The organism is Paenibacillus aceris, assembly GCF_017874035.1.
In the GTDB taxonomy this organism is placed as follows: domain Bacteria; phylum Bacillota; class Bacilli; order Paenibacillales; family NBRC-103111; genus Paenibacillus_E; species Paenibacillus_E aceris.
In genome coordinates, this window is the sequence record NZ_JAGGKV010000009.1 from 57672 (window position 1) to 115342 (window position 57671).

Here is a 57671-nt window from a genome sequence, read left to right on the forward strand (position 1 = left end):
GTAGGCGAGTCAGATGAATCACAATGAAAAAGATGCCGAGCAAAATGCCATACAAGCCGAGAACAGCAGCAAGAAACATCATGGGAAAACGCAGCAAACGGATTGCACCGGTTAAGCTATAGCTCGGAAACATAAAGGAGGCAATCCCGGTAATCGATACGACAATGACGAGCGGGGCACCAACAATGCCGGCTTGAACAGCCGCTTGTCCGATGACGAGAGCACCTACAATACTGACGGCTCCGCCAACTGGGCGCGGCAGACGTATGCCGGCTTCCCGCAGTGCCTCAAATGAGATTTCCATGAGGAGTGCTGCTACAAACACAGGAAATGGGACAGATTCCCTTGCGGCTGCGACACTAAACAACAAGTTGGTCGGCAATAGTTCTTGATGATAAGTCGTTACGGCGATGTAGATCGAAGGGAAAAGCAGCGCGATTCCTAGAAATAAATAACGCAGGCAGCGAATAGCGGAAGCCAGCAAAAAGCGTTCATAGTAATCCTCGGTTGCATTCATTAACTGGTAAAAGGTGATCGGCACAATGAGAACGAATGGCGTATTATCACAAAAAATGCCGATTCTGCCTTCCAATAAATTGCCTACAACACGATCGGGACGTTCTGTTTGTAAGACCTGGGGAAACACCGAGTAAGGGTTATCCTCAATAAACTCTTGTATGTAACTGCTTTCTTCAATGGCATCTATTTGAATCCGGTTCAGCCTCGTTCGAACTTCTTCAACGACTCCAGGGTCGGCGATTCCGTCAAGATAAGTAATGACAATCTCCGTTTTGGAGAGCGCACCAATCGTCATACTTTCCATTTTCAGCTGTGTGGTGCGGAGTCGTCTCCGAATCAAACTTGTATTCATGTGTAAATTTTCAATGAAACCTTCGCGCGGACCGTATACGACCGCCTCAGTTGCCGGTTCTTCAACGGAGCGCTGCTCCCACGTTTTTTCGCTTATGATTAAGGCTTGCTTAAACCCGTCAATCAGGAGGACTGTATTCCCATCTAAAATGCCGCTTGCCACTTCCTGCAGAGTTACGCATTTGTTTAAAGCTGCTGAGAAAATCGCATTCTCCAGTTCTTGCGGGAAAGCGGCTTCCAGACATAATGTTCCTTTGAATTGCAGCAACGGGCTTATGATGTTTGAATCCAATCTATCCATATTGACAAGTCCATCCAGAAATACAATGACAGCGTCGTACGAGAAATTAATTTCGAAATTCCGATAAGTAAAATCAAAGGTTCGCTCAAACATGGCTTCCAGCTTTTGAAAATCATCTTGAAGAACTCCCGTCAATATCGTCCTTTCTTGATTCATGTTGAACGCCTCCAAGATATATTAAAGCATCAGGACTTTCTTGCTTTCCGAATCAGTGCAGTAATGAGCAAGCCAATGGGAATCACGATTTGCAGCGGTACATGCAGATAGGGATCAATAAAGCCTTTGCCTACGTCTCTGAATTGAACAAAGTTGGTAGCCAGAATGATGGAGAATGGTGTAATTATCGCACCGAGCGCCAGTAAAACCGAATCATTATTTTTGATTTTAAATAACTGGGATATCGCAACCGAGGCACCGAATGTCCATCCACCAACCTTAAGGAAAACGCCGGCTACCATCAATAAAATAATGATGGCATCGAAGCGCTCGAGAAAATCTGCGATGGAGATCATTCGGGTAGCCGCAAGCAGAGGGAAAAATTCTTGCTTATAAATATTCGGCCCTAACACGGCAATCACGACAAGGGAGTTGAGTGCTAAGAGAATTCCTCCAGCAAAGACGATGGCTATCCCCGTTTTTTTGGCTTTCTTTTGATTATTTAGAAAGGGTAAAAACATGGTAATCAATACGGTTTCTCCAAATGGAAAAACCAAGATCGAGGGGGAAGGGTAGGGGAATACCTCATCCAAAACAGGTTGTATACCTTCACCAAGCACAGGGGTAAGCTGTTTTAAATGGAATTCATCGTTAGTAACCATCATTAATATCCACACTATGACCATGACAAGCATATAAACAGGCAGCAGCATTTCACCCATCTGGCCAAGCGATGTAATGCCTCCGCGCAGGCAATAAACGACTAACACAACAAAGCAGCCGACCACTACAACCATTGGCGTATTCGGCAATATCGTGGATAAAATCAACTCAGCAAAATCTCTGCATGCTGTACTTGCGAGAAAGGTGAAGTAAAGAATGTATAGGATAATGACCGGATAGGAAAGGAACCTGCCGATGATTTTAGGTAGCATCTGGACCAAAGTATCGTTTGGATATAGGGAACACAACTTGACATAAACGCTCATTAGAATTAATCCGCCTAACATAGAGACAAGAACAGCCAACCATGCATCCTGCTTAGCGCCTGCCCCAATGGCAAAAATCAGCGTGTTCCCGATTTCGAACCCGAGCATGACATAGAAAAGCTGCAGCGCGCTTATATGTACTTGTTTCAATCGTCCCAACCACATTTCCACATTGTTACATTTTTTAGTAATGTATCCGAAATCACAAAAAATATACGGAAATTACGACTCTCTATAGATTTGAGCTAACGCCTGAAATGCCTCCTTAGGTTCCCAGTTCATGTCTGCATACGTGGTACCCTGTTGATCAGGATACGTTTTAACAATGCTGTAACTGGCGGTATCCAAATTGTAGGGAGGATCATCGCTATAAGGATAAAAAGGCATGACAAAAGTAAACCAAAAGGCACCGTTCACGCATTCTTCTTTAAATATCGAGAGAAGTTCTGTCATATAAGCGACTTGCACGTGTTCATCCCGCATATATTCGCCATTTAGCCGGTTAGGTGTCTGAGTTCGATCAACGATGGCCCATCCGTATCCGCCTTTATCTTCAGCTCCTTGATACGTACAGCAGCCGAACTCTAAGACAACGACCGGTTTGCCGTGGGAAAAGTAAGCTTTTAGCTTTTCGCGGTATGTTTTCTGATTGAATTTTTCACGATAATAATCGATGCCCACATAATCAAATGGAGCCCAATTGACATTTTCCCATGAGCCGGAAGCATAGGTAAGCTGCCCATGGAAATGTTCTCTGACCACACCCACAGCTCTACCCAAAAAGGAGTTCAACCGTTTATGAAAAGAGCCTTTAAGAATTGTATTTTTAATGAGCCTCCAAGGCTTCATAAATGTTTGTATGCGGTCAAAGGCGGTGTCGCCGATCACGAGACCTTTCATAAAAAATGTGAGCTCGCACCCAACGACGAAAATAAGAGCAGAAGAGTGCTTGCGCAGATTTTCTGCTGCTTTTGCGCATTCAGCCAAGTAGGTTAGCGTTTCCTGTTCGGTTGCATTGATGAAAGCAGGGGAAAACCATACTTCCAACCCCAGCTTAAGGGCATATTCAGAAGCCAATGTGAGCCGTGAGATATCTTGACCTGAAATCCGAACCGCATTGCAGTGCAGATCGTTCTTAATAATTTCCATCTCTCTCGCAACGACAATCGGATCAAAAAGCTCACGGGATGATTGGTCTTTGCTTCTGGTGAATGTTCCAACATCATAGTTGATGCCCTTACGTTCGAATTTGGCATTGTTCGTCATAGTTGATTATCTCCTCGCGTAAATTCATTGATCAAAGTATACGCTTCTTTTATAAATTCAATATCAACAGTTGGTAGCGGTTCGTAATGTTTAATTACAACCAAACTAGCGTTAGGAATTTCGTATAGACGAATAGTAAAATAGATAAATATAACAAAAATAATGAGGCAGATAGGAGCTATGGATAATTATGAAACAAAATAAATACGATGATCTCGGATTTTTTGAAAAATACAGCCAAATGGCGCGCTCGACGGGAGGATTGGACGCTGCGGGGGAGTGGCCTGCACTTCGAGCGCTGCTGCCGGATTTAACGGGGAAAGTTGTGCTGGATCTCGGCTGCGGTTATGGCTGGCACTGCCGATACGCTCGCGAAATGGGAGCTCGCAGTGTCTTGGGAGTGGATCTTTCCGAAAAAATGCTCGAGCGAGCAAGAGAAATGACTGATGATTCAGCTATTCAGTATCGTAGGCTCGCGATTGAAGACATTGATTTTGAAGCGGGAGAATTCGATGTGGTGATCTCCTCACTGGCCATCCATTATGTGGAGCATTTCGACGCCCTTTGTCAAAAGGTTCATCATTGCCTTGCGGAAGGTGGAAGCTTTATTCTTTCGGTTGAGCATCCGATTTTCACCTCACGCGCGGAGCAAGATTGGTATTATGGGTTACAGGGCGAACGGTTGCATTGGCCAGTCGACAACTATCAGCGTGAAGGGCTAAGGCAGGCTAGATTTCTGGAAACCGACGTTGTCAAATATCATAGAACGGTTGCAACTTATATGAATGCGCTAATCGAGGCCGGCTTCAGTTTGAAGAGGCTGTCCGAACCGCAACCGTCACAAGAAGCTTTGGACAAATATCCAGACATGCGCGACGAAACACGGCGGCCTATCTTTCTTTTGATAGCAGCAGTAAAAAAATAGCAAGTAGGTACAGCTTCTGTCAGCTGTATGTCCATAAGCATAATTTTCTTGATTGTTGAGCTAACTTGGTTATAATTAGAATTGTAAGTTTATACATTAAACAAACTAAGTTGAACGAGGAGAAAATGGACATGAACAAGCCTGTACAACCTAAAGAACCTTTAGTTACACATATTTATACGGCTGATCCATCTGCCCACGTATTTGAGGGGAAAATTTATATTTATCCTTCCCATGATCTTGATCACGATGGACCTTCCAATGATAATGGCGACCAATACGCGATGGAAGATTATCATGTTCTTTCTTTGGACGATTTTAATTCGCCTTGCGTTGACCACGGGGAAGCCTTGCACCTCAAGGATATCCCTTGGGCAAAACAGCAGCTATGGGCACCGGATGCCGCATATAAAAATAATACGTACTATCTCTTTTTCCCAGCTCGGGATAAAGATCATGTTTTCAGACTTGGTGTAGCTACAAGCACATCTCCTGCAGGTCCTTTTACGCCGCAAGAAAATTATATCCCAGGCAGTTACAGCATTGATCCTGCTGTCTTCATTGACGAGGATAACAAAGCCTATATCTACTTTGGCGGACTTTGGGGAGGCCAGCTTGAGAAATGGCAGACAGGGGAGTTTCTTCCGGATGCTGCGGGACCAGCAGAAAACGAGCCTGCCTTAGGACCTAGATTTGCTGAGTTAAACGATGATATGTTGACATTCAAAGACGAGCCTCAAGAGATCAAGATTGTGGATGAAGAGGGCAATCCGATTCTTGCGGGTGATGAAGACAGAAGGTATTTCGAAGGTCCATGGGTTCATAAATACAATGGTTATTATTATCTGTCCTATTCTACAGGGACTACTCATTGTCTGGTTTATGCGATGAGTGAGCATCCTCAAGGACCTTATGTCTTCAAAGGCAAAATACTTACCCCAGTAATCGGTTGGACAACACATCACTCTATTGTTCAGGTTGAGGATAAATGGTATTTATTTTATCATGATTGCTCATTATCGGATGGAGTTAACCACAAGCGCTGTGTTAAATATACAGAACTGACATACAACGTAGATGGCACCATTCAAACGATTGATCCTTATAAATAAGCAATAAATCACATCGAACAGCTCCCTATGGTCAAGTAAGACCTAAGGGGGCTGTTTTTATTCATGCATAGAATATCAAATTTGGATAAAAATACAGGAAGGTAATGAATGGGAACAGGAAGCTGAAATCATCATGAGAGTATGTACAGGGGGCGAAATCGGATGACCATTTGGCAATCGTATAAGCGACGGTCAAGGCAAGGATCCCAAACTCAACAGCCTCGTATGATCCCGCGGAAGGAACAGCTCGCTCATCAAGTTTTGGAAAACAACGAAGAGGCGATTGTCAGCCGGCATCTTGAAGACACAATGAACTTCGTTCAAAGCATCCTTGGCGAAAATGACGATTTTATGATGCGCCGATTTTGCATTTGTGACGAGCATCCGGCAGCAGCTCTATATTTCGCTGATTTAATTGATAAACAGCATTTGAACGATCATATCCTGAGGCCGTTAATGCGAACCACTTCCGGCGATAATCCGAAAGCAGATACCCGATCCATGAGGGATTTTCTGTTAAACGATACGCTGTATGCGTGTGAAGGGAGAACGGAAACCCAGCTGGATGAAATCATCCAAGCGATTGTTGAAGGAAAAACCGTACTTCTGGTTGATGGACTTGAAGATGCGTTTCTCTTCAGTACCCGCCAAGTTGACAAGCGGTCGATCACACAACCGGAAACCGAACAGGTTATCAGGGGCGCGCGTGAGGGCTTTATCGAAATGCTGGGAACGAACTTGGCACTGCTGCGCTACCGGCTCCCGACGCCGGATTTCCGGATCAAAACGATCCGTATTGGGCGCGTCACCAAATCCAAAGTTGCGCTCTGCTATATCGACGGCATCGTGAATCCTGCGCTCGTTGAAGAAGTGTTTCGCCGGTTATCGTTGATTGATATTGACGGTATTCTTGATGCAGGGTATCTGGAACAATTTATCGAGGATAATCATATATCTCCATTCCCGCAAATTCAAAATACGGAACGACCGGATAAAGCCGTCGCGAATCTGCTCGAAGGCAGGGTGATACTACTTGTTGACGGATCTCCGTTTGCGCTCATACTGCCGACAGTATTCAGTCAATTTTATCAAACGATCGAAGACTATTCTGAACGGTATCTACTCGTTAGTTTCATACGTCTGTCGCGCTTGGTAGCATTAGTTTTCTCACTGATTTTCCCATCGTTATATGTGGCGCTGATCTCGTTCAATCCGGAGCTTATTCCAACGGAGTTTGCAGTGGCCGTAGCAGGCGGGAGAGCCGGTGTGCCGTTCCCTTCAGTCATTGAAGTGTTAATCATGGAAATATCCATGGAGGTGCTAAGGGAAGCGACACTGCGGCTGCCGCAGCAGGTTGGTGGAGCGCTCTCCATCGTTGGTGTGCTTGTCGTCGGGCAGGCGGCCGTTGCGGCAGGATTTATCTCGCCGATTACCGTCGTTATCATTGCCTTAACGACAATCGGTTCTTTTGCAACGCCGGCCTACAATGCGGCCCTAGCTCTGAGGCTGCTGCGCTTCCCGCTTGTCATTTTATCAGGCGTCTTCGGCTTGTATGGGGTGATGATCGGGCTAATTCTGATCGCAAACCATATGCTTTCCCTAAAATCGTTCGGTGTACCTTACTTGAGTCCCATTGTACCGGGTAACTTCCAAGGGATGAAGGATACATTGGCACGTCTACCGCTGTGGTCGATGCCGAAGCGGCCGGCTCTCTTGCATACACCGAATGACACCCGACTTGGGAAAATAGCGAAAGAAATGAGTGGAGAAGCACCAAACAATACATTAGATCCTTTGAAAGTCGGAAATACAAGGAGGAACGGAACTCATGGAGCATCCTCGCCAGATCACGGTAATTCAAGCGGCGATCATACTAATTAGCACAATCATTGGGGTGGGCGTGTTAGCGCTCTCGCTTTTTGCTGTCAGAGCTGCAGATTCCGGGGCACCTCTTGTTACTTTACTCGGCTTTGTGATTGGTTTAATCGGGCTTTGGCTGCTTACAAAGCTCGGTATGCGTTTTCCCGCACAATCCATTATTGAATATAGCCAGGATTTGATTGGCAAATGGGTGGCAGGGATTTTTAGTGTATTGATCATCGGATTCTTTTGCCTGCTTACAGCTCTTGGTTCACGGGAATTTGGGGAAGTTGTTGTGACTTCCGTCCTAACCAAAACACCATTAGAAGTAACGGTTATCGTTATGCTTCTGCTCGCAGCCGTTTCCTCTCGCGCAGATATTACGACCTTTGCATATTTTCATCACTTTTATTTTCCAGTCATCGTTTTTCCGGCGATTTTGATTATTGTACTGTCGCTAAAGAACGCGCATTTAATCAACCTGCTCCCTGTGTGGGGGAATGAACCTACTAGCAGCGGTATTTTGGGCGGAGTGCTCACGATGGCAGCCTTATTTCAAGGTTCTTTTGTCATGACAATCGTGATTCCTGCGATGCGTCGTCCGGAGAAAGCTATGCTGGCCGGCTATATCGGAATGGTGATTCCCGGTGCTCTTTATGTTCTAATCGTGATTGCGACGGTTGGCGTATTTGGTGCTGAGGAAATTAAGAAATTAGTATGGCCTACTTTGGAATTAGCCAAGACCACGTCGCTGCCCGCCAACATCCTGGAGCGTTTAGACGGCGCATTTCTTGCCGTGTGGGTTACTGCCGTATTTACGACTTTGTTGTCTACCTACTATCTTGCCATTTCTTTTTTAACACAACTTTTACGCCTGCGAGACCACAAGATGTTCGCATTTTTTCTCGTTCCCTTCATTTATGTTATCGCCATGTTCCCTCAAAACCTGGTGGAGATGTATGCAATTATTCAAGTCGTCGGTCGTTGGGGGTTGGTCTTTACGGTTATATATCCCTTAGCCTTATTGGTTGTGGCGATGATTCGCAAGAGAAAAAGTCGGGGTGATCAACTTGTGGCAAAGTCTGATTAAACAGATTCTTGTTTTCACGTTGATTGCCCCTTTGCTTACAGGGTGTTGGGATCGTCTCGAAATCGAAGACCGTGCTGTTGTTCTGGCGATTGGCATTGATGAGGCGAAACCGGGTGATGAGAAGGAAACCAGCAATGCTACTCATATTCTCAAACAGGATCCAGCGACCAATAAGGGTCTCATTCGTCTTACCGTTCAAATTGCTGTTCCGGGCCGTATTCCGTTAGGTACGGGCAGCGACTCCGGTGGTACATCCGGGGTAAAACCGGTTTGGGTGCTGACCAGCGTCGGATATACTATCGAGGATTCATTAATGAATCTCCAGCAGCAGCTCTCTTCTCAGTTGTTCTTTGGTCACTTACGGGTCATTGTGCTATCAGAAGCCGTAGCCAAAAAAGGGATTCAGAATGAGAACGACTTCTTTCGCCGTCAGCCGCAAGTCAGAAGAACAGTTTGGATGGTTGTTTCCAAAGGAAATGCATCAGACATCATGAACGCCAATCCTCAATTAGAGCGTGTTCCGACTTTATATTTACTCGCCACCTTGGAGCATGCCAGACAGATGGGCAAGCTGCCTAACATTTTCTTGGGCGTTTTTTTCAGTGCCAGTTCTGCTAAGGGGCAGGAAGGGACAGTTCCTTATTTGGAATTAAAAAAGGAATCGAGCATTGAACTTGCCGGCATGGCTTATTTTAAAAACGATAAAATGGTGGGTACCTCAACGGCTTTACAAATCGGCCACTACATGGCGATCAAACAAATTAACCCGGGGGGGTATAGCGTTCTGCAGGAAATGCCAGGGGCAAAAACTTTGGTTATGTTCAAAACGACTCATCGAAAGTCAAAAATAACAACAACCATCAAAAATGGAAAAGTGCACACCATAATCAAATGCCAAGTCGAAGGTGATTTGACGGAGAAATCGAATGAGAGGATGTCCATTTCCAAAGAAAATTTGAAGAAGCTAGAGGAGAAAATTCAAAATGATGCTGCAGTAGGATTTGAGAAGTTCATCCAACAAACTCAGAAAGATGGCAGTGACATTTTTGGCTTTGGAGAATATGTGCGCGCGACTCAGTCGTCCTACTGGAATAAGGAAGTTAAAACCAAGGAAGCGTGGGAAAACAAGTATAAAGATATGGACGTTGAAGTCACGATGCAAGTTAAAATAAGACGGATTGGGACGAAAACCAAGTAAGGAAGGATTCGGCCGATGATTACCTTTAACAATTACACGGTTTTGCTGCTGCTGATTTCCGGGCTGCTCGTCTTAGTGTTCGATGTGAAAAATTATGCCAAGGCAAGCATGCAGAAAGAAAAAAAAGGGGCTCTTATTGCCGGATGGTTAAATCTTTCATTAGGAGTCCTTTCGTACTTTGGCTATCTGGTGTATGAGAAGTGGTTTTGGAAATAAGGGTAAGATCTGCGTATAAATAAATCGGAGTAAAACGCTCTGATAGTCCGTTTTAAGAAGGGAAATGGGAGATATATGGAGAATATAAATTTGTTGCGCTTTACTACCAAAGCTGCAATTACGAGGAGGGGGCAAATGAATGAAATACCGTCAACTGGGTAATACGGAACTTTGCATTAGTGAAGTTAGCTTTGGCACATGGGCCATCGGAGGAGGCTGGGGTCAAGCTAACGATAATGAAGCCATTAAAGGCTTGCACACGGCGATGGAAGCAGGGGTTAACTTTTTCGATACAGCCGATGTTTATGGCTCGGGGCATGCGGAAGAACTCTTAGCTAAGGCGACTAAAGGGAAAGAAGATGACATTTACATAGCAACAAAATTTTGCCGGGCAGGCGATATCTACGATCCGCATACATATTCCGAGGAAACGGTTCGCCAATATTGCGAAAACAGCTTGAAAAGATTGAAGCGCGAACGCATCGATCTGTATCAAATCCATTGTCCACCGCTTGCCATTCTGAAGGATGGACATGTTTTCGAAGTCCTTGACAAGCTTCAGGCAGAAGGAAAGATTCGCCATTACGGCGTCAGCGTAGAGACGGTGGAAGAAGGCTTGTTTGCGCTGAGTATGCCGAACGTTAAGGCGCTTCAAGTGATCTATAATCTATTCCGGCAAAAACCGGCTGAAGCTTTGTTTCCGCAGGCGAACGCCGCGGGGGTAGGGATTCTCGTCAGACTACCGCTAGCAAGCGGGTTGCTGACCGGGAAATTCACGGAAACAAGCACATTTGCTGCAGATGATCACCGGAATTTCAATGCAGACGGCGCTCAGTTCAACGTAGGTGAGACGTTTGCCGGGCTTCCTTTTACAAAGGGAGTTGAGCTAGCCAGGGAATTGGCATGGATTGCCGAAGGACGCGGTAACATGGCGCAGGCTTCCATGCGCTGGATTTTGGACAACCCGAACATTACATGTGTTATTCCTGGTTTTAAGAACGAGCGTCAAGTGGAAGACAATCTGGGCACGGCGCAAACGTCACCATTTCAAGAGGATGAATTGAATCGTCTTCGGGCCTTTTATGAGGATAAAGTGAAAGATTATATTCGAGGTCCTTATTAAGTGATAGTGACGGTGTCTGCATGATTAATTTCTTTAAGGATTTTTTATTAAATATCTTTTTAATTTTTTCGCCTCTTGTTATCTATCCATACTTGTATAAATCACAGAGTCATAGCATGAAGTATCGGCTATGGCTTTGCTTGTTATTTTCATTAGCCATCGGATTTACGATGTATTTTCCGGTCCATTTTAACGGATTAGTCTATGATTTTCGATCGATTCCATTGCTGGTCGGCTCGCTTTACGGCGGTATCTATGTGGCGATGTTCCTGTATGCAGCACTTGCTGCTTTCCGATTTTTGCTTGGAAGTCCGAATAATCTCTTCTATCTCGTTTCCATTCTCCCGACGATCCTACTCGTTGCACTTCTGCTTAGAAAGTATAAGTATTTGAGTATAGTTCAAAAAATGATAGCAGCAGTTCTTGTATGTACAGTTATAAAACTCGTTACTTTTCTTATTTATCTGAGCTATCTGCATAGTCTGGAACTTTTTACAACCAACCTTTTGGCCTCGCTCAAAACTTACATACTGCAAAGCATTGTTATTGCGGCTTATATTTATCTCATTGAGTTTCTCCAAACCTATTATCGTATGCAAGAAGAAGCTATACAAGGTGAGAAGATCAGGATTGTTAGTGAGATGGCCGCTTCCGTCGCGCATGAAATTAGAAATCCCCTGACTGCGGTAAGAGGATTTATTCAATTAATGGCGATGCCCTATTTGGATCAAACAAAAGTACAATTTTACCAGCAAATCTCACTGGAAGAGCTGGATCGGGCGCAATTAATCATAAGTGATTATTTAGCCATCGCAAAGCCTGAACCGGAAAAAGATGAGCTAATCAGACTGAACGATGAAGTCCAATATGTTTCTCAAGTGCTGTTAACGATCGCGAATTACAATGATGTCAAAATCGAAATGGCTTTGCATGAAGGGCAATTCTGTATGCATGGGGATCGCAATAAACTGCGGCAATCGTTGATCAATATCGGTAAAAACGCTATCGAGGCGATGTCTGAGAGCGGAGGAGTGTTAGAAATAATACTTTCCGAGCAAGCGAATAAAATGATCATAACGATGCGTGATAACGGCGTTGGAATGACACAGGAACAAATTAGCAGGCTGGGAACTCCTTATTTCTCAACCAAAGAGAAAGGTACCGGTCTTGGCACAATGGTCTCGTTCAGTTTGATTAGAGCCATGAAGGGGAAAATATATATAACGAGCGAAAAGGGCAAGGGGACCGAGTTCAAAATTTCATTTCCGGCCGTTCGATGGGATTCTTTTCATCCCGACATACGACATACGTCAAAGAGCTTGCTATAGAGCAGGCTCTTTTTTTGGTTTTTATTCAATAAAAAATTTTCTTGACAGTTGTCACGATTTGGCAGGATAATAAAAACGACTATTCAGTCTTTTATTTTTATTTTGACAATATGAGGAGGATTTCTATGACTGGACACCATGGCAATTTAGACAAATATGCATCTTTGGTTATACAATTAGGGGTTCATGTACAGCCGGGACAAACGTTAGTCATTTTCGCACCTCTTGTATCGGTGGATTTTGTACGCTTATTAGTTAAACGAGCCTATGAGGCGGGCGCAAAGCACGTGTATGTTGACTGGTTTGACAGCGAAATTACACGATTGAAATATGAAATGGCTCCATTTGAAGCGTTGCTCGAATACCCGATGTGGCAGGCCAAAGGCTATGAAGAATTAGCCAATCAAAATGCTGCTTTTCTATATGTCGCGGCGAATAACCCTGATCTTATGCAGGGGATTGATCCCAAAAGAATTCAAACCGCCAGTAAAACAGCCAATACCGCAATGAAAGGTTTAACATCAGCCAGATTAACGAACAAGGTCAGCTGGTCTATTGTCGCAGTTCCTTCGCCTGCATGGGCGGATAAAGTGTTTCCTTCATTACCGCAAGAAAAGCGGCTCGATGCGTTATGGAACGCCATTTTCAAAGCTACGCGAGTCGACAGAGAAGATCCGATCCAGGATTGGAAACAACATGCGAATGAGTTAGAAGCGCGATCCAGCATGTTGAATCAGAAGCAGTATACGGCGCTTCATTACCGAGCGGAAGGTACGGATATTAGGGTCAGTCTGCCTAAGGACCATATCTGGGTATCGGCCGGCAGCAGAAACCAGCAGGGCACCAGCTTTATTGCGAATATGCCGACGGAAGAAGTGTTTACATCTCCATTAAGAAATGGCGTAAACGGTACCGTGAAAAGTACAAAGCCATTGAGCTACAACGGTGTTCTTATTGAAAATTTTTCTTTAACCTTTGAAGATGGGAAAATCACTGATTATCAAGCGGAAAAAGGCGAGGAGATGCTGAAAAGTCTCGTTGAGTTGGATGAAGGATCTCATTATTTGGGTGAAATTGCTCTTGTGCCGCATCGTTCTCCGATCTCCGAGATGAATCTTATTTTCTATAATACGCTGTATGATGAGAATGCTTCTTGTCATTTTGCCATCGGCCGGGCGTTTCCGTTCTGTTTGAAAAGCGGCATAGCAATGAGCGGCGAGGAGCTGCAGCAGCATGGATTAAATGACAGCCTGACGCATGTGGATTTTATGATGGGGTCCGCCGATATGGACATTGACGGTATTCTGCCGAATGGGGAAACGGAGCCGTTGTTCCGACGCGGGGATTGGGCAGTTTCATAGAAAATGAAAAGGGGAGAGCAGTATGTCACCCAAAGTTTCGCAAGCTTACAAAGAAGAGAGAAAGGCGATCATCCTTGAGGGAGCGCTCCACTGTTTTACGGAAAAAGGCTTTCAAGCAACGACGATCGATGACATTGTTCGGCACTTAGGGATAAGCAAGGGCGCCATTTACAGCTATTTTGCGAGTAAGGAAGAAATGTATATTCAAATGGCTGACGACAAAATGAATGCCATGCTTGAGAATTCTACAGAGCTCTTCAAAAGCATGCCAAGCGCTGCGGATCAAATCCGTTATATGTACGGGCGTTTCCGCAGCCAATCGCTGAATGAGCTTCGCAAATGGATGGCCTTTCATTTGGAATTTATGCTGTATGCTGCGCGCCAGCCCCAATTAACGGAACGATGGAATGAATACGCTCATAAAGCCTTAGTGTTCATACAGGACATCATGGATGGCGGCAAGCAAACAGGAGAATTTCGTTCTGATCTGGATAGCGCAGCCGCTTCCCGAATGTTCTGGTCGATCCGGGATGGGCTTGCGCTGCAATATATGTTAAGCGGCGAAGAAACCGACTACAAGCGCATGATTGACGAGATGGAAAGTATGGTATTCCGCTACATTTTGGTATAACGTTTCGAACCGGAGGATGAAAACGATGATGTTCAAAAAAATGAGCGAACTGACAGCGGAAGACATGGTGGTACTGTGGAATAAAGGATTCGAAGGTTATCCTCTTAACAATACGCTGACCTTGGACAGATTTTTTTCAAGAGCCGTCAATGAAGGCCTTTCTTTCGAACATTCCTTAGTGATGTTTGAACGGAATGAGCCTATTGGTTTCGTTATGAACGGATTTCGGTCAATTGAGGGGAAAAAAGTAACTTGGAACGGCGGCACCGGGATCGTTCCTGCATACCGAGGGAAAGGCTTCGGGAAACAATTAATGGAAAGAAACCTGCAATTGTATCGTGAGCAGGAGGCCGGGATAGCCTTGCTGGAAGCGCTCGTCCATAATGAAACGGCAATTAAACTTTACAGATCGGTTGGCTATGAGATTACTGAGCAACTCGTTTGCTTACAGCGGAGTGAAGCGATTGATGCTAGTTTGTTGGAGACAAACGCTGTTGGGCGTTATTCTACGCGTCGAGGACTTCCTATAGCTGTCAGAGAAGTTCCATTCTATAGGCCGATGTCTGCGTGGCAGACACAATGGCCAAGTATGAAAGATGGAGAAAGCATTATCGTCACCGACGGTGAAGAGGTGGTTGGTTATGCGCTTTGCAAGCGTATTTTTGGTGAGGACGGACATTTGGCAACCATTGCACTCTACCAATGCGAAGCGCTGCCAGGCCGTGAGGATGAAAGGGAAATTCTTAAAACGACTTTAAGCGAAGTATTTGCACCATTGACTTCTTCCTTTAAGCGATTAACGATGAATATTAGGCACACCAACAGCAGTGTTCATGAATTGCTTGAGGAACTGGGATTCTCCTCATTTGTCGAACAGGTGCACATGTTGCGACAAATGTGATGGGTCCGACCGGAGAACATTTGGCGCCGAAGTATTAGTTTGACGCGGGGAAGCATATGAATCGTTATGAAGATGAAAAACGATTTGATGAAGGGGGTACCCCATGTCTTTTTTTGACAAAGTCAAACAAGGAGCATCTGATGCCGCGAAGAAAGCTCAGCAAACCGTAGAGTTAACGAAGCTAAAAGCGCAGCTTTCATCCAAGGAGAAAGAAATAGAGAAATTTTATACGCTCATTGGAGAGTCCGTATATGCGGCTTATATCTCCGGAGATTCAGCGCGATCAGGAGAAATCGTAGAAAGATTCAGCCAAGGCATCGATGCCGTCAAGCAGGAAATCGCGGTATTGGAGCAAAAAATCATCGAAGTTCGCAATGAGAAGGAATGCGTTTGCGGCAAAGTCGTTGTGGCCGATACCAAATTCTGTTCAGCCTGCGGCCATCAGTTCTGAAGTTGAAGCGGGACAGTCTGGAGAGACTGTCCCTTTTTGTTGTGGCAGGAACCCCTCAGCTACGAGTTTTTCCGAAACGTTGTTTATCAGCGTAGCACAAAAAGCAGCCGGGAGCGCCAACACAGGCAGGGATCCAAGGGGATTTATTGAATTTATGTCATATACATCAATTACTTACTAGGAGGGACTATGCCTGAACCCATCATTGTCGTTCCCTACAGGGAAGAGTGGAAGACGGATTTTGAATCGATAGGCCAAAAAATCCGAGCATCAATAGGCGATATTGCGATACGAATCGACCATATCGGGTCTACTTCCATCCGGGGACTCGATGCGAAGCCGATCGTAGATATTCAAGTAACCGTGCAATCATTGGAGCCGATTGAACTTTATAAAGAATCCTTTGAACGGATAGGCTTTTATCACAAAGTTGAGAATCCCGATCGAACCAAGAGATATTTTAGAGAAAAGCCAGGCGGGCAAAGAACACATATCCATGTGAGAGAACAGGGAAGCTGGTCGTCATTATTTTCATTACTGTTCAGGGATTATTTACGGTGTCATCAAGTTGAGTGTCGAGAGTACGCTGGGCTGAAATATCAATTAATGGACAAGTATAAATTTGAAAGAGAAAGCTACGTTGAAGCGAAAGAACCTTTGATCTGGGAGATCATGCGCAGAGCCAGTCGGTGGAGCCAAGAAACGGGTTGGAAGCCAGATCCAAGCGATTGTTAAGTGCGATTCCATTTGAAAGTTAATGAGTTCAGCAAAGAAACAGGAGGGAGACTTAATGAGCGCTGAAAGCAAATTATTCAAAAATGTTGATTACAAAGAGCTCAAGTTTTTGAAACCATATTTAGCGGCGGTAGAAAGAAAGAAGCGGAACGCACTTTTCTGGTTAGGGCTGTTAACTAGGATATCAATATTGTGTCAAATCACAAATCTTTGACTTCTAATTTTAACTATATTGACAAAATGTAAGCGGATGCATTAATATCTAAGTGTAGTCAGGAAAACGTTTGGGCAAAGATTTGGATTTCGGTTTTGGATAAAAAGGAGCTGTCACTATTGCCTACACTTAAAGATATCGCTGATTTAGTGGGCGTCTCGATTTCAACGGCCTCGCGCGTGGTCAGGAATGACACAAGCCGGCATATTAACCCAGAGACGAGGGCTAAAGTATGGGAGGCTGTACGTCAGCTTGATTACACGCCAAACGAGTCGGCACGTCATCTCGTGAATAAGCAGAAGGGCGCGAAGAGACAGACGAAGCAAATTGGCTGCATTATTCAAGGAGCGCGCCTGAATGATGATCACCCTTACTATTCGCCGATCATTACATCCTTTACGAAAAAGATTTTGGAATCCGGCTACTCGTTAGCGTTCATACATACTTCAGACGAACTGTCAGACGATGCTTTGCTCCATCGATGCATTCATGAGACTCAAGTGGATGGCGTCATCATTGTTGGCGAAGTGGGTCCAGCGATTCTGGCGTATTTGCAAAAGGTAGAGGACCTTACTTTGATTGGCATTTGTACCATTGGCACTGAGATCACGATGGTGGACTACGACCGTATCCACGCTGCGAAATCCGCAGTTGATCATCTCCTTGCGCAAGGTCACCGGTCGATTGGCTTTGTTGGCGGACCCGGACATACGGGAGAGTTGAACAGTGAAGAAAGATTCCAAGGCTACAAATTTGCGATGTATGATGCAGGTATTCCCTTAAACAAAGACTGGGTGATTGACACCCGGTGGGAAATTGACCGCAGTTATGAGTATGTGAAAGAACAATTGAACCGATCAGATATCGAGCGCCCTACGGCTATTTTTTCGGCAAGCGACCAACTGGCTATCCCAGCTATGCGAGCTGTCTTCGAGAGCAATTTGCGAATTCCGGAAGATATCGCTTTGATCTCTATGGATAATATTGATTTCGCGCAGTATACAACGCCGCCATTATCTTCGGTGCATGTGCCCAAAGTCGAGATCGGTATGACTGCCGCAGCAACACTGCTGGATATGTTAAGAGGAGAGCAGTTAACGCTTTCGAAAGTACTGCTGCCTCATAAATTAATCGTGAGACAATCGTCAATGTTTGATCGAAACTAAATTTTTTTGATTCTCAGGATAACGTTGTCCAGAATTTGGCGCCAAATATTTTTTACTTTTTCAAGGGGGTGAAAACGCTTTTACGGCAGCGTCAATTTACATCTGTGTTTCATATGGACAAGTTCTTTCACAAAAAAAATTAAAAAGGGTGATTGTGAAATGGTAAAGAATTCAAAAAAGATCGTATGCCTATCCATGTTGATGTCTTCAATGGTTGTTGTAAGTGCTTGCGGAAGTTCCAACTCATCTGACCCAGCTTCTTCCGGTGCGCCGACAAGTGATACGAAGGCTACGGCTGCCGCTAGCGGAGAGAAAGTAACGATTACTTACGGCGGCTGGGGACTGGACACGATGACTGAGGTCATTAAAGCCTTTCAAGCAAGCCATCCAAATATTGAAGTAAAAACAGAAAATACACCGTACAAGCAATATTTCACCAAATTGGAAACGGCGGCACAGGGCGGAACAATGCCAGACGTGCTGTGGATGAACGGTCCGAATTTCATTAAGTACGCTGAGAACGGCATGCTGAAGGATTTGTCCGAAAATATTAAAAAAGACCAGGTGGATCTGAAAAATTATCCTGATTCACTTGTTTCCTTATACAGCTTAGGCGGTAAAAACTACGGAATTCCTAAAGACTACGATACGATTGGTTTATGGTACAACAAGAAATTATTTGATGAAAAAGGCGTATCCTACCCTGACAGCACATGGGATTGGAATAAGTTAACAGAAGCTGCTAAAAAGCTAACAGATCCTGGGAAGGGCGTCTATGGCTTCGCAGCTCCGATGATGAACCAAGAAGTTTACTACAATACGATTCTTCAAGCAGGCGGCAAAATTATTTCCGATGACCACAAAAAGTCGGGGTACGATCAGCCTGAAGCCATTGAAGGTTTGAAATTTTTAACGGATCTTATTCAAGTTCATAAAGTATCTCCAACACTGGCACAAATGACGGAAACGGCTCCATCGGATCTGTTTACCTCCGGTAAGCTTGCGATGTATTTCGACGGTTCTTGGGCTGCTTTCTCCATTAATCAAAATGCCGATATGAAAAACAATGCGGATGTTGCCCCACTGCCAAAAGGGAAGAAGCAAGGCGTCGTTATTCACGGACTAGGTCACGTCATTTCCGCGAACTCCAAGCATCCGAAGGAAGCATGGGAATTTGTTAAATTCTTAGGCTCGAAGGAAGCAGCGGAAGTTGCCGCTAAGCAAGGCGGAGCGATCCCGGCATTTAAAGGTTCGGAAACGGCTTGGTTAGCTGCATTCCCGCAGTACCACGCCAAAGCTTTCATCGATATGGCGCAGTATGCTTCACCTTATCCGGTATCCAAGAATACGTCCGTTTGGACAACGTATGAAACGGAAATTTTGAAGAATGCATGGACAGGAGACAAACCGGTAGCTGATGCAGCCAAAGAGCTCGGCGCCAAAATGAACCAAGCGTTAGCTGCAGAAAAATAAGATTTCGGTGAGGAGGTTCGCTTACAATGAAGCGAATCTCCCTCCTTACTACACTCATTGGAGCGTGAGTACTCATGCGAATCAGCTCGAAGCGCCGGTCCGATTGGATGTGGGCGTACATCATGATCACACCATTAATGCTTGGTTTGCTAGTTTTTTATATTTGGCCCGTGTTTCAAACTTTTTATTTTTCATTCACGGATTGGGGTTCATTTGGCAAGTATACATGGTCGGGTTTGTCGAATTACAAGAAACTTTTTACGGATAAAGACTTACTCTATGCTTTTCGAAATACGAGTATTTATATCATCACGGCGGTGCCGATTGGCATCATTTTATCGATCATACTTGCTGTGCTGCTGAATCAAAAGGTAAAAGGGCTTTCGGTATACCGGACCTTGTATTTCCTTCCTGTCGTCACGATGCCCGCTGCGGTTGCGATGGTATGGAAGTGGCTCTACAATTCCGATTTTGGTCTGATCAATTACGTGCTGAGCCGTTTGTCCATTCCAGGCCCGCATTGGTTGACGGATAATCGTACGGCTTTATTATCGATCATTATTGTTGCGATCTGGAGTTCCATCGGCAGTCATATGATTATCTTTTTGTCCGGACTTCAAGGTATTTCAGAGTCGTATTACGAAGCCGCGTCGATTGATGGGGCGGGGGCGTTCACGAAATTCACACGCATTACGATGCCACTGTTGACGCCGACGATATTTTTTGTCATGGTAACGTCACTCATTGGTGCATTCCAAGTCTTTGACTTCATTTATATGATGGTTGGCGATATCGTCATGGAATCTACGCAGTCGATTGTTTTCTTATATTACAAATACGGTTTCCTCAAAAATGCCAAAGGGTACGCTTCTTCCATCGCTGTGCTATTGTTCGCCATTATTATGGTGATTACGTATATTCAAATGAAAATTCAAAAGAAATGGGTTCACTACGAATAAGGGGGCGAGTGTATGAATACGAAACCAGTCAATCAGAAATCGCTTCAGATCGGTGGCATCCATTTCATCCTCATACTGGGCGCAATTATTATGGTTACGCCATTTATTTGGATGTTTCTTACATCGGTAAAAACGTTAGGGGAGTCAACGGCAATTCCTCCCGTATTGTTTCCTAAAGCTTTTCAATGGAGCAATTATGCGAAGGTTTTTGTGAACTTGCCGTTCTTTACTTTCTATTGGAATACATTGATTACGACACTGGTTAAGGTCATTGGTCAGTTAATCATTTGTTCGTTGGCGGCATATGCGTTTGCAAGGATTGCTTTCCCAGGACGTCACTTCTTTTTTATTCTGATGCTTTCTGTACTTATGGTTCCTGGGCAAGTGTTTCTCATTCCGCAGTATATGATTATGAAAGATCTTGGCTGGCTGAACTCTCTGACAGCTTTGATTGTGCCAGGTTTATTCAGCGCTTTCGGGACGTTTTTGCTTCGTCAATTTTTCATGACGCTGCCAAATGAGCTTGAAGAAGCTGCAAAGCTGGATGGCTGCAACCAGTTCCGCATTTATTGGCAAATTATGATGCCGCTAGCCAAATCCGGGATGATTGCCTTGGCCATTTTCACCATGTTGTGGTCATGGAACGACCTGATGTGGCCGCTCATCGTCAACTCATCGCCGGATAAAATGGTGCTTTCCGCAGGAATCGCGTTCTTGGAAGGAGAGCACAAAACAAACTATACGATCATTATGGCAGGCTCCATGATGGCCATTTTGCCCATGATCGTGATCTTCTTTGTCTTCCAGCGCTCCTTTATTCAAGGGATTGCATTCACAGGCAGCAAGTCTTAAGGTCCATCATTTATTAGCTGTTATGACAATACAAATGAAGTCACAGGAGATGAATTTTCGATGCAAAAAGTTACGGCTATCCTGCTTGGCGCGGGAGATCGCGGAGCGCAAGCCTATGCGCCATTTGCGCTGAATTATCCGCACGAATTACAAATTGTAGCAGTTGCTGAGCCTAATGAGGAACGTCGCGCTGCATTCACATCCGCGCATCAGATTGCTCCAGAGCGCTCGGTTGATAAGTGGGAGCAGCTGCTCGCACAGCCCAAAATTGCGGATATCGCTATCATTTGTACGCAGGATCAAATGCATTATCACCCTACGCTGAAAGCGCTGGAACTTGGTTACCACGTGCTGCTGGAGAAGCCGATGTCGCCAAGTCCGGAAGAATGCGTGGAAATGGAGCTTATGGCGAAGAAGCACAACAGGCTGCTGACCATTTGCCACGTCCTCCGTTATACAGCCTTCTGGACGGCAATGAAGCGTGTGATTGAGGAAGGTAAAATCGGACAAATTGTCAACATTCAGTTGAATGAAAATGTCGGTAACATGCATATGGCGCACAGCTTTGTCCGCGGGAATTGGAATAATTCCGATAAGTCTTCTCCAATGATTTTAGCTAAATCATGCCATGACATGGATATTCTTTCCTATATTATGGGCGAGACTTGCCAGCGTATCAGCTCCTTCGGTTCGTTGATGCATTTCAATGAAGAGAACGCCCCTGCGGGTGCGCCGTCGCGTTGTTTGGACGGCTGTCCGGCTGAATCGACTTGCCAGTACTTCGCACCTAAATATTATTTGGGCGCTGGCCGTCGCTGGGCACGTAAATTTACGACAGATACGAGCAATGATGGCATTGTGGAGGCGCTTCGTACAACTCCATACGGAAAGTGCGTCTATCGCAGCGACAACAATGTCGTTGACCACCAAGTGGTCAATATGGAGTTTGCCAGCGGTGCGACAGCGATGTTCAGCATGTGCGGATTTACGCGTGATAACACGAGAATATTGCAAATCATGGGCACAAAGGGTGACATCCGCGGCAATATGGAAGAGAACGAGTTCTCCATCCATGATTTTGTAACGAACGAAAAAACAACGGTCCATGTACATGCATCGGAAGAAGGGCATGGCGGAGGCGATGCAGGCATCGTTCGAAGCTTTTTACGCGAAGTCAGAACGTATAACGGCGGGGAAAGCAGCTCTTCCGCATCCGTTTCCGTGCGCAGCCATCTCATGTCGTTTGCAGCGGAGGAATCCCGCTTGAATGGCGGCAAGCCAATAGAGATTGAAGAGTTCTATCATCGACTTGTAACCGTATAAAGAAAACGCAAGCGGCCAGTGGAATTGGCTGCTTGCGTTTTTTTAGGAGGACGGATAATAAATGAGCGTCTTATATATCGCTTTCCGATCGGACAAATTCGTATACGTATGCGGTCGATCGGCTGTGAAGTGGATCGCGTCGCCCGGTTGAAGAATGTAGCTCTCCTGCGCAATGGAAATTTGAAGCTTGCCTTCGACCATCAGAATATACTCTTCTACGCCCTCGTTGTGCGGCTCTGAAGCATGAGTACAACCTTGTTCCATTTCGACGGTGTAGATTTCAAAGTTTTTTTGCGGGTGAAAAGGGAAGAGCGGATAAGCACGATATTGTCCGTCCTCTTCGTCAAATGAAGAAAGATCTTGAGAGCGGACGACCGTAATCTTCGGTTCATCATCTTCAATCAAGCTTGTGAAGGAAATTTGCAGACCGCTTACGATTTTCCAAAGTACGGAGATGGTAGGGTTGGAATCTCCACGCTCGATCTGTCCCAGCATCGCTTTGCTGACACCTGTCAATTCTGCCACCTGATCTAAGCTTAAACCTCTTGTTTTACGTATGTTCAGCAGCTTCCTGCCGACCATTTTGTGGATCGGTTCATGCATCTGCGTGACTCCTTATATTCAATTTTTATCCGAAAAAAATGCCTATTTACAATATAACATACATTCGTGTACTATGGTATATATAGACAGTAAAACGCACGTATGTATATTATATTGTATGTTTGTCCTAGGAGGAATGAAGATGGGTGCAACGATGATAGGGTTGGTTAAAGAACACCGGGGGCCCGGTGCTACATTAAAAGAAGTTCCTGTTCCCACGTGTGGTGACGATGAAGTGCTGGTTCGCATTAAGGCGACTTCCATTTGCGGAACGGATTTGCACATATACAAATGGGATGCATGGGCTGACAAAACCGTCCTAACCCCGAATGTGTTTGGTCATGAGTTTGCAGGGATCGTTGTTGATATCGGAGACCGTGTAAGAAGCGTTAAGATCGGTGATCATGTATCGGCAGAGGGACATATGATTTGCGGCAGCTGCAAAGCTTGCCGGACTGGAAATGGCCATGTTTGCCCGAATACCAAAAGCTTTGGGATTACCGCACCCGGTTGCTTTGCTGAATATGCGGTTGTGAAAGCCAGTAATATTATTCATAATGCACCTGAATTGCCGTTTGAAATTGCTTGTTTGCAGGATCCGCTGGGGAATGCCGTGCAAACCGTTTTATCTGGAGACATTGTCGGTAAAACGGTTGCAATTATCGGTGTAGGGCCGATTGGATTGCTTGCCATAAAGGTGGCTAAAGCATGCGGAGCCGGGGCGATTTACGCGGTAGACATTAATCCAAACCGATTGAACATGGCCTTGCAAATGGGAGCGGATGTTACGATAAACGCAATGGAAACGCGTACATCTGAGGAATTGCGCAAACTGACCGACGGAGAAGGCGTTGAGGTGGTGCTCGAAATGTCCGGAAGCCCGATCGCGATTGCGGATGCATTTGAAGCCGCTGCAAACGCCGGCAGGGTGTCCTTGCTCGGTATTCCGACGAAAGAAGTAAGCTTGGACGTAACCAATCAGATTATTTTTAAAGGACTGAAGGTTGAAGGCATCACGGGTCGTAAAATGTACCAAACCTGGTACCAAATGAAGGGCTTGCTCAACCAACATAGAGTCGATCTTGCATCGGTTATCACACATAGATTCACGCTCGATCAATATGAGGAAGCCTTTCGGTTAATGCATGAAGGCCAATGCGGCAAAATCGTATTTACACACTAATGTAAATACTTACGAGTAAGTTAGTTCCATAAACTCTGAGGCGAAGGCTTATGAAGTAAGCCTGCTTCGCAAACTTTTAGGAGGGCGCACATGAATTACTTAAACGATTTGGCTGCTGATATTGAAGGTTGGAAGCGGGATGGACGTTACCGTACTATTAAAGTATGGGAAAGCGGTTCCGATACATGGATGAATTTGAACGGGAGAAAAATTCTCCAAATGTCGTCCAACAACTATTTGGGATTGACCCATCATCCCAAACTGAAGGAAGCGGCGATTGCAGCCATCGAGAAATATGGAGTCGGCAGCGGCTCAGTGCGCACAATTACAGGGACGCTCGATATTCATGAGCAGTTGGAGCTTGAGCTGGCAGCTTTTAAAGGTACTGAAGCGGCACTCGTGTTCCAATCCGGTTTTACGACGAATCAAGGCGCGTTATCATCGATTCTAGGTGCAGAAGACGTGGTCATTAGTGATGAATTGAACCACGCAAGCATTATTGATGGGATTCGGCTCACAAAGGCAGCCCGCAAAATTTTTGCCCACAAAGACATGAATCAGCTGGAAGCGGTTCTCAAAGAAACGCAAAAGCACCGCAAGCGCGTTGTAGTTACCGATGGCGTATTTAGCATGGACGGCGATATTGCGCCGCTTCCCGAAATTGTGCAATTGGCAGAAGCCTACGATGCCATTGTATACGTCGATGATGCACATGCGAGTGGTGTTTTGGGCAAAAACGGCAAAGGTTCTACAGACCACTTCGGACTTCACGGACGCGTCCATATTCAGATTGGAACACTATCCAAAGCCATTGGCGCCGTTGGCGGTTATGTAGCGGGTGCTCAGCTGCTGAAAGAACACTTGATTCATACAGCGAGACCGTTCTTGTTCAGCACATCGCAGACGCCAGCCGTGGCAGCTACTTGTTTGGCTGCGATTCAGGTGCTGCGCGACAGCACGGATTTAGTAACAAAGCTATGGGAGAACGCTAATGGTTTCCGAAGCGAGTTGCAGCGGCTGGGCTTTGATACAGGAGCTAGCGAAACGCCGATCATTCCGATCATTATCGGTGATCCTGCGCAAACAATGCGGTTCTCTGACCGCTTGCTGGAAGAAGGCGTATTTGCGCAAGGTATTGTCTATCCAACCGTAGCCATGGACAAAGGGCGTGTACGTCTGATCGTTACAGCGCAGCATACGAAGGAAGATTTGGCCTTTGCCTTGAACAGCCTGCAAAAGGTTGGCAGGGAATTCGGTCTGGTGTAAGGGACCTTGCTAGGGCACGGTATGAACGAGAGTAGTGGTACGAAACGGCTTAGGTAGTGTGTATGCAGTGGAGTCGGGTGGAGTACCGTAAATGAGCTGCATGCAGCGTAGTTGGGTGAAGTACCGTAAATGAGCTGTACGAAGCGGAGTCGGGTGAAATACCGCAAATGAGCCACACGCAGCAAGTAAAGTAAAATATCGAGGGCTGTCTTAAATGTAGAAATTTCTACGTTGGGGACAGCCTTTTCTTTTGTTTACAGCAGCGGAGGAAGCTGAATGGGAACTACACGGCGCTATTTGTGAGAATAGTGCTATTTCCATGCTCCAAAGGGAACCACAGGCTCTTATTTACCCTTGCATGATGTAATACGGCCTATTTCAGCAAAATAGCGGATCCTAGTTCCCACCAAGCTGTGAAATGACGGCTTTTGGACTAAATAGAGGACCATAGTTCGCACTACCACTAAGTTCATATGACCGCATGGATCAATGTTGGATTCGCGGAATAAAAACGTATTTTAGCCTATATATTAGGTTGGTAGTTACATTTTGTAACAATAAGAATGAGGAGTGATGGGCTTGAGAAGGTTTCGTAAACAAACAATTGCTTTTATCATCATAAGTTTGTACATGCTGGTATTTAGCGTTGTACATGCGGCTGCGGAGAGTCAAGATTACAAGGTTTATTTGAAATTGGACGGCATTGAAGGGGAGTCGCAAGCAAAAGGATACGAAAAGTGGATCGAGCTTCAGTCGTTTTCATTCGAGGTGCAAAATAATGCGACAGCAGCCAGTACGGCCAGCGGATCCGGTTCAGGGTCAAGTAAAGCAGAACAGAGTCCGATCGTTTTGAACAAAAATTTCGATTCCTCCTCAATTCCTTTGTTTCTGAGCTCAGTTTCGGGGAAATGGATCGAAAAAGGTCAACTTGTTTTCATACGTGCGAACAGCGAAGATAACCGACCGTCGATCATCATTGATTTAGAAAAAGTTAGAATAAACTCATTTCGAATGTTTGAAACGAATGAATCTGTTGAACTGAACTATGGATCGATAGCCATAAAATACAATATGATCGGCCCTAATGGGAAAGTCACTACGATAACGGGCGGCTGGGACTTCACGAAAAATCAGAAAAAATAAGTGAACATAGAAGCATATAATTGTAAAAAAGAAAGGGCTGTCTCGGAAGGTCTGAAAAGCCTTGTGGGGAGCCCTTTCTACTGTTTCACGTATCTGTACTTTTCCTCTCCGAGTCGATATAATTGGAATCATTTGTTAGGAGGACGCTTATGAACAATTCTATGAAAATAGGCATTTTACTTCTGGCAGCCGCGTTGCTAAGTACAGCTTGCACTGGAAAGTACAATTCAACAAACAAGATAGAAGCAGTAGATAGTCAAACAAAAGTCAATGCCTACACCATCATTGCAGACAAGCTGCATATACCATGGTCGATTCAATTCGACGGAGATACGATTTATGTGAGTGAACGTGAGGGCAATATTGTTAAAATCAATGATGGCTCCATAACACGTCAAAAGGTACGGCTCCGCAAACCGCTAAAGCTTGAAGGCGAAGGCGGGTTTCTAGGGATTCAACTTGCTCCGGACTTTTCCGAATCACGGCAGGCTTACGCCTATCATACTTATGAGGAGAAGGGGAAAACCCTCAATCGAGTCATTGTCCTGCAGGAGAAAAACGGCGCATGGGAAGAAACGAAATCACTGCTGGAGGGTATCCCTGGCGCTATTTACCACGATGGAGGCAGACTTGGGATCGGCCCTGACAAAATGTTATACATGACAACCGGTGACGCCACGCAAGACGCGCTTGCACAAGATGTGAATAGCACCGCGGGGAAAATCTTACGCATGACCCTTGATGGTAAAGTGCCTGCTGACAACCCGTTTCCGAAGTCTTACGTGTATACTTACGGGCATCGGAATCCGCAAGGTATTGCTTGGGACAAGCAGGGGCGTATGTTTAGCTCTGAACATGGTCCTTCAGGAGATCCTGGCGGGCATGATGAAATCAATCTGATTGAAAAAGGCCGCAATTACGGATGGCCAGTCATTATCGGTAACGCTAAAAAAGAGGGCATGGTAAGTCCGCTCTATCAAACTGGAGATATCGCTATTGCTCCATCAGGGATTTCCTTTGACGCTGAAGGGCAACTGCTGATTGCAGCATTGAAAGGCGAGAAGTTATACAGGTACAATCCAGGTGCAAATCTTTTGACCGTGAAGTTGGAAGGCGAAGGAAGACTTCGGGATGTCAAGGTTCACAATGGCAATATCTATGTGATAACGAACAATACGGACGGCAGAGGCAAGCCGTCGGCAAATGATGACCGGCTATTAATGCTTAAATAGCGTGTAATACGAAGCAAAAGGAAAATGAATAAACCTAATCCGCCCAGCTGCTGCTGTAAGGATTAGGTTTATTTGCGTTGCAGAGGTGTGAAGGTCAGTCGTACTTTTTGAAAACGAGTACGGCATTATGACCGCCGAATCCGAAAGAGCTGGATAAGCCGTATTGCAGTTCCGCTTTTCTTGCCACGAGGGGTACATAATCAAGGTCACAAGCTGGATCTGGATTTTCCAAATTGATGGTCGGCGGAATCAAGTTGTTCTGTAATGTTTTAATCAGCGCGACAGCTTCTACACCGCCAGCTGCGCCGAGCATATGCCCAAGCATGGACTTGTTCGCGCTGACCGGAACTTCATAAGCACGGCTGCCGAGCAGCCGCTTGATGGCAAGTGTCTCCGACAGATCACCGGCGGGCGTGCTCGTCGCATGCGCGTTGATCGTGTCGAGCTCCTCTACCGCCAGCTCGGCGTCGGAGAGCGCTTCGCGCATGGCTCGGTAAGCCCCCGAGCCTTCAGGATCGGTCGCCACAATGTGATAGGCGTCCGAGGTTGAGCCATAGCCGACGATCTCGGCATGGATACGGGCACCTCGGCGCTCGGCGTGCTCGAGCGACTCCAGCACGAGCACGCCGGCGCCTTCGGAGGCGACGAAGCCGTCGCGCTGCGCGTCGAACGGGCGGCTCGCTTTCTCCGGCGCATCGCTCCGCGTCGACAAGGCCGTTGCATTGCCGAACCCCGCCAGCGCCAGGTCGATGACCGTTGCTTCGGCGCCTCCGGCAATGACGGCATCTGCGCCTCCGCGCTGGATGAGCTTAAATGCCTCGCCAATGGCATTGTTGCCTGTGGCGCAGGCGGTGACCGGAGCGAGGGAAGGCCCCTTGGCTCCGAACAAAATGCTGACTTGTGCGGCCGCCATGTTGGCGATCATCATCGGCACGACCGTCGGACTCACGCGGCTGGGTCCGCGGGTCAGAAGTGTGCGGTAGTTGTCCAACATCGTTTGAATGCCTCCAATGCCGGAGCCGATATAGACCCCAACGCGCTCTTCATTGGTTTCGTCAATGGTTAACGCAGCATCGTCAAGCGCCTGCTTGGCTGCAGCTACAGCAAATTGCGTATAGCGATCCATTCGGCGCACATCCCGCCGACCAACGGCCGCTTCCGCATCAAAGTTGCGAACGACGCCGGCGATACTGGTTTTATAATCGGAAACATCCATATGATCTATTTTGGAAATCCCGGATGTACCGCTGATGAGATTTTCCCAAAATGTATTTACTTGATTGCCAATGGGGGTAATGACGCCCATACCGGTGATAACGACACGTTTCATATACTTATTACGCCTCCTAATCGGACTGAAGAAAGTTTAAGCAACTTCTTTTGTCAATAGAATGTCACATTTGTTATCCTATTACAAGTTACGGTTTATACTGGTATAATGACTTCTATGTTGCGATGTTAAGGAGGAAATGAAGTGAATACGAAGGAACGGCTGCAAGCACTTTCCGAGTTTTTAACTGCACATCGTGCAAGGCTTAAGCCCGGTGATGCAGGGCTTCTTGGCGGCAGCCGAAGACGCACGCCAGGCCTGCGGAGGGAAGAGGTAGCGGCGATAGCCGGTGTGAGCACAACCTGGTATACCTGGTTAGAGCAGGGAAGAGAAATAAAAATGTCGGTACAAGTGCTGGAAAGTATCGCCTCTGCTTTACAGTTAAACGAGGACGAACGTCAATATTTATTCATGCTGGCTCTCGAACAGCCTGCGCCAACTACGATTGTGGATCAAGCGCCGACGGTGTCCCCGGCTTTACTTAGAATTTTGGATGAACTTCATGATTGCCCGACCATCATTTCGGATCGCAGGTGTAATATTGTGGGCTGGAATCAAGCCGCGGCAGCCATATTTTTGGATTTTGCAATGATTCCGCTAGAAGAGAGGAATTTAATTTGGCTGCTTTTTACAAGAAAAGAATTAAAAGCATTGGCCGTTAACTGGCGAGATTTTGTGATGGGCTTCTTGGCGATATTTCGATCCTATTATGGACAATATGTAGGAGATAATTGGTACAGTGAGTTTATTGAGCGGATTAGTGCGGAGAATCCGGATTTTCGGACTTTTTGGAATCAGAGCGATGTGAGCAGTGCGCCCGAAGTGTTCATTGAATTTCGACATGCGAAGGTGGGGAAACTGCTTTTTGATTTGACTACCCTGCAAGTGCAGGGGAGGGCTGATTTAAGATGCAGTGTGTATACATCGTCCCCCGGTTCCGATACCGATTCAAAAGTAAAACTGCTGATGAGCAAAATTTAGTATAAAAAAAGGAACGCTGTAAAAGCGTTCCTTTTCATCATTTTTACGAGTGTGATAACTTTTTGTCTTCCCGTTCTAATGCTTTTTGCTGCTCTTTGGTAAATGTGCAGCGAAGCTTTGCTAATCCGGTGTGTTCGTTGACGTAAATGATTCTTACAATGCCATGGATGGATTTCAGCTGTTTGGTCCATTCTCTTGGATCGAACATGAACATCAACTCCTTTTGGAAACGCTTTATTCTATAGTCAATACTATGTGCAGAGGACAAGTTTCATGCCTGAGGTATGGAAATGATAAAAAAGTGGCATTATGGGAAGTAATGACATGATTGTTCGGCGGGTGATAGGTTGAAAATGGAAAAAGTTAATTCAGCAGTATGTTCGTATTGTGAGGCTTCAGCGACATTTCGGATCGGAAATGCCGAGTATGAACTTCATGCCTGCGATCGACATGAAGATTTTGCGTATAACGAGTTCGATTTCGTGAGTGGAGAGAACTCGTGGAGAATCATTTCAATGGCTTCTCACGGCTTTCCTGAGCGGGCGATAATATAACACAGGAGGGATTCCCATTCGGTTATTTCATTTGAGCTACATTCTTTTCTTTAGCGCGGTTCTGTTGGCAGGCATCATTGGAATCGCTTGGTTCGTTTTTCATCGCAGAAAAAGAAAAGCACGTTAATTAATTTATTGAAGTGCCCTTAAAAGATTGCCCCCATACTAAGTACACAAAAGAGCCTCCATCTCCACATCTTTAGTGGATCAGGAGGTTCTTTTGTATTCAGAGGTCCCGAATCATCGAATTCCCTTCATAAATCCCTGGATTTTTGGAGTTAAGAGGAAGAGAACGAGGCTGAGGACCAAAGCAATGACTCCAATTGTCCCAAAGTAGAGCATTTCCGAATCAGGCGTATAGAACTTCACGATCTGCGCATTGATGGCCTGTGCCGCGGCGTTCGATAAGAACCACAAGCTCATTGTTTGGGCTAAAAATGCAGCCGGGGCTAATTTAGTCGTAGCTGACAGACCCACAGGAGATAAGCATAGTTCCCCGAGCACCACAATGAAATAGCTGAGTACAAGCCATAAAGGGTTGACGAGGGATTCCTTGCCACCGAAGTAGGCGGGCACAAGAATGACAAGGAAGGATAAGCCGGCAAGCAGCAAGCCTAATGAAAATTTGGTAGGGATGGAAGGCTGACGATCTCCGAGCTTGACCCAAAACCACGCAAATATCGGCGCAAACACGATAATAAATAGCGGATTTAAGGATTGAAACCATGCCGGAGAAATATGTATGCCTGCAAAATCCAACTGTGTCCGCCGGTCCGCGTAATTGGCGAGAATGGTTGATCCTTGCTCTTCGATCGCCCAGAACATGACGGAGGCAATGAAAAGCGGGATATAGGCAATAATTCTGGAGCGCTCGATGCCGGTTGTTTTAGGACTTCTGTACATGACAATGAAATACAGAGTTGGAATTAGGATCCCTAACAAGCCTATGATGGCTTTAAATGTCTTAAAGGTGAGATAGCCTGTCGGAATCGTGACGGCAAGGATTGCGATGATGATGACAGCGCCTATTCCGATCCATGTCATCACCTTAGTTTTCTCAGACGGCGAGAGCGGGTTTACAACAAATGTACCGGCGAGTCCTAAGTTTTTTTTCTTTGTAAACATAAAAACGACTAAGCCTAGAAACATTCCGATCGCTGCTAATCCAAAACCGAGGTGAAAATTGTAGTTCATCCCGACGGTGCCGACGATCAAGGGGGCTAGAAAGCCTCCGAGGTTTATGCCCATATAGAAAATGCTAAATCCTGCATCGCGGCGCGCATCTTCTTCGCTATAAATTTCACCGACAATGCTGGATACATTAGGCTTCAGCATCCCGGTGCCCAGCACAATCAGGACCATAGAAACGAAAAACAACGCTACGCTCCCAGGCACAGCCAAGACGATATGGCCGAACATAATGAAAATACCGCCATACAGAACCGCTTTTGAAGTTCCGAAAATCCGATCGGACAGCCAGCCGCCGATAATGCCGGACATATAGACAAGCGAGCCATAAATCGACATAATCGCCAGAGCCGTATTTTCGGCAATTCCCAAACCGCCCTTGGATACCTCATAATACATATAGTAAACAAGTATTGCACGCATGCCATAATAGGAAAATCGTTCCCAAAATTCTGTAAAGAAGAGCGTGAACAACCCTTTCGGGTGGCCCAAGAAACCATGTTGCGGAACGCTTGATACAACCTGCTGCTTTTTATTGACATCGGACATGAAGCAATCTCCTTTATAGAAACTTGTTATGAGTCCACTGCTGTATCCCCTCAAGGTAGATTTCCCATGTAGATAAAGTTATAAACTTTTTTTACAATGAAAAAGGTACTTGCAAGTCCTTTTTTCAAATTCAAATTCGAACGAAGAGGTCATTCATGGTAAAATATGCTGCAGCCATTTTCATTACTATCGTCCTGGGTTTAGGCTCCAGGAGGTACTCCTATGTATTTCCTGATGTTATTTCCGAGAATGCCGGGGATATTCTTTGGGCAAGCATGGTTTATTTTGGATTTCGATTTATTTGGATGAAAAGAAAGTTAGCTTGGGCAGTAAGTCTCGGCGTCATTTTCTGCTTTGGTATTGAATTCAGTCAGTTGTACCAAGCGGAATGGATAGTAGATCTAAGAAGGACTGCCGTTGGATCGCTGGTTCTTGGAAGAGGTTTTTTGACAATTGATTTATTGCGTTACGTGATTGGCATTGCCATAGCATATGGCGTGGACAAGTACGTCTTTCAGCGCAGCAAGTATACAACTTCGCTTTGGAGATGATGGGATGGAAATCAAACATATAAAGAAAGAGCAAGCCTGGCAGCTGCGGCATGAAGTTATGTGGCCAGAACGTGATCTGACTTATGTTCAGCTTAGTGATGATGAGAAAGGTGTGCACTATGGCCTTGTAGAAGAAGGAGCGCTAATTTCCGTTGTCTCCTTATTCATAGACGGAGAGGAAGCACAATTTCGAAAATTCGCTACAAGGCTTTCCGATCAGGGCAAAGGCTATGGAAGCCGCCTGCTAACGCACATGCTTAAGGAGGCTTATCAAGCGGGTGTGAAACGGATTTATTGCAATGCGAGGAGCAACAAGGTCTCTTTTTATGAAAAATTCGGTCTTGCCAGTACAGATCTTCAATTTACTAAAGGCGGCAAAGATTATGTTGTGATGGAGCGTTTTTTCACGGCAGAACCTGATCAAGCCATGAACAGAAAGGAAAATTCTCATGTCTAATAAGCTATACTACAAATCTGCGTCCATAAGGGAATGGCAAACAACAATCAGCGAAGTTTTGGAACGAGAAGACGGGTATTACGTCATTCTGGAGGAAACCGCGTTTTATCCGCATGGGGGCGGACAGCCTTGTGATGAAGGTTCCATCAATGGCATTCCTGTTCTGGATGTTAGCAGTGAAGGGGAGACTGTGCTGCATAAAGTTGCAAGTTTACCAAGTAAAGGCGTTGCGGCCTGCAAGGTGGATTGGAATCGAAGGTTCGATCATATGCAGCAGCATAGCGGCCAACATCTGTTATCTGCCGTATGCCGCGACCTCTATCAAGCCCTGACCCTCTCATTTCACTTGGGGACGGATTATGCCACGATTGATGTTGAACAGCCGGAGCTGTCTTCGAGTCAATTAGCCGCCATCGAGACCGAAGTGAATCAGCAAATATACAAGAACCGCAGCATCGCGAGTTATTTCGTTACCGCAGAAGAGTTAGCCCAGTTGCCGCTTGTTAAGCAGCCCAAGGTGACCGAGAATATCCGAATCGTCGAAATCCAAGATGTCGAGTATAACGCGTGCGGAGGCACCCATGTTTCGTCAACAGGTGAAATTGGAATGATCAAGCTGCTGAAAGCGGAAAAGCAGAAAGGGAATACGCGAATTTACTTTAAATGCGGATACCGTGCGCTGGAGGAATTTAATGATAACCTAAAGATATTGGGTGCTTTGTCTCATAAATTCAACACGGGGAAAGATGAAATAATCGACCGAATTGAGAAGTGGGAGTTTGAGCAAAAAAAGCTTCAAGCCGAGTTAGCAGATTTAAAAGAGAAAAACGACGCTTATATGGTACAAGAACTTTTGTCCAGTCGGGAAGGTAACCTCATTGCACATGTGTTTGAAGAGAAATCTCTGAAAGATTTGCAGAGTCTGGCAGGCAAGCTAACGGCCGAAAGTAATCTCCCTGTACTGCTAGCTACTCTTACGGAGAATAAAGTTGTACTTGCGAATCATGATTCCTCCTTATCCTGTGGAGCATTTTTTAAAACGAACTTGGGAACCTACCAAGGTAAAGGCGGGGGAAGCGACAAGATCGCTCAAGCAGGATTCCCGTCTTGGGATGACGCTTCAGCTTTCTTTGAGTACTCTAAACTCCGGTTGAAAGAAGGCTGAGTAAAAGAGAACAGGCAGTTGATCCACTGTAGATCTTCTGCCTGTATGTGAGTTAATCTGCGGGAGCTTGCTGCTTCAGCCATAACGCTTCAAGTTCAGGGAGCAGCAGGACACTCTCCTGTTCATTCGGATCCGTTCTCGCCAGCAGAGCCGTGCAAGATTCCGTATCGCTCGGATTATAGGGGAGATGAGGCATGCCGGCAGGGATGTAGAGAAAATCGCCTTCTTCTACTTCCATATGCTGATCTAGCTTCTCCCCGTACCACATGGCGGATCTCCCTTTTAGCATGTAAATAGCTGTCTCGTGTGCTTGATGCAGGTGTGCTTTTGCTCTTTGGCCGGGTGGAATTGTCAATAGATGCATGCAAATTCCTTGTGAGTCAACGCTTTCCTTGGATATGGCTTCCGCATAATCAAAGCCTTGCTTGCCGTGATAAGTCCGTGATGAACGGATTAATCGACAAGTGCGTGTTGGCTCCATTTTCAAACACACCTCCTTATGATTCAAAATATTAGGATGCTATGAAAATCATGCAAAAAACCCTCATCTTGAATGCAGATGGGGGTTTTGATTATCATATTTAGAATGTGCGGCAAGGGAAGAAAGGTCTTGTATCCAATAAAGCGATGGCTAAGAGGTCAAACAGTACGAGCGGTATAATAAAAGGCAGAAAAGAGATTTGCGCCTGTTTTCCGTTTCTTATCGGTCTTAAATACACTTTATTGTTGTCTACTTTTACAATGGTTCCTTTGTAAGTCCCGTGTGCTGTTTTAATCATCACAACGCGATTGAGGTACTTATTGCAAATTCGATAGGAATCCGTTTTTTTCATCATGTAACCTCCTTTCTATCTGTCTTAAACTAGTATATGTTCGTCCGATAGAACTAGTGCGTTTGATTTGTAAAGAATGGGAGAAAGATCCAATAAGTATTTTCGTTCATAAATGATATAATCAACTAGCAAATCATTCACAATAAAATGACATGGCTAAGGAAGAGTCGATCGATATGTTAAATAGTCCAAAATCTAAAAGAGTAAAAAGCTCATTAAAAGTCACGATCATTTATGTGTTAGTTGGTAGTTTGTGGGTTATTCTATCCGATCGATTAATCAATATGCTGAAATTCTCTGAAGCTATTTCTGTAAATTCTTCAAAGGGACTTTTTTATGTGATTATCACAGCTTTCATCCTCTATTTTTGTTTGAAAAGATTGAAAAAGCAGCTTATTGAAAGCGAGGAACGTTACGGGATCCTAGTCGAACATTCACCAGAGCCGATCGTTGTTCACAGCGATGGGATCATTGTCTTCATTAATCCTGCCGGTGCAAGAGTACTTGGCGCGAATTGTCCCGAGGAGCTTATCGGCCAATCCGTCATCAATTTCGTTCATCCTGATTTTGTAGACATTTCGTTCGTACGAATGAAGCAAATCACAGTGGATAGGCAGCCTACGGAACCGATGGACCAGAAATTTTTGCGCATAGACCAGCACATCATTGATGTTGAAGTTAGAGAAGTACCTATTGTCTTTCTTGGCAAGCCAGCTGTGCAATTATTATGCAGAGATATTACGGAGCGTAAACGAGCCCAATGTCTCCTGGAAGAAAGGGAGCAAAGCTATAAGTCGCTTGTTGAGCACAATCCGGATGCTATTTTTACATTAGATTTAAAAGGAAATGTACAAACGGTTAATCCAGCAACTGAGAAGATTACCGGCTATGGGGAAGAAGAGTTTCAAAACCGGGTTTTTATCCCATTCCTTATTGAAGATGATCATGAAAAAGCATGGTGCCAGTTCGAAAAAGCGGTCATGGGCGAGGCCAACGACACGGAAATTACGCTCACCAATAAAGCAGGGAAAAATGTCGAATTAAACTTAAAAATGGTTCCGATTATTCTAAACGATAAAATTGATGGCGTTTACGGCATAGTGAAAGATATTACAGAACGCAAACGAACGGAAGAATTGTTGTTAAAATCCGAGAAACTTTCGATTGTGGGGCAGTTAGCGGCGGGTGTAGCCCATGAAATTCGAAACCCATTGACTTCACTCAGAGGATTTGTGCAATTATTACAGTCCAAAGTTGATAATTATCAGTACTATTTTCAAATTATGCTATCTGAATTAGATCGAATTAATGATATCGTTAGCGAGTTTATGGTGATTGCCAAACCGCAGGCAGTGAACTATGAGATGAAAGATATTCGGAAAATTGTAGATGATGTCATGTCGCTGCTTGACACGCAAGCCATATTGAATAATGTACAAATTCATACCGAGATTGCAGCCGGGATTCCAGCTATTAAATGCGAAGAGAATCAATTGAAACAGGTCTTTATTAATATTCTTAAAAATGCCATTGAAGCGATGCCGGATGGAGGTAATATCGTTATCGCATTGGAAACGGACGACAACAAGATCAGGATTCGTTTCATTGACGAAGGGTGTGGAATCTCAGAGGAACGTATCGTACTGTTAGGAGAACCCTTCTACACAACGAAGGAGAAAGGGACCGGTCTGGGATTAATGGTATGTCATAAAATCATAGAAGCGCACCGCGGCCATCTCGAAATCAAAAGTGTCATTGATAAGGGAACAACGGTTGAAATACTCTTGCCGATTTCAGCTAGCTGATCTCAAAATAATGAAAGGACTGCTCCTTAGTAGATGTACTACTATGGGGCAGTCCTTTTTGATTCGTAAAGATATTTACAAAATAATTAAATTCAAATAACAATGGACGAACAAAAACGAGATACAATACAACTAATCACTAATTAAAACAAATTATTTAATGAGTTTTATGTTGTTATTCTGAAAGGAGGGAGAATTTGGGCAAAGAATCAAATCATCAACGAATAATAGGCAGATTTCGAATTTTCACGTTACTGTTAGCCTGGACGCTTCTTCAGCCTCAAGCAGTCACGGCACACAACTCCTCCTATGGTTATTCTAATGTAACACTCACGGAAGTCGGTGTACGGTACGAGTTGTTACTTCTTCCAGATGAAATGCAACCGGTTCTCAATTTGGATCTCGATCAAGACGGTACAGTTACAATAGAAGAAGCCAATCAGAAGGAATCAGAATTGCAGAACTTCGTGGCGCGCTGGATGTCCGTCAAAGCGGATAATACCGAACTGCCGCCAAAGCTTGTGTCTATGGAGATGACGGAACGAGGCGTCGGGCTGCAGATGATCAAGTTGAACCTTGATTATGATTTTGGGAAGACAGTTAAGGAAGTGGCCATCAAGTATGACATCTTTGTCACAACTGAAAGTCCGACACACCACAACTTTGCCAGCATTGTATCTGTTGACGGCTCGACAAGAGAGTTTGTTTTTGACAAGGATCATCAAATTTTAAAGCTTAGGTTGAATCCAAATAGTCCGAAAGAAGCCGTCCAGAGGATCATTAAGTTCTCTCCGTGGATTCTGCTGATATTGCTGGTGACTACAGGAGCCTTTGTAATCGTTCTAGGATATTTGATAAGACTCAGAACAAAGAGGAGGAACCGATGATGGAAGTTGTTATTCCGGAGTGGCTATTTGATGCATGGACTTACATATGGTTTGGCATGGAGCACCTGTTCACAGGGTATGATCATCTGTTATTTCTCTTGGGTTTAGTTATCGTCCGCCTGAAATGGCGTGAATATTTGAAAATTGTCACATCCTTCACAGTCGGGCACAGTATTACGCTAGCATTGGCAGCGCTGGGCATCGTATCGATTCCCGGGACAATCATTGAACCTTTAATTGCATTAAGCATTGTGTTTGTCGCGGCAGAAAATGTGCTCCGCAAGCAGCATAAGTGGCGTTGGATGATAACAGCATTCTTCGGTCTTATTCACGGTTTCGGATTCGCAGGAGTGCTTGAAGGTCGGTTCACAGGAAATATTGCATGGCCGTTGTTTTCTTTCAATCTGGGGATTGAATTAGGACAGTTGGTCGTACTTTTTGCTCTTTTGCCGATTATCAATAAGATTGGACAAACCCGTTGGAACATCCAGACGGTTTATGGCGTATCAGGGATGATCGGCTTGTTCGGCATTTATTGGTTCATCGAGCGTGTGATATAGCGGATAGTGTAGAGCTTACTTTACACGCCTCCTTTACAAAATCGATAGATGTATTTAACATCCCACAAACAAAACAACAATAAACTACAATTAAACGTACATAAAAACAACTAATACATAATTAATTGACATGCTTTTTATTGTGTTTTTATGTGTAAGGGGGAGTGCCTATACCGAGCCATTCTGATACATGCTCCATCAAATCCGTTGTCAACCCGTAGCTGAGAATTCAAGTAGCATCAAAATTCAAGTATCAAAGGAGGATTTATTTTGTTGAATGCCAAGAAATTCGTATCTGCAATGATGGCATGCACTATCGCCTGTTCAGTTGTTTATTCTGCTGGAGCGGGCTTTGTTCCAGTCGCTATCGCCGCTGAGGCGGTCGGCGTACCGGTCGCTTCTGCACCTGCTGGCCGTTATGAACAATCCGTCAGTGTTTCGCTTAGCAGCATGACCTCAGGTGCTGAAATCTATTACACTTTGGATGGCACTATGCCTGACGAAACCAGCCTTAAATACAACGGAACGCCAATTGTCCTCTCGGATTCAACGAACATCTCCGTTATCGCTTTGAAAGACGGTATTTGGAGCAAACCTGCTACGTACGGCTATATCATCAAGACAACCGAGAAACCGCTGCTGAAATTCGCAGCTATGTCGGACATTCACATTGGTCCTGGTACAGATGAAGAAAATGCGAAGACTCGTGCACGGTACGCCAGCAACTTCGATGTGATTTCTTCCATATTCTCCAAACCCGATGCCATTCTTATCGCGGGCGATCTTATCAATGACAACGGAGACGGGAAAGGGCCGCATCATACTTTTGTGCGCAGTGTTTTCGAGGAACAAATGGCACGAAAAGGCTGGTCGGACATGCCCGTACAGATTGCTATCGGCAATCACGACGCCAGCGTAGCCGAAGTCAAACAATACTATCCTGCCGATTGGTTCACGAGCCAGTCGAACGGCTACTACGAGAAGTCAATCGGGGACTATTCGTTTTTCTTTATCAATGGGAACAATTACAACGGTGACACGGGACAAAGGAACTGGCTGAAGGGACGGCTCGCGGCGCTGACAGCTGATCCGGCGAATCTTAACAAGCCGATATTTATTACCTTGCACCACCCAGTCGCCAATACGGTCATGGACGGCCAGCAAGGATCTAACCAGAACCTGTATACGGATCTGAAGGATTATCCGCAAGTCATCGTCCTATCCGGCCACTCGCATTTGAACATTAACGACGATCGGTCGATCTATCAGAAAGATTTCACTTCGGTCAATCTAGGATCCATGTCGTATATTGAGACAGAGCATGGAAATTCTGCCGTAACAGAAGAAGGCTTAGCGGACGGAAGGTTCGAATTCCCTGTTAGTCAATCTCAATTCATTGAAGTTTATAAGGATCGCGTAGAGATTGAGCGAGTAGAGTACAACGGCGATCAAGGCTCCATTTATATTGGAGGAAAATGGCAAGGAGCTGGTGCCGGGCCACCGTACTCGAGCGCTGGTGCACTAGCGGGCAAGAAATGGGTCATAAAATTACAAGGAAATACGAAAGATGAAATTAAAAGCAATTTTACTTACACGCCGAGCAACCGCAACAAAACGGCGCCTCAATTCCCTGCGAATCCCGAGATTCAGATGGTACCTGGAGCGAATAACGTGCCGGTGCTCTCGTTCAGACAAGCCAAGGACGATCAGTCCATGCATCATTACGAGATCAACGTGTTAAACAAGCGAACCAGCGAAATCGTTAAATCTTACAGTGTGTTGTCCGATTATTACTTTTCGCCGATTCCGAACAAAATGAATATTCCCTTGACGGGACTAAATGCAGCTACCTCCTACGTCTTGACCATTACGGGAGTGGATGCCTACGGAAATAAAAGTTCACCTTTGCAGACTTTATTTAAAACCGACGGCACGGCACCGGAATTGACGCCAATCGACCCAACTACGATGTGGAATCAGCTCGTGTCCGACATGAAATTTGATGAAAATTTGACTGACAACGCCTCTGGGGTAACAGGTCTTGCTTCCAATAGCGGGAGTGTCACCTACGTCGAAGGAAAGTCGGGCAAGGCTGCCAGCATTGCGGCAGGCAACGGCAATTATATCGATCTGGGCAGCAGATCCGACTTAAATTTCGGAAATGGCAGCTTTACCGTATCGTTCTGGCATACGGGTAATTTGGCAGGCGATCAGACGGTCATTTCCAATAAAAACTGGAATTCCGGGAAAAATGCCGGCTGGTATATCGGCCCTGCAACTGCGAATAACATGACGCTTAATATGGCTGACGGCACGAACCGCATTGATTATTCAGCTGCCGGCGTAGGAACAGAATGGCACCACTTCACAATTTCTGTAGACAGGACAAGCAAGATGGCCACCACATATGTGGACGGTGTTATGAAGGCATCCAAGGACATATCCGCTCTAGGCACCTCCAGCATGGATACGCCTTATCACATCATCATCGGCGCAGACGGCAATAAAGGCAATGGCGGCGCAACCGTTACGATGGATGATTTAAAAATATGGAAGCGCGCCCTATCTGCCACGGAAGCCAAAGCGTTGTCCGATTCATACCAGTCGGCAACGTTGTACACGTTCGAACAGTTGAAGACACGAATCCAAGAGGCAGAACAATTTGTGGCAAAAGTCGCAGCTACTGCGGGCATGTCCGTTCCCGTGCAAACGAAAAATGAATTAGATGCTAAGCTTGCTGACGCAAAGCTCTTGACGGCAAACAACGATGCTATTTTAATCGATCAAGCCTATATTGATTTGATGTGGGCATTGCAAACGGCCAAGGACAACGTTGTATACACGTTCATTCCGAAAACGGCTTTTACGATCAACTCCTTCAGCTCTTATGCCGACAATGAGAGCGCGTTTGCAAGCAACATCCTTGACAACCAGGATACAACAATTTGGCATTCCAAATGGGAGGCTCCTGCTGCTCCTTTCCCGCATTCGGTCATTATCGACATGGCAAACACTTATAAGCTGAATGGCATTCAAAGAAAGAGCCGTCTCAGTCAAACCGCGATGGAGTTCCCTAAGACATTCGAATTATACGCTTCGGATAACTTGGCCGACTTAAGCGATCCTTCCTACTTGGGAGATTCCGCAAACAAGGCTTCGGGCACTTTCGGCAAGACTTGGGCAGGTACGTTGTATAAGGATTATGTCTCTTTAGACAAGCCTTTGCAGGGGCGTTATGTGAAATTCGTAGTTACTGGAACTTATAATACAGATACATCGAAAACCTTTACGAGCATGAGCGAAATTGACTTTACCGGTGAAGGCGTATCAAGCGAGAGCGCGGCGCTGTCGGATCTAAAAGTAAACGGAACTACCGTTAGCGATTTTGCTCCGGATAAAATGAACTACTCGGTGAACGTCCCGAATGACGTTACGGTTGCGAACGTGACCTATACGGCCGTTAATCCTGCAGCAGCCGTATCGGTAGAGGGCGGCAAGGATTTGGTGATCGGTGAAAATCCGGTTACCGTTACGGTTTCCACTCCAAGCGGCACCACGAATGTATATCGCATTGCGATAACCAGACAACCTGAATCAAGCACAGGTTCCACTGCGGCATTGAGTGGAGCCAATACAGTGGTTGCAGGACAATCGCTCGATCTTACTTTCGGGCTCAGAAATGTGACGGATAGCAATTATCAGAGCATTTATGCTCAGGATTTGACACTGAATTATGACCCGGCAAAATTCGATTTGAACGCGATTACTTCCACGAAGCCTGGATTTGGGGTCGTATCGCAAAAAGAAGTAGCGCCAGGTCGTGTACGAATCCTGGCCGCCAGCCAAGGGGCAATTTATGCGATTCATCCCAATGAAGACTCTTTGAAATTCTCGTTCATTGCCAAGTCATTGACCCAAGATACGGATACGGCAGTGTCTGTGTCTAATGTGGTAATCGCGAATAATTTGGGTGGCGAGTTGCAATTAACCGGGGCTTCCCGTGACGTGCTGGTTACTGCACAGGCGGATAAAACGGCATTAGCTGCCGCGATTCATTCCGCTCAGTCTAAACACGATGCTGCGGTAGAAGGAACGAATGTCGGTCAATATCCAGTCGGTGCAAAAGCGAATCTGCAGAATGCGATCAACACGGCATTATCTGTGGCCGCCGACCCGTCAGCAAGCCAGCAACAGGTCGATCAAGCCTTAATGGCATTGCATGCAGCCGTACTGGCATTCGATGCACTGGTTATAACCAACAATCCGGGAGACATGAACGGAGATGGTCGTATCAGCATAGGAGACTTGGCTAGAGTAGCGGCCGCCTATGGGAAGAACTCCTCCGATTCGGATTGGACTCAATATCAACTTGCTGATATCAACCATGACAACAAGATTGATGTTCTCGATCTCGCGGCAATCGCAAAATTAATTTTAGAATGATGAAGTAGAAGAGAAAGGTGAAACTAAGCCGTTGTCAATCATGCTCATGTTTGGGCATGTTGACAGCGGCTTTTTGCCGTTCTCGGAACCGTCTTACTTTCATCAAATTGCCGCACATTTTGTCATCACAGTATTTCTTGGAGCGATTGCGCGTAGCATCAACATACACCCATAAGCAATTCGGATTATCACAAATACGTATACGGGAGGGTTCGCCCTCAGCGATCTGCTGTGCCATAGAGGCTGCAATTTCAGCGCGAATATGTGTCCATTGCCGATTTACACCTTGCCATTGCAGTTGATACTGGTTCTGGCTAATGGCAAGACGGCGGATAACCGGACCTAGAGCCATGATGGAATTGAGGGCTTCAACATCTTCTTCTCTCGGCAAGGAATTCTCAACGTATTGTGTTACGATCCGATGCAAAAGTGTTCTTAAATCCTTTAAATCTTGTAATTCCTTTGAATTAGGAGGCTGATCTGCGGATAGATGCTGATCCTTCAACCATTGCTCCAGCCATTCAGGTTTATCGAGGCGATCGTCAATCGCTCCGTCACCTTTCCAATCATGATGCAAGCTATTTATAAAATCATCCCAAAGCATAACGTGCCCCTCGTTCTTTTTTATCTTATAGTGTAACACCTTAAAAATAAGTTTGCTAGTTACTTGACTGTCAAATCATTCCATGCTAAAGTACTGATGTAACTTGTTAATTATATTTAGGTAGTTACATTACGATATTAGGAGGCTTTGCGATGAATAAAATCGAGCTTTTGCTTCATGGTTGGGATAGCTGCTATGAGAAAGAAGACTGGTATCCGCCGCTGACGGATGCACTCAAAGGACTGACTGCGGAGCAAGCCAACTGGCGGCCAGACGGCGAGCATGTGAATGCGATTTGGGAAAATGTCCATCATTTAATTTTTTATAAAGAGCGTTTGTTGAACAGAATGACTGCCATAGAGTCCGAATATCCGGATTTAAGCAATGACGATACGTTCGTAGTCGAATCTGCTTCGAGTAAGGATTGGGAAGAAACTTTAGCTCGGTTGCAAACTGTTCATCGAGGAATCCGGGATCGGATGGCCAAATGGGAGGATAACGACTTCGAGCATGTATATCCTAATCGGACGCAATCCGTTGGGCGTTGGGTGAACAGCCTGATCCTGCATGATGCTTATCATACAGGTCAGATTATGTTCATCCGTAAGATGCAAGGATCTTGGCCTTCCCGTCGTTCCTTTGACTAGAATGGCAAGGGAAAATAATTGAAATGGATGTTCTGCTTCTCACCCTGTGCCTGGTTCAACGCTAAAGTTGAGCAGGGCACAGGTTTTCTTTTGCCTAGAAGCATTCATATAGAGGGATTAGAAGATTAATTTCGAATAGAGAAAATAACTGATTATAAGGAGGTTCTCATACACATGACACTCGACATACATTTGACCAAATCTTCACCTGAGCAGCAGGGGATGAATGGACTTAAATTACAACAAGCCTTTCAGCTGGTGGCGCGTGAAATAGAAGTTGGTGAAATTCCCGGCGGCGTGGCACTCGTTGGCCGAAATAATTCCATCGTTGGAACTTATGCCTTCGGCCATTCCATTATTTCTGAGGAAACAAAATTGAAAGTTTCGGAGGATACGATCTATGATTGTGCTTCCCTGACGAAAGTGATAGCGACATTGCCGCTGATTTTACAGCTGATCGATCGCGGCGAGTTACGGCTCAGGGATCCTATTTCCCGTTATTTCCCCGAATTCTCGGCGAATGGAAAGGGGGAGGTGACGGTGAGGCATGTGTTGACGCACACCTCCGGATTTAAAGCTTATAAGGATTTGCACTCGCATGGATGGACACCCGATCAGATCAAGGCAGCTGTGTTAGGGGAGAGTTTGTCCGATCCTTGCGGCGATGGTTATATGTACAGTGATTTTAATTACATCATTCTTGGGGAAATCGCTGCATTGCTGTTTGGCATGCCTCTCGATGAGGCAGCACGCCGCTTTGTGTTTGAGCCGCTTGGGATGCGCGATACAGGTTATCGCCCAGCGGCGGCATTAAAGCCGCGAATCGCAGCAACCGAGTTCATGAGCGGCGCCTATCGCTGGGGCGAGGTTCACGATGAGAACGCATGGGCGATGGGAGGTGTCAGCGGTCATGCGGGAGTGTTCTCGACGGCGGAAGATGTGGCAAAATATGCGGCGATGTGGCTGAACAACGGGAAGCGCGCCGACGGCTTCCAGGTGCTGTCAGGTGCGTCAATTGCTGCTGCGACGCGCAGTTATACGGAAGGCAAGGCGAATGCAAACCGTGGCCTTGGTTGGGTACTGAAGGGGGATGTTTGGGATGCTTCCGGCGATTTATTTTCACCCTTAAGCTATGGCCACACGGGTTTCACGGGAACAAGCATATGGATGGACCCCGAGAGCAGCGTTTTCGCGGTACTGCTGACTAACCGGGTGCACTTTGGTCGGGAGAAGTCCGTTGTCCGTCTGCGCGATTGCTTTCACAATGCAGTGGCTGCATCCGTCGAGAGATGAAGCTGGAAAACATACAATGGGAAGTGGAACCGCTTCATTGTTCTGGGATGGACGCGTCTCGCTGCGAAAACCTGTCAAACGCCATTAGAGGTGTGTGGCGGGTTTTCTTTTTTTTGAGCTTTATGAAACTGGTAAATCATACCTGACATAACTGAAATGTGACGTAAATACTTTAATAGAACTACGACCATTTACTTATAAAGCAGACAGAGAGGGGGATTTACTTGAAGCCAACAGGGATTGTTCGCAAGGTTGACCAACTTGGTCGTATTGTTTTACCGATTGAAATGAGGCGCCTGCTAAATATTGGATGGAATGATGAAGTGAACATTTATTTTGAGGAGGGAAGAGTTACCATAGCAAAAAGCGAGATGAACTGCTTGTTTTGCGGGAGTGAGAGTGAAACGTATTTCTTTAAAAGAAAATTGGTATGTAAGTCTTGTATTCAGGAGCTGCCGAATGTAACATCCATCGAACAGTGATATGGAATAGGATCGAGTGAAGTATGATGAGGTAAAAATAAATTAAGTTTTGTTGGCGTTTACAAATAGGGGATCCAAAAAGAATTATAGTTGATAGGGAAATGGGAATGTTTTACCCTATTACACAGAGACCTATATAAGCTGCTCGTTCGAGTCAATTCAAGGGGGAAGTCATGCAAGATCAACTAGATGAGTTAGTTCGTAATTATTTCGAGGATGCTGTCTATGAAATAGCTTCCGTTCCATTTGGACTGACCAATGTAACCAAAATAGTAAAAATGAACGAGAAAAGATATGTGCTCCGTATGTATAACCGTTATATGAAACACATAAGGGGCATTGCATTGGAAGCCAGAATCACGTCATTTTTAACACAAAGCTATCTTTCCTTTCAAGTGCCGGTATTTCAGCAAACTTTAACGGGAAATGATTTTGTTCAATTATCAGACGGGACGTTAGGGGCTATAATATCCTTTCTAGAAGGGGATAATCACGAATTAATCAGCTTACAGGATGCGGCTGAAATTGGACGTGTCGTTGGCGAAATCACGTATGCACTTAGTCAATTCGATATAGGTCAAATGGATTATCTCGGCATTTCATTTTTGGATATGTATAAGCTTCATCCATTAGCCAGTCGTGGTGCTGTAGCAGCTTTTATTGAAAGCCCGCCGTTTCATATACCAGAAACTAGTCTGTGTTTTTATAAGGAAACGGTCCAGTTGGTAGAAAAAAACGTCCACCTATTAAAAAAGCTGCCTGAACAGCTTGTTCATCACGATTTACTAATATTCAATTTATTATCGCAGAACAAACGAATTTGCGGTGTTCTTGATTTTGACTTTGTATCGCTGGATATCAGCTTTATGGAATTTGCTATTTGTTTGAATCATCTGCTGCAGATGACGAATGGTTCAATGGAGATGATGGAAGCATTCGTTAAGAGTTATTCCGGCTATAGGAAACACAATTTGCAAGAATTAGAACAACTGCAAACTCTGACACAAATCTATCATCTTGCTGTTCTTCATTTTTATATCGGTCAGCATCATGGTGGAGATGACATTCAACAGAACTTCAATTACATTCTTAATCAATTGTTGACAAGGGATGCATGGTTGGTCAAGCATAACAAGGACGTACAACAGATGCTGATGACATATTTGATTGATTAAAGAAAAGCGACAAAAAAAAGGGCCACCCGCAAGTAGATAAACTACTTAGGGGCAGCCCTTATTTTTACCAGGCGTAAGCCCGTGGTGCATCTCCACCAGGACCTGGAAAGATTTCATCTAACTTCTTCAACGTGGATTCATCCAACTTGATGTCAACCACTCTTAACGTATTTTCGAATTGTTCCAGCGTCCGCGGTCCAATGATCGGTGCCGTCATGGCAGGATGGATGAGGGTCCATGCCAAAGCCACATTCGCTTCGCTCTCGCCAAGCTCTTTGCATAACGCAGAGAAAGCTTCTAGCTTCGTGCGATGCTTTTCTACGCGTTCTGGGTTGCTCGCACGTTTGGAGCCTGCAACAGGATTGAGCGCATTGCCCCCCAGCAGACCGCCGTCGAGCGGGCTCCAAGCGATAACGCCAATGCCAAGTTCTTCAGCTGCCGGCAGCACTTCAAGCTCTGGCAATCTGCACAGCAAGCTGTATTTATGCTGCTCGGACACAAGACCCAACAGATGACGGGATTTGGCTTCATACTGTGCTTTCACCAGATCACGCCCTGCAAAGTTGCTGGAGCCGACATAGCCAATTTTCCCTTGGTATACGGGAACTTGAAAAGCTTCCCAGAGTTCGTCCCACGATACGTTCCGATCTACGTGATGCATCTGGTAAAGCTCGATATGATCCGTCTGGAGACGGCGTAAGGAAGCGTCCAGGTGACGGCGAAGCTTGTAAGCGGATAACCCGCCTTCACGATTAGGACCGTCGTTCTTATCATGCATATCGCCATAGAATTTCGTAGCGATAACGGTTTTCTCACGGCGGCCGCCGCCTTGGGCAAACCATCGACCGATGATTTCTTCGGTACGTCCCGCATTTTCGCCCCAACCGTAAATATTAGCTGTATCAAAGAAGTTGATCCCGGCATCCAAAGCAGCATCCATGATGCGGAATGCTTCTTGTTCATTCGTGTCTACGCCAAAATTCATCGTTCCCAAGCACAATTGACTGACTTTTAAGCCTGATCGTCCCAAATAACTGTATTTCATCGTAATCTCCTCCAAAAACGTTAATGTAGGGCATAGCTTGTTCTTTTACACCAATCCCATCATACTAGATTCGCTGACGATGCAAAAGTACGCACTTTTCCTTTATTTAGTAGACGGAGGGTTACCTACTTACTTTTAAGTAAGCGCTTATATATAGCCGTAAAATAGCAACAATGCTATGATTAGAAAGTTACATATTACGGAATGAAGGTGCAGAAATGAGTACATTAACAAAAGCTATTCTACTTGCAGCCAAAGCACATGATGGTCAAACAGATAAGGGAGGCAGCCCTTACATCCTGCATCCGATTCGACTAGCCAGTAAAGCCAAAACGACGGAAGAATCCATTGTAGCCGTTTTACACGATGTTGTAGAGGATTCAACTATGACGTTGTTTGAACTAAAGAATGAAGGGTTTAGCTTGAAAGTCATTGAAGCTCTGGATTGTCTGACAAGGAGAGCGGATGAAACGTATGAAGGCTTTATCAAGCGAATTAAACTAAATCCGCTTGCATCGAAGGTGAAGCTTTTGGATCTAGAGGATAATTGTGATATAAGCCGAATTCCGCAACCTACAGACGCTGACTATGCAAGAATCGATACATATAAAAAGGCCATTGCTATGTTGAAATATTAACATTTATTTGAGCAGAGGACGTGTCGTTGAACCGCACTATCATCAAAATGCATCCACTAGAACCTCTCCATAACGAGACGATCATCATTGGACCAACGGACGAATGTTTGCAGAAGTCGCATCAACAGCAGCAGGCGAATGCGCAGCACTATCACCATCAAGGACAATATTACTACGGGCATCCGACTTACTGAGTGCACCCAATAAGAAGGGGCTGTCTCCAAGGTAGTTCAACCTTGAGGGCAGCCTCTTATGTTGTTTGGCATCCGTTAGCGCTTTTTTCTTGTTGACGCGTTTCGTTTTTTTGCTCTTTTCACTTTTATGCGGGATGTAACGAATTTGTTTTTGGATTTCTGCGGAGACGTTTTCTTCTTTTTGGATAAACTGGCGATTCCGCTCCGTTTGCGCTTTGATACCCGTGTTTGTTTAATTCGTCTTCTAACGGTGAAGGTGGGCGGTTTGGCTGTTGAGGATAGCGGACTTATTGAATTTAATGAACTTAGCATCCCGAAGTGGATAGGCTGTATGCCCAATGCTTGATACGTCGTTTTTACCATAGGATCTCGATAAACAGCCATCTCTGCTTCCCTGGGTTCCGTCCATTCTGAGATGCTGCGCAGCGTGTCGTCAATATAACCCGGATGGCACATCACTTCCGTCGTTCCTTCCGGCAGTTGGTGCAGATAATGCAGAAGTTGATGCAGCCCATCTTGCTTATCGTAGGTGTCCAAAATAATGTGATCCGTCTTCAAATGGGACGGGCTGATCGCTTCCTGAGACGTTTGCGAGCGCCGCATGGGAATGTTCTCTTTTACCGCCAAATGATTCATTGCTCGGAATACGGCGGGGAAAATTTGATGTATATGATGATGCGAATCCAAATGTGTGGGCCTGAGTCCCGTAGCAAGGAAGCGATGCCACTGGGCATTCAGCTCGATTTCGATATCCCTTTCTTCTCGCGTGCAAGCCGTTTTTATATCATAAAAGCTTCCGTCTTGTTTCACGAGAGAAGGGACATCACGTGGACTCGACACAGGACTTCCGTAGGTTAAGTTAAAATGAAGCCCAACCCCGAGTTCTGGATGCACACGAGACAAGTTTACCGCTTCTTCAAATCCAGGCATATTCACCATAAGGGTCGTACTCGTAATTCCGCCTGCCTGAAACGCTTCTACAATTCCTCTATTCACACTGGGTGATAGCCCAAAATCATCAGCATTAATAATGACATATTTCAAGATGAACTAGCCCCTTTCTTCTAAAGTCAAGCGTGTATCGATTATCAGATGCAAGGGAGTCGAAATCGGCAATGGACAAGAGTGGAGAGGAGAAATGTCTTTTTTTGTCGGAAAATGAAATAAAAATTTATTGAATAATTTACAGAATAAAATAAAATTTCAAAATCTATTGACCCCTATATTCTTTTTCAATAGTATAAAACAATAGTCATTCATTGGAAGCAAGGATGACAACTTGGTGAGGAACGGGGGCAATCGCGATGGCCATTTCTAAGGTGCATAAGTTCCGATTAGCCCTTTTTTGGAGGCTTTTCACGAATTACTTTATTGTTATTTTGATTCCTGTTATTGTCGCCAGCTTTCTGGCCCATGTGCTCGCAGTCCGTACGATCGAAAAGGATGCCGAAAAGCTCAACGACGTGGTCATTAGCCATTTTTCGAAGCAAACTGACACGGCACTTGATTCACTCAAAACGAACATGATTAACATGCTCAGCTCCTCCAATTTAACCAGTGTTCTTCGGGTCATCGATGATTCGCGGGAAAATCAACAGCGTTCGGAACAGTTTTACGCGCTTAGAGAGCAATTGATGAAGCTTCAATCGGATAAATTGGTTTCGAAAGTATTTTTATATTTTGCCAATCACGATTTGGTCGCGGATGTCGATATTTACACGGATAAAACGTATTATTTCAAAATGACTTATCCGCTCGGTGAGCAGCAGAAAAACGACTACTTGTCTCGATTTACGGGCAAAAAGATGATGGAAATTACCGATTTGGGCACACTCGGTATGTCCGCTGTTATGAGTTATCCGTTCAATACGGAAAATCCGGAGGTATACTTGGTCGTCCATTTTGATCAGGACAAACTCAAAGAACAAATTTCCATTCCCGAGGAATGGGTCACGGGTACTGCTATTGCCACTAGCCAGGGGGAAATTCTGAATCAGAACGGCTTGACGGATAAGGAAATTAATGCCGTGCTTGCGCATACACGCTCGAATGCCATGTCTTCTCAATTCCTTGTCACAGATGCAATTGCTATGTCGCTTGTGAAGTCCCGGTTCAACGATACATGGTATTACGTGACAATCGCAGATCTTCGCACCTTAATGAAGCCCGCCTATATGACGCGGTTGATCAGTTGGGCGTTTCTGGTCTTTTTTCTCGTCGTGGGCAGCGTTGTGTCTTACTATTTAAGCCGTCGTTGGTATCGTCCGATACAAGAAATTACCGAAGAAAATAAAGAGCTTTCGCAAAGAATGAGCGGGATGTTCCCTTTCATGCAGGAGCTGTTTGTCACCAAAATTTTGCAAGGGGAATACCAGGACGAGCTGTCTATCGCCTATTATGCGAAGGAAATTGAATTTACCTATGACAAACACGCGATGCGCACAGTATTATGCATTGCTTTTCATTACGATTCGCAGGTTTACGAACAGCTATCGGAAACAACGAAGTCTTTCATGTTCGTGGAGATCAAAGAATTGATCCGTAAATCTACTCCGTCTATGGTTTGGCTCTGTCAAACGAAACCAGACGTTCTGGCTTGCGTTGTAACTCATGATACGTTCCTGCATCTGGGGGCGGATGAGGCTGCAGACATCGTCAGATTGGTATTGGAGTCATACAGCCAATATTTCAAGGCGACGATTGGAATCGGGAAAACCGTGAACGCAGCGGAGGAACTGCATGAATCCTATGAACAAGCGTTATCCGTTCTGCAAAATCGCGGACTTGATGCCGATGTGGAAATTTGCCGTGGCCCGCTTGTAGGAGACCGGACACAGTGGGAGAGCTTTTTATCAGTGCAGGAAGTGAACCGCATCTTCAATCAATACAAGACGAGGGAATACGAGAAACTGCTGGAGTCCGTGTGCGAAAAGCTCAAAGAAGGAAAACAGAGAAATGCGACCGCTATGCAGGTTAAATATTTAAGCACTGACGTGCTTAATACGTGGATTCGTGCTGTAGAAACCGAACACAACGATTTTAATGTGCCGTTTTTTTCAAGTCTGTACGAACGGCTGCATAGCAGCATGACGTGGGACGAATTAGAGCAATGCTTCATTGAGATTCACCGTGTGCTGTTTCGGACTGAGGAGCCTGATCAACGTTCGAAACAGTTTTCCGAGGTCTTGGAGTACATACATGATCATTATAACGAAGAGCTTTCGATCGAATATTTTGCCGGATTGTTAAACATGTCGAACGGGCATTTCAGTCGAACCTTTAAAGAAGCGGTAGGCGAAAAGTATGTGGAGTACATTGCAAAGTACAGGCTCATGAAAGCGAAGCAATTTTTGCTGGAGACGGATATGAAAATCGATGATATTGCGGAAAAGGTTGGCTATTGGGGCCGGAATTCATTCATTCGAACTTTTCGCAAATATGAAGGCATTACACCGGCCAAATATCGAACGATGCATCAATAAATATGTAGAGACTTCATTTTTTCCGAAGTCTCTATTTTTTCTTCTGGAACGTTCAAACAGCTGAAAAACCGCATGAAATCAAGCTTGTAAAAAAAGAGACATAAGGTAATTATGCGTGCTTTACGGTAGAAGCCCGATCTCTGTATAGTAAGGCCATCAACTTCCGAAAGGAGGAGGGGGTGGGCAGTATGCTGCAGCGAAATGGGATGTGGTATGTGTTAAAGAAACATAGAGCGCTATATTTGTTAATGCTGCCTGGGATTTTGTACTACATCATTTTCAAATATGTACCTATGTACGGGGTCATCATCGCCTTTCAGGATTATTCGATTGGCAGAGGAGTTTTGGGCAGTAAATTTGTAGGATTGAAACACTTTATTGAATTTTTTTATGTCAATCCGGATTCTTGGAAGCTGATTCGCAATACGGTCATGTTAAATGTGTATGATTTACTGTTCCATTTTCCGGCACCGATCATTCTGGCCATTTTGTTTCACGAACTTAAGAATAAAATGTTTAAACGCATCGCGCAAAGCATCAGCTACATGCCGCACTTTTTATCAACCGTCGTCATTGCCGGAATTCTTGTCACCTTCCTGTCACCGCAAACCGGTATCATTAATTTCCTGTTGGTAAAAGTGTTTGGGATGGAGCCGATTCTATTTCTGGGGCTGCCCGAATGGTTCAGAGCAATCTATGTTTCCTCGGAAATATGGCAAAAAATCGGCTGGGGAACGATCCTTTATCTGGCTGCCATTGCAGGGATTGATCCGACACTGTATGAAGCTGCCAAAATGGATGGGGCGAACCGTTATCACCAAATGCGCCACATTACATTCATCGGTATGGTACCTGTGATGATCATTTTGTTCGTCCTTACGTTAGGCCATTTCATGGAGACGGGCTTTCAGAAAATTCTGCTCCTGTACAACTCCATGAACTACGAAACATCGGATGTCATTAACACCTTCGTTTATCGGCGCGGTATCCTGGATGCAGATTTCAGCTTCGCAACGGCTGTCGGACTATTTCAGTCGGTGATCGGCTTGATTCTTGTCATTGGTGCAAACCGCATAGCCAGAAAACACTCAGAGACAAGCCTGTGGTAAGGAGGAATCCTAGTGAAAATCAAACAGTCGGCAGCCTCCAGAGTTTTTGATGTTTTTAACTATGGCGTCATGATCCTTCTTATGATTGTGATGATCTATCCGCTCGTTTATGTATTCAGTGCTTCAATCAGCGATAATGCGCTGGTGTCTAGCGGTGATGTTCTTTTATTTCCCAAAAAGGTGACGCTCATTGCCTACAAACAGTTGGCGGCCAATTCCGATCTATGGATCAGTTACTGGAATACGATCCGTTATACGATTGTGCATGTCATACTGACGTTGATTACGACAGCAGCAATGGCTTACCCATTAGCGAAGAAATGGCTGCCCGGCCGCAGATGGATTTTGATGATGGCTGCGTTTACGCTGCTTTTCAGCGGAGGGATGATCCCAACGTTTCTCGTCGTACAAAAGCTCGGCATGCTCAATTCGATTTGGGCTATCGTTTTGCCTTCCATGATCAGTACTTGGTATTTGTTCATCATGCGGACGTTCTTTGAAGCATTGCCGGAAGAGCTGGAGGATGCAGCGACGATTGACGGCTGTTCCTCTCTGCAAGTGCTATTGCGGGTTGTCATGCCGCTCTCGATGCCCGTTATGGCGACCATCGGTCTATTCACGGCCGTGAATCAATGGAATGCATTCTTCGACGCGCTCATTTACTTGAATGACCGTTCGATGTATCCGCTGCAAATTATGCTCCGGAACATTCTGGTGGCCGGCACCACGATTCAGGGAGAAGGCGATATGAGCCTGCTCCAAACGATGAAGTACGCCATTATCATGATGGCTACACTCCCAATTCTGTGTGTCTATCCATTCATCCAGAAATATTTCGTTCAGGGAACCATGATCGGCGGCATTAAAGGGTAAGAGGCGTATGTGATCCACAGCGCTCAGAAGCGACATTTTAATCCTATTAGGGAGGTCTTTTCATGAAAAAAAGAACAGTAGCAGCGGCATTGTCAGCCATTATGCTCTCCAGTTTGGTTGCAGGCTGTACCAGCGAAACGAAGGATACACCGGCATCAGGCGATACGAAAAAAGGGGAAGAGGCTAAGAAGCCGATCACCTTTTCCTGGCTGGCCTATGACCGTCCGGAGGGGAAAGTGCGACAAGACTGGGAAATTTTCAAGGAAATTGAGGCAAAGACCGGCGTAAAAGTAGAGTTTCAAGTGGTCAGTCAGGAAGGCTTGAAAGAGAAAAAGCAGATCATGATTGCGACCAATGCGGTAACGGATTTCATTCAGGTCGATACGTTGGAGGGAAGACAGCACGGGCCTGATAAGGTGTTTTTGAATCTGAAGGATTACTTGGATAAAGCTCCGAATATGAAGGCGTTTTTCGATAAATATCCGGAAGCCAAAGCCGTAGCAACAGGAGCAGACGGCGGTATTTACACTGTACCCGTCATCGAGGGGGATGCCGAAGGCAAGGGCTTCAACTTTATCTGGTATACCCGTAAAGACATCATGGATAAATACGGCTTGAAAGCGCCGACGACAGTGGAAGAATTTTATCAGTTCTTGAAGACTCTCAAAGAAAAACAGCCTGATACTTATCCGTTGATCAATAACGCGATTGTAGGCGATACGGGGCTATTCACTACATTTGGAAGAGCTTTTACAGGCATTCACGGTTTCTACAACATTGATCCGGCTACTGATAAATATGCTTTTGCCCCATATCACAAAGGTTATAAGGATTCGCTCGTGTTCCTTAACAAGCTGTTTAACGAGAAACTGCTTGATCCTGAATTCTCGATGATTACCCAAGCACAGTGGGAAGAGCGCCTTCTGAAAGGCAAATCGCTGGTTACGTTTTTCTGGAAGGCGGATCTAGAGACGCTGATGGATAAAGGGCGCAAAGCAGGAATTGCCGATTACACGCTTGACGCGATTCCGCAGTTTGCTGCCGACGGTATTAAGAACTATCAATTCTCCCGTTCTGTTGTCGGTACAACCGGGCGTGCGATTTCGGCCAAGGTGAAAGATAAAGATAGAGCGGTTCAATTCCTTGACTATCTGTTAAGCGAAGAAGGCTCGAACTACTTATCCCTGGGGATCGAGGGCAAAACGTATACGAAAGAAAACGGCAAGCCTGTTTACAACAAAGATTTCGGCGCGTCGCCATTTACAACACTGCGGAAAGATTGGGGCGTCTGGTATGACATGGTTACGCTGGACAATGCCAAATCCCGTGCGGTGTGGGAAAGCGGCTTAAGCGATAAGAGCAAAGCGATTAACAAGAGCTACGAACCATTCATCATCCCGGCACCGAAGCAGATCGTGAAGACTAGTGAAGAGCTGGAGCTTGAAAAGTCGAAACTGAACAATCTGAACAAGTACTTGGAGCAAAAGCTGACAGAATTCGTTTCTGGTAAAACGCCGATTAACGATAAGACCTGGCAAGAATTTATCGATCAGTGCAAAAAGCTTGGCGCTGATGAGCTGCTGGATATGTACAATGCCGCTTATACACGCACTTACGGTAAAAAATAATAGATTTGGCACTGTAAGGGGGCCCGGAAATGATAACGGGCCTCCGAAATGGAGGGATTCGAATGACCGAAAAGATGAAGGTCATTGATGTGGATGTTCATAATGAGCAGAATGATTCGGACCTGCTGCCGTATTTGGCCGAGCCTTGGCGGTCGCGCGTAGCCGCGACAGGCATCGGGTATTCCGGTTCCGGTTACTATTCGCCGGTTGGCGTCATGAAGAAAGATGCGATACCGCCAGGCGGTGGAAAAGCCGGTTCAAATCCTGATCTGATGATCAAACAGCTCCTTGAGGATTATAATGTCGAATACTGCGTACTAACCGGAGTGGTTTATAACATTTCAACGACGCATGATCCGGATTATGCGGCCGTGATCTGTTCAGCTTACAACGACTTTTTGATCGCTGAGTGGCTTGGAAAACATAAAGCGTTCAAGGGAGCAATGGCAGTCGCCACGCAGGACCCTTATCTCGCCGCAAGAGAGATTGATCGTATCGCAGGCCATCCCGACATCGTTGAGGTGATGATTTCAAGTGCGGCACGTGCGCCTCTCGGCCAAAGGCAGTATCATCCGATTTATGAGGCGGCAGAGCGCAATGGCCTGCCGATTGCCATCCACCCGGGAGCGGAGGGAGGGGGCAGCTCGACTGCGCCTACGGCAGCGGGGTATCCTTCCCGTTATATCGAATGGCATACTTGTTTATCCCAAATGTTCATGGCTCATCTCGTCTCCATGGTGTGCGAAGGGGTATTCGAGAAATTCCCGCGGCTGAAAGTGGTGCTTACCGAGGGCGGCATTGCTTGGCTGCCGCATCTGATGTGGCGGCTGGATAAGAACTACAAAGCACTGCGCTCGACAGTTCCTTGGCTCAAAAAAATGCCTAGCCAATACATTCGCGAGCACTGTTATTTGACTACGCAACCGATTGAGGAGCCGGACAATCCGCAGCATTTAATTGATTTATTCAATATGATCGATGCCGAGAATATGATTTTGTATTCAAGCGATTACCCGCATTGGGACTTCGACTCGCCGGATATGATTCTGCGGAGATTAAAGCCGGAAGCGAAACGTAAAATCTTTTACGAAAACGCCAAAAGCCTATATAACCTTTAATTCACGGAGGAGCTTATGACGGTTCATTATGTGCTGGATGCCGGCGCCGTTTCCGACGGCGGTCACGCTGTCGTCACCATCGAAGGGAAAAGCATCGGCGTTTACCGGATCAACGACACCTATTATGCCATCAACAATTATTGTCCGCATCAG

At 45.4% G+C, this 57671-nt stretch carries 54 protein-coding genes (2 of these 54 cut by a window edge); 42 read left to right on the plus strand and 12 right to left on the minus strand.

What is annotated here, in order from left to right; translation table 11 throughout:
* From J2Z65_RS17725 to J2Z65_RS17735, 3 genes are all read right to left on the minus strand, one after another.
* Positions 1-1327: the 5' portion of a spore germination protein gene (locus J2Z65_RS17725; RefSeq protein ID WP_167057922.1), read on the minus strand. 179 nt of this gene lie to the left of the window's left edge; 1327 of the gene's 1506 nt are visible here — the first part of the coding sequence; the start codon lies at positions 1325-1327; the stop codon falls past the left edge of the window.
* Between the two features lie 29 nt (positions 1328-1356).
* A complete protein-coding gene (locus tag J2Z65_RS17730) occupies positions 1357-2466 on the minus strand; it encodes a GerAB/ArcD/ProY family transporter (protein ID WP_167057919.1) in 1110 nt (369 codons plus the stop codon).
* Positions 2467-2538: 72 nt separating this feature from the next.
* On the minus strand, positions 2539-3582 hold the full coding sequence (locus tag J2Z65_RS17735) for a glycoside hydrolase family 113 protein (RefSeq protein WP_167057916.1): 1044 nt from the start codon (positions 3580-3582) through the stop codon (positions 2539-2541).
* A gap of 190 nt (positions 3583-3772) precedes the next feature.
* On the opposite strand from J2Z65_RS17735, the gene J2Z65_RS17740 reads away from it, so the two are divergent.
* From J2Z65_RS17740 to J2Z65_RS17825, 18 genes are all read left to right on the plus strand, one after another.
* Positions 3773-4507 (plus strand): class I SAM-dependent methyltransferase, encoded by a 735-nt coding sequence (locus J2Z65_RS17740; protein ID WP_167057913.1) that lies wholly within the window; start codon positions 3773-3775, stop codon positions 4505-4507.
* Positions 4508-4638: 131 nt separating this feature from the next.
* Positions 4639-5619 (plus strand): glycoside hydrolase family 43 protein, encoded by a 981-nt coding sequence (locus J2Z65_RS17745; RefSeq protein WP_167057910.1) that lies wholly within the window; start codon positions 4639-4641, stop codon positions 5617-5619.
* 162 nt (positions 5620-5781) lie between these two features.
* Positions 5782-7500 (plus strand): spore germination protein, encoded by a 1719-nt coding sequence (locus J2Z65_RS17750; protein WP_420850814.1) that lies wholly within the window; start codon positions 5782-5784, stop codon positions 7498-7500.
* Entirely contained in the window at positions 7448-8569 is a 1122-nt protein-coding gene (locus J2Z65_RS17755) for a GerAB/ArcD/ProY family transporter (RefSeq protein WP_167057907.1), read from the plus strand. Before J2Z65_RS17750 ends, J2Z65_RS17755 begins: the two co-directional genes overlap by 53 nt.
* Positions 8550-9767 carry a Ger(x)C family spore germination protein gene (locus J2Z65_RS17760; protein ID WP_167057904.1) on the plus strand — a complete coding sequence of 406 codons (1218 nt, stop codon included), beginning with the start codon at positions 8550-8552 and terminating at the stop codon, positions 9765-9767. Before J2Z65_RS17755 ends, J2Z65_RS17760 begins: the two co-directional genes overlap by 20 nt.
* A 15-nt stretch (positions 9768-9782) precedes the next feature.
* Positions 9783-9983: a CLC_0170 family protein gene (locus J2Z65_RS17765; protein ID WP_167057901.1), complete on the plus strand. Its 201-nt coding sequence runs from the start codon at positions 9783-9785 to the stop codon at positions 9981-9983.
* Between the two features lie 139 nt (positions 9984-10122).
* Positions 10123-11106 (plus strand): aldo/keto reductase, encoded by a 984-nt coding sequence (locus tag J2Z65_RS17770; RefSeq protein WP_167057898.1) that lies wholly within the window; start codon positions 10123-10125, stop codon positions 11104-11106.
* Between the two features lie 20 nt (positions 11107-11126).
* A complete protein-coding gene (locus J2Z65_RS17775) occupies positions 11127-12434 on the plus strand; it encodes an ATP-binding protein (protein ID WP_275691033.1) in 1308 nt (435 codons plus the stop codon).
* 125 nt (positions 12435-12559) lie between these two features.
* Complete coding sequence (locus J2Z65_RS17780; protein WP_167057892.1) at positions 12560-13795, plus strand: aminopeptidase; 1236 nt, start codon at positions 12560-12562, stop codon at positions 13793-13795.
* 22 nt (positions 13796-13817) lie between these two features.
* Complete coding sequence (locus tag J2Z65_RS17785; protein WP_167057889.1) at positions 13818-14426, plus strand: TetR/AcrR family transcriptional regulator; 609 nt, start codon at positions 13818-13820, stop codon at positions 14424-14426.
* A gap of 25 nt (positions 14427-14451) precedes the next feature.
* Positions 14452-15327, plus strand: coding sequence for a GNAT family N-acetyltransferase (locus J2Z65_RS17790; RefSeq protein ID WP_167057887.1), 876 nt, complete (start codon positions 14452-14454; stop codon positions 15325-15327).
* A gap of 103 nt (positions 15328-15430) precedes the next feature.
* Positions 15431-15778 carry a hypothetical protein gene (locus J2Z65_RS17795; protein ID WP_167057884.1) on the plus strand — a complete coding sequence of 116 codons (348 nt, stop codon included), beginning with the start codon at positions 15431-15433 and terminating at the stop codon, positions 15776-15778.
* Positions 15779-15967: 189 nt separating this feature from the next.
* The gene (locus J2Z65_RS17800) at positions 15968-16513 is read left to right on the plus strand and encodes a GrpB family protein (RefSeq protein WP_167057882.1); all 546 of its coding nucleotides are present in this window, start codon (positions 15968-15970) and stop codon (positions 16511-16513) included.
* A gap of 333 nt (positions 16514-16846) precedes the next feature.
* A complete protein-coding gene (locus J2Z65_RS17805; RefSeq protein ID WP_167057879.1) occupies positions 16847-17893 on the plus strand; it encodes a LacI family DNA-binding transcriptional regulator in 1047 nt (348 codons plus the stop codon).
* 159 nt (positions 17894-18052) lie between these two features.
* The gene (locus tag J2Z65_RS17810; RefSeq protein ID WP_167057876.1) at positions 18053-19366 is read left to right on the plus strand and encodes an ABC transporter substrate-binding protein; all 1314 of its coding nucleotides are present in this window, start codon (positions 18053-18055) and stop codon (positions 19364-19366) included.
* 74 nt (positions 19367-19440) lie between these two features.
* Positions 19441-20325: a carbohydrate ABC transporter permease gene (locus J2Z65_RS17815; RefSeq protein WP_167057873.1), complete on the plus strand. Its 885-nt coding sequence runs from the start codon at positions 19441-19443 to the stop codon at positions 20323-20325.
* Positions 20326-20337: 12 nt separating this feature from the next.
* Positions 20338-21177, plus strand: coding sequence for a carbohydrate ABC transporter permease (locus tag J2Z65_RS17820; RefSeq protein WP_167057870.1), 840 nt, complete (start codon positions 20338-20340; stop codon positions 21175-21177).
* Between the two features lie 60 nt (positions 21178-21237).
* The gene (locus J2Z65_RS17825) at positions 21238-22500 is read left to right on the plus strand and encodes a Gfo/Idh/MocA family protein (RefSeq protein ID WP_167057867.1); all 1263 of its coding nucleotides are present in this window, start codon (positions 21238-21240) and stop codon (positions 22498-22500) included.
* A gap of 42 nt (positions 22501-22542) precedes the next feature.
* On the opposite strand, the gene J2Z65_RS17830 is transcribed toward J2Z65_RS17825, so the two are convergent.
* On the minus strand, positions 22543-23103 hold the full coding sequence (locus J2Z65_RS17830; protein WP_167057864.1) for a helix-turn-helix domain-containing protein: 561 nt from the start codon (positions 23101-23103) through the stop codon (positions 22543-22545).
* 142 nt (positions 23104-23245) lie between these two features.
* Here J2Z65_RS17830 and tdh point away from each other — a divergent pair, with 142 nt between their 5' ends.
* From tdh to J2Z65_RS17850, 4 genes are all read left to right on the plus strand, one after another.
* The gene (tdh, locus tag J2Z65_RS17835; protein WP_167057862.1) at positions 23246-24286 is read left to right on the plus strand and encodes an L-threonine 3-dehydrogenase; all 1041 of its coding nucleotides are present in this window, start codon (positions 23246-23248) and stop codon (positions 24284-24286) included.
* A 90-nt stretch (positions 24287-24376) separates the two neighbouring features.
* Entirely contained in the window at positions 24377-25552 is a 1176-nt protein-coding gene (locus tag J2Z65_RS17840) for a glycine C-acetyltransferase (protein WP_167057859.1), read from the plus strand.
* A 579-nt stretch (positions 25553-26131) separates the two neighbouring features.
* Positions 26132-26695 carry an Hcp family type VI secretion system effector gene (locus J2Z65_RS17845; RefSeq protein ID WP_167057857.1) on the plus strand — a complete coding sequence of 188 codons (564 nt, stop codon included), beginning with the start codon at positions 26132-26134 and terminating at the stop codon, positions 26693-26695.
* Positions 26696-26844: 149 nt separating this feature from the next.
* Positions 26845-27927: a PQQ-dependent sugar dehydrogenase gene (locus J2Z65_RS17850; RefSeq protein ID WP_240159687.1), complete on the plus strand. Its 1083-nt coding sequence runs from the start codon at positions 26845-26847 to the stop codon at positions 27925-27927.
* A gap of 94 nt (positions 27928-28021) precedes the next feature.
* Here J2Z65_RS17850 and fabF read toward each other — a convergent pair whose 3' ends face one another.
* A complete protein-coding gene (fabF, locus tag J2Z65_RS17855) occupies positions 28022-29257 on the minus strand; it encodes a beta-ketoacyl-ACP synthase II (protein WP_167057855.1) in 1236 nt (411 codons plus the stop codon).
* A 144-nt stretch (positions 29258-29401) separates the two neighbouring features.
* On the opposite strand from fabF, the gene J2Z65_RS17860 reads away from it, so the two are divergent.
* Positions 29402-30238: an MmyB family transcriptional regulator gene (locus tag J2Z65_RS17860; protein WP_167057853.1), complete on the plus strand. Its 837-nt coding sequence runs from the start codon at positions 29402-29404 to the stop codon at positions 30236-30238.
* Between the two features lie 43 nt (positions 30239-30281).
* Here J2Z65_RS17860 and J2Z65_RS17865 read toward each other — a convergent pair whose 3' ends face one another.
* Complete coding sequence (locus tag J2Z65_RS17865) at positions 30282-30446, minus strand: hypothetical protein (protein WP_161411725.1); 165 nt, start codon at positions 30444-30446, stop codon at positions 30282-30284.
* Positions 30447-31032: 586 nt separating this feature from the next.
* Positions 31033-32529 (minus strand): peptide MFS transporter, encoded by a 1497-nt coding sequence (locus J2Z65_RS17870; RefSeq protein WP_167057850.1) that lies wholly within the window; start codon positions 32527-32529, stop codon positions 31033-31035.
* A 155-nt stretch (positions 32530-32684) separates the two neighbouring features.
* Between J2Z65_RS17870 and J2Z65_RS17875 the strand changes: the two genes are divergently transcribed.
* The 3 genes from J2Z65_RS17875 to J2Z65_RS17885 are packed head-to-tail and all read left to right on the plus strand — an operon-like array spanning position 32685 to position 34702.
* On the plus strand, positions 32685-33080 hold the full coding sequence (locus J2Z65_RS17875; protein ID WP_167057848.1) for a ribosomal maturation YjgA family protein: 396 nt from the start codon (positions 32685-32687) through the stop codon (positions 33078-33080).
* Between the two features lie 4 nt (positions 33081-33084).
* A complete protein-coding gene (locus J2Z65_RS17880) occupies positions 33085-33537 on the plus strand; it encodes a GNAT family N-acetyltransferase (RefSeq protein WP_193580917.1) in 453 nt (150 codons plus the stop codon).
* On the plus strand, positions 33530-34702 hold the full coding sequence (locus tag J2Z65_RS17885; RefSeq protein WP_167057845.1) for an alanyl-tRNA editing protein: 1173 nt from the start codon (positions 33530-33532) through the stop codon (positions 34700-34702). Before J2Z65_RS17880 ends, J2Z65_RS17885 begins: the two co-directional genes overlap by 8 nt.
* Before the next feature lie 52 nt (positions 34703-34754).
* Here the strand turns inward: J2Z65_RS17885 and J2Z65_RS17890 are convergent, their stop codons facing one another.
* Together J2Z65_RS17890 and J2Z65_RS17895 are read right to left on the minus strand one after the other, a co-directional pair.
* Entirely contained in the window at positions 34755-35183 is a 429-nt protein-coding gene (locus tag J2Z65_RS17890) for a cupin domain-containing protein (protein WP_167057843.1), read from the minus strand.
* Between the two features lie 100 nt (positions 35184-35283).
* Positions 35284-35538, minus strand: coding sequence for a hypothetical protein (locus tag J2Z65_RS17895; protein WP_338111677.1), 255 nt, complete (start codon positions 35536-35538; stop codon positions 35284-35286).
* Positions 35539-35711: 173 nt separating this feature from the next.
* Between J2Z65_RS17895 and J2Z65_RS17900 the strand changes: the two genes are divergently transcribed.
* The 4 genes from J2Z65_RS17900 (at position 35712) to J2Z65_RS17915 (ending at position 43230) form a co-directional block, all read left to right on the plus strand.
* Positions 35712-37340 carry a PAS domain-containing sensor histidine kinase gene (locus J2Z65_RS17900; RefSeq protein WP_167057841.1) on the plus strand — a complete coding sequence of 543 codons (1629 nt, stop codon included), beginning with the start codon at positions 35712-35714 and terminating at the stop codon, positions 37338-37340.
* Positions 37341-37537: 197 nt separating this feature from the next.
* Positions 37538-38227 carry a hypothetical protein gene (locus J2Z65_RS17905; protein WP_167057838.1) on the plus strand — a complete coding sequence of 230 codons (690 nt, stop codon included), beginning with the start codon at positions 37538-37540 and terminating at the stop codon, positions 38225-38227.
* Positions 38224-38787: a HupE/UreJ family protein gene (locus tag J2Z65_RS17910; RefSeq protein WP_167057836.1), complete on the plus strand. Its 564-nt coding sequence runs from the start codon at positions 38224-38226 to the stop codon at positions 38785-38787. Before J2Z65_RS17905 ends, J2Z65_RS17910 begins: the two co-directional genes overlap by 4 nt.
* A gap of 273 nt (positions 38788-39060) precedes the next feature.
* Positions 39061-43230, plus strand: a complete 4170-nt coding sequence (locus J2Z65_RS17915) for a LamG-like jellyroll fold domain-containing protein (protein ID WP_167057834.1) — start codon at positions 39061-39063, stop codon at positions 43228-43230.
* 34 nt (positions 43231-43264) lie between these two features.
* Here the strand turns inward: J2Z65_RS17915 and J2Z65_RS17920 are convergent, their stop codons facing one another.
* A complete protein-coding gene (locus J2Z65_RS17920; RefSeq protein WP_167057831.1) occupies positions 43265-43834 on the minus strand; it encodes a CGNR zinc finger domain-containing protein in 570 nt (189 codons plus the stop codon).
* Between the two features lie 152 nt (positions 43835-43986).
* On the opposite strand from J2Z65_RS17920, the gene J2Z65_RS17925 reads away from it, so the two are divergent.
* The 4 genes from J2Z65_RS17925 (at position 43987) to J2Z65_RS17940 (ending at position 47431) form a co-directional block, all read left to right on the plus strand.
* Entirely contained in the window at positions 43987-44481 is a 495-nt protein-coding gene (locus J2Z65_RS17925; RefSeq protein ID WP_167057829.1) for a DinB family protein, read from the plus strand.
* 174 nt (positions 44482-44655) lie between these two features.
* Complete coding sequence (locus J2Z65_RS17930; RefSeq protein WP_167057826.1) at positions 44656-45774, plus strand: serine hydrolase domain-containing protein; 1119 nt, start codon at positions 44656-44658, stop codon at positions 45772-45774.
* A 224-nt stretch (positions 45775-45998) separates the two neighbouring features.
* The gene (locus J2Z65_RS17935) at positions 45999-46256 is read left to right on the plus strand and encodes an AbrB/MazE/SpoVT family DNA-binding domain-containing protein (protein ID WP_167057824.1); all 258 of its coding nucleotides are present in this window, start codon (positions 45999-46001) and stop codon (positions 46254-46256) included.
* Between the two features lie 173 nt (positions 46257-46429).
* Positions 46430-47431 (plus strand): phosphotransferase, encoded by a 1002-nt coding sequence (locus J2Z65_RS17940; RefSeq protein ID WP_167057821.1) that lies wholly within the window; start codon positions 46430-46432, stop codon positions 47429-47431.
* Positions 47432-47495: 64 nt separating this feature from the next.
* On the opposite strand, the gene J2Z65_RS17945 is transcribed toward J2Z65_RS17940, so the two are convergent.
* Positions 47496-48476, minus strand: coding sequence for an aldo/keto reductase (locus J2Z65_RS17945; RefSeq protein ID WP_167057819.1), 981 nt, complete (start codon positions 48474-48476; stop codon positions 47496-47498).
* A 218-nt stretch (positions 48477-48694) separates the two neighbouring features.
* Between J2Z65_RS17945 and J2Z65_RS17950 the strand changes: the two genes are divergently transcribed.
* Together J2Z65_RS17950 and J2Z65_RS17955 are read left to right on the plus strand one after the other, a co-directional pair.
* Positions 48695-49114: a GTP pyrophosphokinase gene (locus tag J2Z65_RS17950; protein ID WP_209856008.1), complete on the plus strand. Its 420-nt coding sequence runs from the start codon at positions 48695-48697 to the stop codon at positions 49112-49114.
* Positions 49115-49140: 26 nt separating this feature from the next.
* A complete protein-coding gene (locus J2Z65_RS17955) occupies positions 49141-49308 on the plus strand; it encodes a hypothetical protein (protein WP_167057817.1) in 168 nt (55 codons plus the stop codon).
* 75 nt (positions 49309-49383) lie between these two features.
* Here the strand turns inward: J2Z65_RS17955 and J2Z65_RS17960 are convergent, their stop codons facing one another.
* Positions 49384-50352 carry a carbohydrate deacetylase gene (locus J2Z65_RS17960; RefSeq protein ID WP_167057814.1) on the minus strand — a complete coding sequence of 323 codons (969 nt, stop codon included), beginning with the start codon at positions 50350-50352 and terminating at the stop codon, positions 49384-49386.
* 260 nt (positions 50353-50612) lie between these two features.
* Between J2Z65_RS17960 and J2Z65_RS17965 the strand changes: the two genes are divergently transcribed.
* From J2Z65_RS17965 to J2Z65_RS17990, 6 genes are all read left to right on the plus strand, one after another.
* Positions 50613-52790, plus strand: coding sequence for a helix-turn-helix domain-containing protein (locus tag J2Z65_RS17965; RefSeq protein ID WP_209856011.1), 2178 nt, complete (start codon positions 50613-50615; stop codon positions 52788-52790).
* Positions 52791-52978: 188 nt separating this feature from the next.
* On the plus strand, positions 52979-53899 hold the full coding sequence (locus J2Z65_RS17970) for an ABC transporter permease (protein ID WP_167057811.1): 921 nt from the start codon (positions 52979-52981) through the stop codon (positions 53897-53899).
* A gap of 12 nt (positions 53900-53911) precedes the next feature.
* Positions 53912-54772, plus strand: a complete 861-nt coding sequence (locus tag J2Z65_RS17975) for an ABC transporter permease subunit (RefSeq protein ID WP_167057808.1) — start codon at positions 53912-53914, stop codon at positions 54770-54772.
* Positions 54773-54834: 62 nt separating this feature from the next.
* Positions 54835-56400 (plus strand): extracellular solute-binding protein, encoded by a 1566-nt coding sequence (locus J2Z65_RS17980; RefSeq protein WP_167057805.1) that lies wholly within the window; start codon positions 54835-54837, stop codon positions 56398-56400.
* A gap of 62 nt (positions 56401-56462) precedes the next feature.
* Positions 56463-57518 carry an amidohydrolase family protein gene (locus J2Z65_RS17985; protein ID WP_193580915.1) on the plus strand — a complete coding sequence of 352 codons (1056 nt, stop codon included), beginning with the start codon at positions 56463-56465 and terminating at the stop codon, positions 57516-57518.
* A gap of 15 nt (positions 57519-57533) precedes the next feature.
* A protein-coding gene (locus J2Z65_RS17990; protein WP_167057802.1) for a Rieske (2Fe-2S) protein crosses the window boundary here: on the plus strand, positions 57534-57671 show its 5' portion. 222 nt of this gene lie beyond the right edge of the window; only the first 138 of its 360 coding nucleotides appear in the window; the start codon lies at positions 57534-57536; its stop codon lies beyond the right edge, outside the window.

Coding starts and splice junctions, on each gene's coding strand:
- J2Z65_RS17735 (WP_167057916.1), bottom strand. CDS start 3,582: ATGACGAACAATGCCAAATTCGAACGTAAGGGCATCAACTATGATGTT.
- J2Z65_RS17740 (WP_167057913.1), top strand. CDS start 3,773: ATGAAACAAAATAAATACGATGATCTCGGATTTTTTGAAAAATACAGC.
- J2Z65_RS17745 (WP_167057910.1), top strand. CDS start 4,639: ATGAACAAGCCTGTACAACCTAAAGAACCTTTAGTTACACATATTTAT.
- J2Z65_RS17750 (WP_420850814.1), top strand. CDS start 5,782: ATGACCATTTGGCAATCGTATAAGCGACGGTCAAGGCAAGGATCCCAA.
- J2Z65_RS17755 (WP_167057907.1), top strand. CDS start 7,448: ATGGAGCATCCTCGCCAGATCACGGTAATTCAAGCGGCGATCATACTA.
- J2Z65_RS17765 (WP_167057901.1), top strand. CDS start 9,783: ATGATTACCTTTAACAATTACACGGTTTTGCTGCTGCTGATTTCCGGG.
- J2Z65_RS17770 (WP_167057898.1), top strand. CDS start 10,123: ATGAAATACCGTCAACTGGGTAATACGGAACTTTGCATTAGTGAAGTT.
- J2Z65_RS17775 (WP_275691033.1), top strand. CDS start 11,127: ATGATTAATTTCTTTAAGGATTTTTTATTAAATATCTTTTTAATTTTT.
- J2Z65_RS17780 (WP_167057892.1), top strand. CDS start 12,560: ATGACTGGACACCATGGCAATTTAGACAAATATGCATCTTTGGTTATA.
- J2Z65_RS17785 (WP_167057889.1), top strand. CDS start 13,818: ATGTCACCCAAAGTTTCGCAAGCTTACAAAGAAGAGAGAAAGGCGATC.
- J2Z65_RS17790 (WP_167057887.1), top strand. CDS start 14,452: ATGATGTTCAAAAAAATGAGCGAACTGACAGCGGAAGACATGGTGGTA.
- J2Z65_RS17795 (WP_167057884.1), top strand. CDS start 15,431: ATGTCTTTTTTTGACAAAGTCAAACAAGGAGCATCTGATGCCGCGAAG.
- J2Z65_RS17800 (WP_167057882.1), top strand. CDS start 15,968: ATGCCTGAACCCATCATTGTCGTTCCCTACAGGGAAGAGTGGAAGACG.
- J2Z65_RS17810 (WP_167057876.1), top strand. CDS start 18,053: ATGGTAAAGAATTCAAAAAAGATCGTATGCCTATCCATGTTGATGTCT.
- J2Z65_RS17815 (WP_167057873.1), top strand. CDS start 19,441: ATGCGAATCAGCTCGAAGCGCCGGTCCGATTGGATGTGGGCGTACATC.
- J2Z65_RS17820 (WP_167057870.1), top strand. CDS start 20,338: ATGAATACGAAACCAGTCAATCAGAAATCGCTTCAGATCGGTGGCATC.
- J2Z65_RS17825 (WP_167057867.1), top strand. CDS start 21,238: ATGCAAAAAGTTACGGCTATCCTGCTTGGCGCGGGAGATCGCGGAGCG.
- J2Z65_RS17830 (WP_167057864.1), bottom strand. CDS start 23,103: ATGCATGAACCGATCCACAAAATGGTCGGCAGGAAGCTGCTGAACATA.
- tdh (WP_167057862.1), top strand. CDS start 23,246: ATGGGTGCAACGATGATAGGGTTGGTTAAAGAACACCGGGGGCCCGGT.
- J2Z65_RS17840 (WP_167057859.1), top strand. CDS start 24,377: ATGAATTACTTAAACGATTTGGCTGCTGATATTGAAGGTTGGAAGCGG.
- J2Z65_RS17850 (WP_240159687.1), top strand. CDS start 26,845: ATGAACAATTCTATGAAAATAGGCATTTTACTTCTGGCAGCCGCGTTG.
- fabF (WP_167057855.1), bottom strand. CDS start 29,257: ATGAAACGTGTCGTTATCACCGGTATGGGCGTCATTACCCCCATTGGC.
- J2Z65_RS17865 (WP_161411725.1), bottom strand. CDS start 30,446: ATGTTCGATCCAAGAGAATGGACCAAACAGCTGAAATCCATCCATGGC.
- J2Z65_RS17870 (WP_167057850.1), bottom strand. CDS start 32,529: ATGTCCGATGTCAATAAAAAGCAGCAGGTTGTATCAAGCGTTCCGCAA.
- J2Z65_RS17875 (WP_167057848.1), top strand. CDS start 32,685: ATGGTAAAATATGCTGCAGCCATTTTCATTACTATCGTCCTGGGTTTA.
- J2Z65_RS17880 (WP_193580917.1), top strand. CDS start 33,085: ATGGAAATCAAACATATAAAGAAAGAGCAAGCCTGGCAGCTGCGGCAT.
- J2Z65_RS17885 (WP_167057845.1), top strand. CDS start 33,530: ATGTCTAATAAGCTATACTACAAATCTGCGTCCATAAGGGAATGGCAA.
- J2Z65_RS17890 (WP_167057843.1), bottom strand. CDS start 35,183: ATGGAGCCAACACGCACTTGTCGATTAATCCGTTCATCACGGACTTAT.
- J2Z65_RS17895 (WP_338111677.1), bottom strand. CDS start 35,538: ATGATGAAAAAAACGGATTCCTATCGAATTTGCAATAAGTACCTCAAT.
- J2Z65_RS17900 (WP_167057841.1), top strand. CDS start 35,712: ATGTTAAATAGTCCAAAATCTAAAAGAGTAAAAAGCTCATTAAAAGTC.
- J2Z65_RS17910 (WP_167057836.1), top strand. CDS start 38,224: ATGATGGAAGTTGTTATTCCGGAGTGGCTATTTGATGCATGGACTTAC.
- J2Z65_RS17920 (WP_167057831.1), bottom strand. CDS start 43,834: ATGCTTTGGGATGATTTTATAAATAGCTTGCATCATGATTGGAAAGGT.
- J2Z65_RS17925 (WP_167057829.1), top strand. CDS start 43,987: ATGAATAAAATCGAGCTTTTGCTTCATGGTTGGGATAGCTGCTATGAG.
- J2Z65_RS17930 (WP_167057826.1), top strand. CDS start 44,656: ATGACACTCGACATACATTTGACCAAATCTTCACCTGAGCAGCAGGGG.
- J2Z65_RS17940 (WP_167057821.1), top strand. CDS start 46,430: ATGCAAGATCAACTAGATGAGTTAGTTCGTAATTATTTCGAGGATGCT.
- J2Z65_RS17945 (WP_167057819.1), bottom strand. CDS start 48,476: ATGAAATACAGTTATTTGGGACGATCAGGCTTAAAAGTCAGTCAATTG.
- J2Z65_RS17950 (WP_209856008.1), top strand. CDS start 48,695: ATGAGTACATTAACAAAAGCTATTCTACTTGCAGCCAAAGCACATGAT.
- J2Z65_RS17965 (WP_209856011.1), top strand. CDS start 50,613: ATGGCCATTTCTAAGGTGCATAAGTTCCGATTAGCCCTTTTTTGGAGG.
- J2Z65_RS17970 (WP_167057811.1), top strand. CDS start 52,979: ATGCTGCAGCGAAATGGGATGTGGTATGTGTTAAAGAAACATAGAGCG.
- J2Z65_RS17980 (WP_167057805.1), top strand. CDS start 54,835: ATGAAAAAAAGAACAGTAGCAGCGGCATTGTCAGCCATTATGCTCTCC.
- J2Z65_RS17985 (WP_193580915.1), top strand. CDS start 56,463: ATGACCGAAAAGATGAAGGTCATTGATGTGGATGTTCATAATGAGCAG.